Origin of the sequence: Novosphingobium sp., assembly GCF_024642085.1 — a bacterium.
In the GTDB taxonomy this organism is placed as follows: Bacteria; Pseudomonadota; Alphaproteobacteria; order Sphingomonadales; family Sphingomonadaceae; genus Novosphingobium.
Window position 1 is genome coordinate 1 of the sequence record NZ_JAHEBV010000003.1, and the last position, 56071, is coordinate 56071.

A 56071-nucleotide genomic window follows, 5' to 3' on the forward strand; every position below is an offset into this window, starting at 1 on the left:
TCAGCATCGCATCCGGTGACATTGGCATTAAGCCGCGCACCGGGTGCACCGTCGATGTCGACCACGACGGGAACGTAGATGTAGTCTGCACCGTCCTTGGGGTTCTTGTTGCACACCGCAAAGCTGAATACGGTAGCGGTGCCGGGCAACGTCGGCCAGTCGACTTCCTGGCTTGAACACTCTGGGCAATAGGGTGACGGTGGCATCCGGAAATGGCCGCATTTGCCGCACTGGCACGCAGTCAGTCGATGCTCTTTTGCTGCCAGCCAGAACGGCTCGGTGTTCGGGTTGGTGGTTATGCGGATCTGGTCACCCGGCAGCAGCTTGGCCGGACCGTACTTGATGGGCTCGCTCATGATCAGGCGCTCCTCAGGATCAGACTGGAAACGGGAAGCGATGCGGGGCCACCAGAAACGAGGGCGAATTCCGCATCCTTGACCTGATTGATGGCAGTGCCACGAACCTGCTCAACCCCCTCGACGATGTGTGTCATGCCGATGATATAGGCTTCGTTGAGGTTGCCGCCGTGAGTGTTGACCGGCACGCCGCCGTTGACCCCCTTGCCGGTGGCCGCGTCGTAGCGGATCTTGCCGGCAAGGACGTAATCGTTGCCCTCGCCTTTTTCACAAAAACCGTAGTCTTCCAGCTGCATAAGCACCATTGGCGAGAAGTGATCGTAGATCAACGCAACATCCATGTCCTTGGCGGCGAGATCCGATTGGGCCCAGACACGATCCGCGGTGAATTTGTGACCCGAGCTGGCAAAATGGGGATCGGGCATACCCATCCAGGCGAACGCCCGGCCCCATTCACGCTGGCCGCCGTGAGCGCATGCGTGCACCACGGCAGGCTTGTGGCGGCAGTCCTTGGCCCGGTCCATCGTGGTGGTGATCACCGCCACCGCGCCATCGGTCTCAAGGCAGAAGTCGAGCCGCCGCAGTGGATCTGCGAGCATGACCGAGGCGTCGTATTCCTCCTTGGTCAACGGCGCCTTGCGCACCGCTTTGGGCCGATTGTGCGTGTTGGCCCGGGTGGCCATAACAATCTCGCCAAAGGCGTCTTGAGTGGTTCCGTAGAGATGCATGTGACGCCGGGCGAGAACACTCATCAGGTGACCTGGTCCGACAAGCCCAGAGGGCTGGAGGAAGCTATTTTCCGGGTTGGGGGCTGACGCTCCAAATACCACGCCGAGCCGATGCTGAGGCAACTGCTGCAGTGCCATCAGGGTAACCATGTACTTGGCATCTTCATTCATCAGCCCGGCCGTCGCCAAGCCGATTGCGCCAGGGCAGCCGCCGCCGCCGCTGGTCAGCGAAGCGGAGAACGAGATGTGCGGCATGCCCAGCGTTTCCATCAGGCTCGCCGTGTCGAACTTGTCGAGATAGCCTGCGCCGTTGCTCGAATAATAGGCGATGCCGTCGATGTCCTTGATCGAGATCCCGGCGTCAGCGCAGGCGTTAAGGATTGCCTCACCCGCCATGTCGTTGATCGTGCGCGGCCAGCTCTTGCCGCGGACGTAGTAGTCCGTGGCGCCGATCCCCACGACCGCGGTCTTGTCCTGATTTGCCCAGGCCATTGGTCATCCTCTCTGACGATTCTTGTCTTGAAACCTATATAACTAGGTTTGATATCATCCCGTCAAGCGCTATATCGCGCTGGAGGTCCTGTCAGGCGAAATGCAGGCGGCGATATTTACCGCGGAAGTAGAGCAGCGGGTCGCGGCGGGGCTCGAATTGGGCGCGAACCACTTCGCCCACCAGCACGAAATGATCGCCCCCATCGTGCACCGCGTGGCGCTTGCACTCGAACGAACCGAGGGATCCGTCGAGCAGCGGCATTCCGGTTTCGCCCGGCGTCCAGGCAGTTGCCGCGAAACGGTCTTCGCCTTTGCCGGCAAACCGGTTCGAGGCTGGTTGCTGGCTGGTCTGCAGCAGATTGACCGCAAAATGCTCGGCTTCGCGCAGGATCGGCGCGGTCCCGGCATTGTTGGCGATGCACAACAGCAACAGCGGCGGATCGAGCGAGACCGAGGTAAAGCTGTTCGCGGTCAACCCGACCGGCTTGTCATCAGGGCCAAGCGCTGTGATCACCGTGATCCCCGTGGCAAAGCAGCCCATTGCATCACGCAGGGTGCGCGCATCGGACCCGCTGCGAAACTCACTCGCAGCACGGGGCTGCTTGCGTTCGAGGAAGTCGAGCAGGCTGGCGAGAAAAGCCTCGGTCCGGTCTGTGACCACCAGCAGGTCTGCATCTTCCACCTCGACCACTTCGGCATTGGGCAAGGCAGCATCGAACTCAGCCGTGCCTTGGGCTCGCTGAACCCACGAGATCCCTCCCCGGATAACTTGCGTGGGAAGGTTGAGGCCCGGCGCAGCGGCAATGAGGCGATCGGCTACCTTCGCTACGTCGATCCCTGAGATCGCCAGCGGATCCCACCGCGGCTCATGTGCCGACCCAACCTTGCGCAAGCGCTCGCCGATCTTCCGCGCCGTGTCCGCATCGCTGCGGACCGGCATGTCGACCAGCACCAGTCCGGCAGCCAGATTTGCGGCATCGGTCGACAAGGCCAACGACGCGATCCACCCACCCAAAGTCGCCGCGACCACTACCGGCCGCGAACCCATCTGAGCCAGCACGGCGCGAAGGTCCTCAACAAAGGCGTCGATGTCATAGCGCCCGTCGGCCGGCCACTCGCTCGCGCCATGGCCGCGCAAGTCAATATTGACGACGCGGCGACCGGCTTGGACCAAGGCCTCAGCCACGGTTGACCAAACTGCGCGGGTTTGCCCGGCGCCGTGAAGCAGCAAGATCGCGGGATCGTTTTCGTCACCGGTGATGTCGGCCTCAAGACGGATCCCGCCGAAGCCCTTGAAACTTGCAGCAGTCATGCCGCCACCGGCAACAATTGGGCAATCCATTCCTGCATGGTCGCCGAGCGGCGGCGCATCATCACTCGCGCGACTTCAGGATCGCGATCGAGGATTGCCTGGATCAGTTGTTGCTGCAATCTGCGCGCGGTCGCGCGTTGGTCAGGCAGTCGGTAGAGCCCAATCCCTTGCTCTTCCATACCGAATGAAAATCCGATCGCCATGACCAGTTCGATCGCTGGATTGCCGCTCATCGCCGAGATCAGCCCTACGAGTTCACCTTCGGCTTTGATCAGGCTTCCAGCGCTGTCGTTGTGGTCAATCCGCGTCAGCAAATCTTCGAGCTGCCCAAGCATTGCGGGATCACTGCAAGTGCAAGCCTGCGCACCAGCTTCTTCCGAAACCAGGCCGCTGACCACCATGATGTGCTGCAGCGTGCCGCCTTTGAGCCGAATATAGCGCGCGAGCGTGCGGATGGCGTCGCTGGCGTCCGGACGACTGGCATAAAACCCGCCCTTGATCCCGCGGCGGACCGAAATGAGCCGGTCGTTCTCAGCGATCTTTGCGGCCTGGCGCAAGGTCGGCCGGCTGACCTTGAAGCGGCTCAGCAATTCGTCTTCCGCGCCAATAAAGGCTCCGTCGTCGCTGGCCAAGCTCAGCCGGGCGAGTTCACGGGCGGTGCGGACTGCCAAGGTCTCGGTTTGAACGGCTTGCTGCATCTTGCCCTCCCTATTAGATACCTTTTTATGAGCATATTTGCGCTGCGTCCAGCCCGAAGCTTGCGCTGACCTGTATAACTAGGTATTCTTTTGCAATAAACAGAGTCGAATCGGGAGAATGTGCCGTGAAACCTTTCGTGTTCAGCGCCGACAGCCACATCATGGAGCCGCCGTCGATCTTTCTCGATGGCTTGCCCGCCAGTCTCAAGCAGCATGCGATTCACAGCCGCAAGGAAGGTGACTTCCTGATTACGGGGACCGCCGAAAAGACGATCTATCGCCTGCGCGTCGGCCAACACCGTGAAAAGGCCCTGGGTGACAACGAGCGCAAAGGCATCCGCGAAATTCCCGGGCGTCTCGAGGATATGGAGCTGGAAGGGATTGATTCAGAGATCTGCTTCCCCAGCCTTGGCTTGTGGCTGTACTGCCTCGACAGCCCCGATGCCGAGGCCGCCTCGGCGCGGCTTTACAACGACTGGAACAACGAATTCCTCGGCGGGCATCCCGAACGCTTCGTGCGCTGCGGCATGCTGCCAGTGCTAGATTTCTCGAACACCATTGCCGAGATCGAATATCTTGCCGGTAAAGGCTTTACTGCAGCGATGCTGCCGGCGGTCACTCCGCCTAACTTGCCAAAATACAATGACGAAAAATGGGATCCGGTCTTCGCCAAGGCAGCGGCGCTCGGGATCGTGTTCGTCATGCACACCGGGACCGGGCTCGAAACCGTGGTGATCGAACGTGGGCCAGGCGCTGGGATCATCAACTACACCAATCAGGCGATGGATGCCCAGAACTCGGTGCAATATCTCGTCGCTGGCGGTGTGCTCGATCGCAACCAGGGCGCCAAGGTAGCGTTCATCGAAGCTGGAGCGAGTTGGCTTTGCGCCTTGGCCGAGCGGATGGATGAAGTCGCCGAAGCGCACCATAACTTCGTCTTCCCGAAGCTGTCGCGCCATCCCAGCCAGATCGTCGACGATCAGGTCTATGCCAGCTTCCAGCATGACCGCGCCTGCATAACTGCTGCCGCAGGGCGCCTGCGCGGCGCCAAGAACGTGATGTGGGGATCAGACTACCCTCACGCCGAGGGGACCTTCCCGATCAGCCGCCCGATCCAGGAGGAACTGTTCGAAAATCTCGAAGTGCCCGAAGATGTGCGGCTCAATATCCTTGGTCTCAACGCGGCAAAGCTGTTCCGCATCGAGCCGAAGGTACACACCAGCGAGGTCGGTAGCGCAGCCCGGCTCGAGGCTGCCCGCTAGGACAACCAAAACCAGTCGGGTCGCAACTCGGTCCTTTTCTCTCAAGCGAGGGCTAAGTCACGATCACAAACTCCGATGGAATGCAGACAGATCCAGTCTTGCGTTCCGCCGTGGCAACGCTGTGCCGTGAATGATTTGATCGCGCCACAAACGCATTTAGAAATATCTATAATTCGCGATCTGTTCGCCGATTTGATGAATATCAAATATAACAGGTACCTCTTTAGGCACTTTTCGAAATAGCCGGAGCGAACCGATTCGCGATCAAGCCGGGCTTTGGAGGATTGCCATGACCGATACTCTTCGTCCTTTCGTATTCAGCTGCGATGCGCATGTGGCTGAACCGCCCGACCTGTTCAGCAAGAACATGCCCGATCACCTCAAGCCGTTCGTGATTCACAGCGAAGCCGACGGCAACATTCGCATTACCAAGATCGGTGAGCAGGTGATCCTCAAGATTTGGACCAACTTCCATAGCCACAAGACCGGCGCGACCGACAAGGACTTCAGCGAGCAGGCCGCCGATCGGTCATGCACTGATGCCAAGGACAATTTCGTGTCCGATTGCGCGGTCGATACCCAGCGCCGCGGTGCACGCGATCTCCAACTCCGTCTCGCCGACATGGACCGCGACGGCGTAGATGCCGAGCTGGTGTTTCCCTCGCTCGGCCTGATGCTCCCGCGCATTGCAGACCGCGAAGGTCAACGGACAGCTTGCCAGATCTGGAACGACTGGGCCTGGGATTACTGTGCGCCGGTCCGTGACCGTTTGGTGCCGGCGGCCATGATCCCGTGCATCGATTTCGACGATGCGCTGGCCGAGTGCAAGCGCGCTGCCGACAAGGGCTTTGCCGCCTTCTGTTTGTGGGGAGGTCTGGGCAACTACAACGACCCGCGCTGGGACGCGATCTTCGCTTTCGCCGGCGAGCAAGGCATTCCATTGGTGTTCCACACCGGGGTCGGCGACATCAACATCCGTGCGCTCAAGGGCCCGGGCGGCGCGCTGTACAACTATACCCGGCAGATGAATGACGCGGTCGACGTGATTACCCAGCTCGTCGCCGGCGGGGTGCTCGATCGCAACCCGAAGTCGCAAATCCTGTTTGCCGAGCACAGCGCGGGTTGGCTGTGGGGCCTGGCTGAACGGATGGATGAGGTCTACAACGGCCATGCCCCGTCGATCGAACCCAAGCTGTCACGCCTGCCGAGCCAGATCGTGCGCGATCAGGTCCACTGCGCGCTGCAGAATGACGCCAACTCTTCGATGGCGATCCGCAAAGGCGTCGGCATCGAAGCGCTATTGTTCGCCACCGACTATCCGCATGCCGAAGGGACGTTCCCGTTTTCGAAGCAAGTTGTCGCCAAAATGATCAGCGATAACCCCGAGGTCACCACTGACGAACTTGTCGCGGTCCTCGGCGGTAACGCAGCCAAGCTGTTCAAGCGCGCCAATCTGCAACCCCAGGTCGATGCCCGCCGTGAGGAACTGATGGCTATGGCCTGATTAGCTCGCGTATCGATCTCCCAGCCTGGCCTCGCCGGATCACTCCCCGGCGGGGCCATTTTTTGTCGGTCAGGAACCTTTCCACACCGGCGCGCGCTTTTCGGCGAAGGCACGCGGACCCTCACGCGCATCTTCGCTGTTACGCCAGGCATCGAATGCAGGGTAACTGACCTGGGCATGCATTGCGGCGGCGAGATCCGGCTCACCCAGTCCGCGCATCACGGCTTCTTTCGATGCGCGGATCGACATCGGAGATGCCTTGAGTATTGCATCGCACCAGCGGGTGACGGCCTGACCCAAATCGGCAACGGCCACGACCTCGTTGACGAAGCCAAGCCGCTCGCCTTCGCGCGCATCGACCCGGCGCGAGGCGAGGATCATGCCCATCGCTTGTTTGAGCCCGATTTGCCGCGCCAAACGGTGCAGGCCGCCGCCCAGAGCGACCGCTCCAACCAGTGGCTCTGGCAAAGCGAACACCGCGCTTTCAGCGGCGATGATAATATCGCAGGCCAAAGCCAGTTCGAACCCGCCGCCCATCGCCACGCCATTCACTGCGGCGATGAACGGCTTGGGGCAATCGAAGCGCTCGATCAGACCTGCATATCCATGAGCGGGATAGCCGCGGTGCACCCCGTCGGCCACCGCCGCCTTCAAATCGGACCCGGCGCAGAAGGCGCGGTCGCCGGCACCGGTGATGACGCAAATCCCCTGCGCCGGGTCGGCAGCGAAATGGTTGAAAGCGGCTTCCAGTTCGTCATGCATGTCGGGATTTATGGCATTGAGCACTGCGGGCCGATTGAGCGTGACCGTCGTTGTGCCGCCAGTACGTTCGACTGTGATGAATTCCATTGCAGTGCCCTATGTTGCGATTGTCTTTGGTTTGGCCGCTCGGGTTTCTCGAAGCAAGCACGCCGCGCCGGCTCCCAGCAGTGCGAGCCCGCACAAGACCGACAGGCCCAGCGAATAGCTTCCGCTTACTTCCTTGAGCCGCGCCACCATTGGCGGCGCGAGCGACGCAACCGGCGGGAACATGCAGACAAGTCCAAAAGCCCGGCCAAACCCTTCTCGCCCGAATTCCGCTGCAGTGGCCGAGGCAAGCAGGGTCCACACTCCAGCCGACAAGCCGATCAGTACGAAGGCAACGAACAGCAATGGCAGATTGCCCGATGAATTGACCAGCGCCGCCAAGCCGCCGGCACAAAGCAATGAGGTCACGATCATCGGGACGCGGTTGCCAAAACGATCCGCTGCCACCCCGGCCACAAGTTTGGCGCTTAAAGCGGAAATGCTCAGCACCGCGATCATGAGTCCGGCCACTTTGGCTGAAAAGCCGTAGCTGGTCACAATCGGAGCCAGGTTCACTGTCATGGAAATAGCTGCGCCCTGGATCGGTACGAACACGAACACGGTGACCCAGAAATTAGGCCGGCTGAAAACCTGCTTCACGGTGAGCTGGGATTTGAGAGCATGGTTGCCCTGCCCGGCAAGATAGACCGCGCCCTCCTCGGCGGTAGGCCGGTCGCGCATGAAGATAAGCACCAACGGCAGGATTGCGAACAAGATCAGGCCGGCAAAGATGCGCCAGATGACCCGCCAGCCCAACGTCGGCAGAAGCCAGACGATGAGCGACGGAAACAGCACGCCTGCCAACGCCAGACCAAACGCGGTCAGACCCATCGCCAGACCGACCCGGTGGATGAACCAGCGCGAGACGATAGTCTGCGAGGGGATGCCCGAGGAGAAAGTGATCGCGGCGGGAAGCAGCAGCGCATAAAGCCACACGATCGCCCAACCCGTTTCCACGAAGCTAAGGATAACGTGAAAGGCCGCGAGCAAGACCAGCATCACGGCGAGCAACCACTTCGCCGAATAGCGCGCGGCGACCCGGCCTGCGAAGGGTGCACACAGCGCGCAACCCACGCTGAATACGGTTATGCCAAAGGCAAAGTCGCTAACCGGCAAGCCGAATTCGCGGGTCCAGTCATGCAGAAACAACGAGAAGCAGTTCAGTGTGATACCTAGCCCGGCAATCTGGACCAGCACGCACAGCCCGACAATGTTCCAGCCGTGGTACCAGCGCGGCAGCGGCAGACGCGGGTGATTCTCCGGCACGGCAGTTCTCCCATGAAAAAGGGGAAGGACGATTGCTCGCCCCTCCCCCTATTTTATCAGCTCGCTTGCGCGGGCAAGGTCTTGATCAGAACTCGACCGAGGCGGTCACCCCGTAGGTGGCCGGATCGCGGCGCAGCCCGGACACATAGTTCCGGCTCGGAGCGATCAACCGCAGCGCCTGGACGTAGCCGCGGTCATCGGTCAGGTTACGGCCCCAGAAGGCCAGCTTGTACTTGTCGTGCAGCGCGAAAGTAACGCGGGCATTGAGGATCCCTGCCGATGGCAATTCCGTGGCTGCAAATACCTGCGCACTGACCTGAGCTGCGGTCAGGCCATTGGCATCCGCCGCACCCGTCCAGCAGTTGGCCAAAGTGCATTCGTTGCCCGAGAAGCTCGAGGTCCACGAATAGTCCACGTTGAACGTCGCTGACAGCGCCGAGCTCAGATTGGCTTCGTATTGGGCACCGAGGGCGAACTTTTTCTCGGGCAGCAGCACGAACCGTTCGCCGGTCCGGTCGCCGGTTGCGTCGCTGTAGGCGAGATACTTGGCCTTGTTGACCGAACCCGAAGCCGTCAAGGTGAACCCGGTGACTGGCCGGATCACGAGATCACCTTCAAGGCCATAATTGCGAACCGTCGCCGCATTGCCGACCAGTGTGTTGCTGACCGCGCCGGTGGTTACAATCGTGGTGCGTTGGGCGTTGCTGATCTGATTGTGATAACCGGCAAGCGTGAGGCGCACCCGGTTGTCGGCCAGCGATGCCTTCAGGCCGACTTCTTCTTCGATCACGGTTTCAGGCAGGAACGGCGTAAACTGCGCATCGTTGAAGGCGCGCAGGTTATGACCGCCGGAGCGATAGCCCTTGCTGACCTTGGCATAGATCAAGGTATGATCGGTAGGGGTGATGTCGATCCCGCCTGTCCAGGATACGGCGTTGAACTTCGCCGACTTGGTCACCGAACAATCGGTGGCTGGGTTGGCGCCAGTAATAATGCCCGCACCCGCAGCGTTGCACGGATCGAACAAGCCACCTGCAACGTAACCGGTCGGGTAAAGATTGCCGGCCAAGCCTTGTAACTGTCCGTTGAGGTTGGCGTTGGCACTGCGAAGGTCCAGAACCTTCTTGTCGTCCGAATAGCGCAAGCCGCCGGTGAACGCGATCACGTCGTTCAGGTGCCAGTTGATCTGGCCGTACACACCGACTGAATCATTGTCGATGAACCCGAAGTTGCGGGTTGCGCGACCCGGCGCATTGTTGGTCGCGCCGGTCAGCGAATAGGACAGATCGTAGCCGTCTTCGTGGAAATACGTCGCCCCGATCACGTACTTGAAGTTACCGCCCATTGCATCACCGGCAAGCTGCGCTTCTACCGACCATTGCTTCAGATCCTGAGTCAGTGAGGTCGCGTGGATCAGCGAGCTCGAACCGTCAAGATCGATGAAGTTGTCGGTGTAGACCTTACGGGTTGCACCAATCAGTTTGAACGTGCCGAAGCTCAGATCGGTGGTGAATTTTGCGCTGTAAGTCGATGTATTGGCATAGGTGTAAGGCGCGCGGCGCCGGACGATGCTGCCCGAGCAGTTAAGCGTCTGATTGGTGGCATAGCTGCAATCGAAAGCGTCGACCCCGACCGCATTTGGGTTCGCAGCGTAGTAGGGGACATATTTGTTCACACCCGAGTTCAGGATGACCTGATCGCCGGCGCTGCCCGCCACGTTCGACTGGACCTTGTAGATCAACTGGCGCGCCGGACCGTCGGAATTGTAGTCGTACCACTCACCCGACAACACAAGCTTGGTCGAGGGGCTGAACTCCACGAGCAATTTGACCCGGCCCTGGACTTCGTTCTTATCGTTGTAACGCTGGCCGTTGGGAACCACGACATTGGTTGCAGCCGCGGTGTTGTTGATGTTTCCTGCCGGATCGACCAGCCGGGTGCCATAAGCCCAGCCATCGCGTGAGCCGATCTTGATCGCACCGCGCAGCGCGATGTTGTTGCCGATCGGAACGTTGACGGCGCCCTCACCCGACAGTTCGTTGTAGCGCCCGTAAGTCATCGCGATCCGGCCCGACAGCTCGCGCGTGTTGGGATCGTTGCTGGTAATCACCAACGCGCCACCAGTGGTGTTGCGGCCGAACAGGGTTCCCTGCGGACCCTTGAGCACCTGCACGTTGGAAATATCGAGCAGGCCGGCATTCAGCCCGTATGCGCGGCCCCAATACACGTCATCGACGTAGGTGCCGACCGACGGTTCGAGCGTTGCAAGGATATCGTTCTGAACCTGCCCGCGAATCGCCAGCGTAATGGCGGTGTTGTTGCCCGGCGCAGGCACGATCGTGAAGCCTGGAGTGAACGTGGCGATGTCCGCAACCTTGGAAACGCTCTTCGTCTCGAGCTGCTCGCCCGAGAATGCCGTGATCGAGGTCGGAACGACCATCGTGTTCTGAAGCTGCTTGGTGTTGCCGATAACCAGAATTTCGCCGTCTGCCGCAGCGGCATCGTCATCCGCAGGCGCAGCCTGCGCAAGCGCGGGGGTTGCAGTCGAAATCATGGCAACAAACGAAACGCCAGCCAAAACCTTGGCGACACGACGCGAAGCAATGCTCTTCATCGATTTTCTCCTCCCCCGGGGCGGTGTTCGCCATTGCCGGTACGCGACTTGTATAACTAGGTCTACCAAGCGATACAAGAGGAGAAGTGGGGAGATCGACTAAATTGCCAAATGTGGCCTCAGGGCAACAGTGCAGTCAGGCGCGGAACGTCAGCTAGAGCTCGCAGCACGTCGTTGAGGTGCGTGCAGCCCAGGGTGCCAGGCAGAGCGCCGAGCACGGCGCTACGGAATTCCGCCATCGGTTGACCAATCATCCGCGACGCCTTGACCGACGCTCCCGGGCATTCGCGGTAAGGCAGGATCAAGGGCAAAGCCTGCAAGGCCTCTAACTGCCCGCTGGCTTCATCGACCTCTGCGTAGGCCCGGTACTCGTGGATCGCGGTGCGTCCGCCGTTGGGATTGCTGCCGCTGTCCTGAAAGCCCGCATCGATCTTGATGACGCCGTCTTCGCGCCACAGGTCAATGCGCCGGGCGCGGCGCTTCTGCGGGCCTTGCTGAAATGGCATCGGATGCCAGCCAACCGGGTCGTCAGGATTTTCGAGCGGCCCGACATCGGTGAACGACTGGTTGACATTGTCCGGTGTGCCGTCGTCCTTGAACGCACTGCCGCCGACCGTGAAGCCGGTGCAGATGTTGTCCATCTTGCCCTTGCGGCCCGCAGTGGATTGCTGCGCCGAACGCTGCGGCGCGCTGGCCCAGTCGCCGCGCCATTGCGACCAGATCCAGCCCGCAACCAGGCTTGCGCCTGCATAGTCGTCAAGCAACTGGAACAGCGGAGAACCGCGTACGTCGCCCAATTTTTCTGCCAGAACCATCCGGCTTGCGCCCCCGGCCCGAACACCGACAAGTTCCTGCAGCCGGGGATGATCGGGCGAAGCTTCGATCGAAAGGATCTCCCGGATCGGAGAGGCCATTATGCGGAACTGTGCAGTGGCCAGAACCTGCGGCTCAGCGCCGTCAGCCGGGGTCAGCAGATCGCGAGCGCGGCCGACCATCTCCCACGGCGCTCCGAACCCGTCTGGCCAGTCCGAATCAATCGAGGTGGTGCGGCGGATCGAGCCCGGCCGGCGCAACGGGGCATGACCCGCGCTTTGCCGGGCGAAAGGAAACTGCTGCGGCTGGTCCACGATCTTCGCTCCTTACTTCGGCGGCATCCGAATTGCGCCATCGAGACGAATGCACTGGCCGTTAAAGTAGGTGTTGCGCGCCAGTTCCAGAACCAGGCTGCCAAACTCTTCGGGCTTCCCCAGGCGCTTGGGAAACGGCACCGAAGCTTCAAGCCCGGCAAAGATCGCCGGTGCCTTGTCTTGCACGCCCAGCATCGGCGGGGTGGCGAATATACCGGGTAGAATTGCATTCACCCTGATTCCGACATCCATCAGATCGCGCGCCATCGGCAGCACCATCGAATTGACCGCACCCTTGCCGCCCCCATAGGCAACTTGGCCGACCTGCCCGTCCTGCGATGCGGCTGACGAAGTCATGATGATCACGCCGCGCTCACCATCGTCGTTCAGCGCATCGGAATTGGCCATGCCCAATGCGGCGATCGAGGCGATCCGGTAGCTTGCGGTAAAGATGCCGTCCGCAGCGCGGGCGATCATCTCGGTCGGGTTGCGTTTGTAGCCGCCGGTTTCCTTGTTAAACGAAATGGTCTTGCCGCCGCCGGTGACCATCGCGCAGTGAACCACAATGCGCTCCTGACCGTGTGCGGCGCGGGCTTTGGCATAGCCGGCCTCGACACTCTCTTCCGAGGTGATATCGACCTTGCAGAACAGGCCGCCGATCACTGCGGCGACCGCTTCGCCGGCCGCTTCGTTCATGTCGAAAATCGCGACCTTAACCCCGGCTGCCGCCAGGGCTTCCGCGCTGGCTTGGCCCAGACCCGATGCTCCGCCGGTGACGACCGCTGCGGTGGAATTATCGAACTTCATTTTCGTGCTCCTTTGAATGTCATCTAATGTGTTTGCTGGGCCTTGAGGCGAGCTTGCAGCAGATCGCTGCGGCCGCTGGCCGGGGCGATGGTCGATCCGCCATCGAGCTTGATCGTCGTGCCGGTAATATAGTCAGCCGATGGCGCAGCAAGGAACAGGCAGGCCCGCGCGACATCTGCCGGAGTTCCAGCGCGGCCGACCGGAACGGTCGCGCCGTATTGTGCCAACCCGTCCTCACCCAGCACCGCCAAGGCGCGAGCACTAGCTACCAGCCCCGGGTTGATCGCGTTGACGGTGATGCGCTCACCCACCACGTCGCAGGCCGCGCCGCGGACAAAGGCATCGAGCGCGGCTTTGGCCATGCCGTAAGCAGTCATATTGGCTACCACGGAATAGGTCCCGTTGACCGAGCCGATTGCGATGAACCGACCGCCGCCGCTCGCTTGGGCAAGATGCGGCCGCCCCGCTTGCAGCAGCCACCAGGCTGCTTTGGCGATGCTGGCGAACCCTGCTTCCAAATCTTCGTCGCTGACTGCGCCAAGCCCGCCGTGCGCGATCTCCGCAGCGCAATGGACGATCACGTCGACCCCGCCGAACGCCGCGACCGTTGTCGCAACAAGTGCGTCGCATTGCGCATGGTCTTTAACGTCGAGCTGAAACGCCTGCGCATTCCCGCCAGCGTCGCGGATCGCCGCCAATGCCTCCTCGGCATAGGACATGGTCCGCGCTCCGATCATGACCTTGGCACCGGCAGCGGCAAAGGCTTCGGCGATCCCACGCCCCAACCCGCGCCCGGCACCGGTTACGATCACGCGCGTCCCTGCAAACTCGCTCACGCAGCTTGCTCCTCGAATAGGGCCACAAGTCCAGGTGCCGACGGCTTCATCGAAGGGGTGCGCGGAAAATCGGCGACGATCCGATAGTGGACCGGCACTTGATAGGCGATCAGCCGCTCCTTTAGGAAAGCCTTGAGGCTCTCGGGATCCGGTGCAGCAGCTCCATCACGCAAAATGATCGCCGCAGCCGGAACCGCGCCCAGCCGTTCGTCGGGAACGCCCACGACGGCTGCCTCCCGTATCGCCGGATGCTGGTGCAGCGCCTTGACCACATCGTCCGGGTGGACCTTGAAGCCGCCGCGAATGATCGCGTTGTCTGACCGGCCCCGAATGAACAGGAAGTTGTCAGGATCGAGCACGGCGCGGTCGGTGGTGCGCAGCCATGCCTTGCCGCCAAGCCGGTAATCAGGACCAAGCTGATCCCCTTTCAGCTCGAGCAGACCTTCTTCGCCAAGCGGCACCTCGGCTCCGCTCTCCGGATCGACGACGCGGGCAGCTATATTGGCGTGAATCCGCCCGACCGACCCGTGTTTGGCCTGCCAATGCTGCTTGAATTCATCGAGCGTCCAGCCCGCGATGGCTCCTGCAAACTCGGTCGCGCCATAGTTGCCCAGGATCGGCACCCCGTATTTCTTATAGAACGCATCGACCAGCTCGGGCGCCAGCGGCGCTGTTCCGCTGATCATGGCTGACAGACTCGACAAGTCGGCCGGGTCGACATCGGCCTCGAGCAGCATCCGCACCGCCGACGGCACCGCCGGCGCAACCTTTGGCCGGTTGCGGCGCACTGCATCGAGCCAGGTTTCGACGCTGAACCGCTCAAGCAAGGTAATCTTGCGGCCCGCCATCAATGCGCCGATGCAGCCGTAGATGCCGCCGATATGGGTCAGCGGATTCGCAACCATTGTGACGCCTGATCGCAATTGCGACTGATCGGCGAATTCGCGGCCGCGCTCGTAGCGAGTAAAGCCGGCGAAGCTTTCGTCAAAGGCTGCACGGGTCAGCGGGATACGTTTGGGCGCGCCGGTAGTGCCGCTGGTCAACATCTCGATCGCCACACCCGGCGACATTTCGAGCGCACATTCCGGAATTTCGCGACCGGCAAGCAGCCGAACTCCTTCGAGCCGAGGGCCGATCACAATCACCGCGGTCCCGCCGCGGGCAAAAGATTCGGCAATACCGGGCCGGGCCACATCGGTTTCGTCGGCGATGATGACCGGCAGATTGAGGCCTTCGATATCTTCAAACAACTTGGCATCGGGGAGAACCGGATTGAGCGAAACGAGGCAGCGGTCGCTGGAAAGCACCGCCAGGATGGCGGCCACATGTCCGGGCCGGTTGCGTAGCATGATCCCGGTTCGCGCTTCGGCGGGAAGCTGCATCGATTCGAGCGCGGCCTCGATTGCCCCGACGACGCGGGCAAGATCGCCCCAGCTGTAATCCTTGCCCTCGAAATCGATCTCCGCGCGGGCCGGATCGAGCGCCATGATTGCGAGTAGTTTCTCGGTGATTTGCGCCATCAGATTGCCAGACCTCCGGCTGCTTCGATAATGTTGCCGGTTACCCAGCGCGCTTCCTCGCGGCACAGCATCAAGACCGCTCCGGCAATGTCTTCGGGCTGCCCCATCCGTCCCATCGGGGTAATCTTGGCATTACCTTCGTCGAAGCCCGGGCGCTTGCGCAGCTCGGCAATAAAATCTGTTGCGACCGCGCCGGGCGCAATCAGATTGCAGGTGATCCCGCGCTTGGCCAGTTGAGTTGCGGTGGAAAAGGTCAGGCTCTGTAGGGCCCGTTTGGTCATCGCGTAACCTGCCGCGAAATGCTGCGCCAGCTTGCCAGAGATCGAGCCGATGTTGACCACCCGGCCGCAATCGCGCAGCCGTGGCAAGGCAGCCTGGGTTACCAAGTATGGCCCCTTGGCATTGACCGCCATCATCTGGTCAAACAGGTCTTCCGAACCGCCCTTCAGGCTGGCGTCCTGACCGCCGCTGCCGACCCCGGCATTGTTGATCAGGATGTCGAGGTTTGGTGCCAGTCCGAAAGCCGAGTCGCATTCGGCAAACATTCGCGCGATTGCCGCGCTGTCCGACACATCGGCTCTGATCGCGATAGCCTTGCCGCCTGCTGCGGCTACCTCGGCGACCAGCGCATCCGCCGCTGCATCTCCGCTGCGATAACTGAACGCCACACGCGCGCCTTCAGCAGCCAGCTGGCGAACGATCGCGGCACCGATCCCGCGCGCTCCGCCAGTGACGAGCGCAGTTTTTCCATCAAGGCATCCCATCCACCGATTGTGCAGACATATCTCACCTAGTGCAATAACTCTTTCGCAGGGATGATCTCTTGGACTTCACTTCCACGCTCTGAGCGCGCGCAGCATCCGTTCGAAGTGCTTCGGATTCCACACGTCCTGATCTTCGCCCCAGCCGATCTTGCCGTCAAAGTCCCAGCGCATCAGTTGATTGGTGCCATAACCAGCCTCGCTCATCCGGCTGACTGCGGTGCCTTCGGCAGTCATGGTCCGACCGGATGTGTCGACCAGTTCGACCTGCATATGACTGCACCAGCCGGTTTGCGGATCACGGAATGCGCGCATCCGGCACTTCGCAGAATCGAGATTGCCGTATGTGCCATCGCACAACAGGTAACCGCCGTTCATCGGGCTCCAGCCCTCGACATCGCCGTCCTGCGACCGAACGAAACCGAGAAATCCGCTGCTGCCATCGGCATGGCCAAAAATGTACTGAATCCGCCCGCGCCCACGTTCACGTTCGATTTCGCGCCAGCGTGCGCCGCCAGGATGCCTGACCCGATCAAGATCGCTGGCGTAGCTCTGCTTGCGGCTTTGCGCGTAAGGCCCGCCGCGCGGGCCCCAGGTGCGGTCGCGCACGCTCCACGAATCGATCGCGATATCCTCGCCATCAAGCCGCATTGTGCCGACGATATGGCCAAGCTGATCGTAATGCGGGGTCGTAATGAACGGCGGCTCACCCGGTTCGAAGCGGCGCGGGGGATGCGCACCAGTGTGAACGAAATCGAGCGCGAAATCGCGGTCCCTGTCTTCATACTGCAGGTGATACTTCATTCCGGGCTCGAGCATCTTGAGGCTGTAACCGCCGCCGGGGAAAGTAATCTCGCGCAGGTCGGGATCGGCCGGCATCGCCGCCTCCTCGACCTTTCGGTAATAAGCCATGCGAGCCGGATCGTAACCGCGTTCATCCCAAGCGAATATCCGCCAGGTGCACGTCTGGCGATTGGGATAGTACGGGGTGTGGATCCAGCACCCGATCTTGCGGGCCGGCACATTGAATGACCACCAATTTGTCTCTGTCTCGTACGGATCGTCGGAGAGTTGATGGTAGCAATCATCCTCCGGCTTGAAGGCGTATATATCTTTGGCAGGTGTGATCATCTGGCTCGCTTTCGGCTTAGACGAGCTTAATGGTATACCTGGTTATACAGGTTTGAAAGCGCGTTCAGCCGATTGCGTCGGCATAGGCGCGGGCGACCCGTGCCATCGCCATATCGATCAGCCCGCCTTGCCCGGATAAGACCGCCCGAGCAGCTTCCAGCCCCGTCAAAGGATCGGCTATGGCGTCACCAAAGAACCTCGGTTCACGGCCTTGCCACCGGACCAGGCCCCCGGCTGCTGCGCAATCATCGCCAAAGCCTACGCGGGCCGCACCGTGACCTGCGAATCCATGTGCAGTGATCGCTACCCAAGTCAGGTGGGGATAAGCTTCGGGAGCCAGCCCAAGCCTATCCAGTGCGGCCGCGCGGGCGCTGGTTACGAGCACATCCGCGCTGGCTACCTCTGCCAACAATCGCGCCCGACCTGCATCGGTGCGCAAGTCGAGCGGCAGCCGTGCCTTGCCAGAGTTGATCATGGCGTCGAGCCTGGGCGAGCTGACAGGAGTAGGATCGGGCCGGCCCAGGCTTTCAATCCGCAGCACCTCCGCTCCGGCGCGTACAAGCAATCCCGCACACAATGGTCCGGCCCACAATGCGCTGAGATCGACGACCTTGCCCGGAGCCTTGCAACCGATAGCGGCAAGTGGCTGCGATGGACTTTCACCAACCAAGGCTACCGGAAGCTGCAATTCAACGGCGCGGTCGCGCAGTGTTTCTGCGCTGCCTTTGCTCGCTTCGGCTTCCACGCAGGCCCACGGCTCGCCGCTACGCCCGGTCAGTGCGGGAATAACTTCGACATCCTCATCGCGTGCGAGATTGAGCGCGATCCATCCGTCCGTGCATTCGATCATGCGGCACGATCGGTTCGCCGACGTGAGACCAGGCTCTGCAAGTCCATGCGGCGCATCGCGCGTCAGCATTTCCTCCGGACTCAGACCGAGCCCGGCAAGACGTTCTGCCAGAAATGCGTGCAAGCGCTGCTTCACGGTTCGATCGCGTGGAGCAGACCCCAGTCGAGCGCCTGCTTCGCGCCAAGTCGTTGTGCGGTGAGGACCAGCCACATCAGCCGGTGGCGCCCGATTGCCCGCGCGAGGCTGACAGTTCCGCCGGCTCCGGGGATCAGCCCCATGCTAAGCTCGGGCAACTGGATGATCGTGTCCGGTGCGCCGATTCTCCGAAACGCGGCGGCCGGCACTTCGATTCCCGACCCGATGCAGGCGCCGTGGAGGTACACGGTGGCCCGGTCGCCCAAGCGATGGAGCAGCGCCGCGCAGGAGCGTTGCGTGCGAATGATATGGGCGCGGGCTAGGTCGCGGGCGCTGCCGAACTCCGCCAGATCGCCGCCAGTGGAGAAGCAGCGGCCATCAGCTCGAAGATTGAGGCTCGGGCCGCTCTGGTCCTCCAATACATTTGCGAGGCTCTCAAAGAGGGCATCGCGCATCGCTGCGGTCATTGCATTGCGGTTGTCAGGCGAGGCGAGCGTCAAAGTCACGCACGAGCCTTCACGCTCATACCGGACAGGCGAGGCCGACTGTTCGCCGCTGCTGCCGCGTGGCGAACATGCCAGCCAGTTCGCGAACTCAGCTCCGCCCAGCAGCACTGAATAGGCGAGCGACTCCATTTCAAGTGCCGCCTCGAAATCAAGCTGCTCGCCAATCCGGAGTACTCGCGAAAGCACGGCAGTAGCCACGGGATTGCGTGCTGCCATTCCGCTCGCCGTGTCCAGTTGCGCGGCCAGCCGGCCAGGAGCAACTCCCACCCATGGCACAGGCGGCCCAGGCCGCGTGGTCACCATGACATCGAATGCTGCAGGATCGAGTCCGGGCAATGCTCCGGCACGATCCACTGCAATGCGCACCCCAACTTCGCTGGAAAAGCTCGAAGCCTCTGCTTCGACCACATTCAACGGCGAGCCTGATAGCGGCGAAATCGCCTCAGCGTCGAAAAGGCTGGTTGGGGCAGGTGCCATTGCTGGCATCATCGGCCTAACTCCACCGGGAGACAATGGCTGCGCCGAACTGAGGTTCACACACGCCGCGCGGCCGATCTCAATCGAGCGATTCCACCACACGCTGGCCTTCGCCTTCACTCGCCCAAGTGGCATTGGCGTTGTTGAGATGAAGCCGCCAGTGCGCCACCGCGCCCTCGACATCCCCCGCCTCGATCAAACCGACGACTTTCTGGTAAGACTTGAGGCCCGCTCGCGAGCTCTTGGCCCTGAATTCTACTGAGTGTGGGTGCCGCTTCTGATAGCCGCGCTGGTGCTTGTCGGCCAGCGACAGCAGCATCCGGTTGAGAAACGTCAGAGTTTTCAAACCGGTTGCGGATACCAGGCTGTGATGAAAATCCTCCACCATATCGACGAAGTCATCGTATTTTCCGGCGTTGATCAAGGCTTCCATCCGGCCGACTACGTCATGAATGCCGCGCATCGATCCGCGGCCCTTGTCGGTTGCCAGCCAGCGCACCACCGAAGGCTCGATTGCCAGGCGGGCCTGATAAAGATCAGCGATCGTCGTGCCCTGCGATTCCAGCACATATCCCGCATAGCGCGAGACCAGTTCGACCGACGGCTTGTGGACTTTGGCGCCAGTGCGTGATCCGCGCACCACGCTGATCAGTCCTTCGGCTTCGAGAATTCGAAATGCCTCGCGCAATGTGGGGCGCGATATTCCCAGCGAGTCCATCAACTGGCCTTCCGGGGGCAGCGTATCGCCTTCAGTCAATTCACCGCGGACGATTTGCGCCCGGATTTTATCGGCCACGATTTCGCTGGTCTTGGGAACATGGATGCGCTGACTAACGCTTGTCTCGCCTAGCGGCATAATCTGCAACTCCTGCGCGCAAAGCCACGCCTTGTGTCACAAGATAGTAAACTTGGTTTTATAACTAAAGCGGTAATTTAGGGGGTGGAAAATTAGCCGCCGAACGCCAAGCCTTCGTTGAGCGTCCATTTGCCGTTGCGTCCACGGACCCAGCCGCCAGCAGCACAAGTTCCGCCGTCAACTGGCAGCACCACACCTGTTACATAGCTGGCCAGCGCCGAGCAAAGGAAAACCGCTGCATCGCCGCATTCACTGTCGATCCCTTCGCGGCCGAGCGGGATCAGGCGGTTCATCGCATCCACCTGATCGGGTGGGATTTGACGCCAGCTTTCTGGATCGACCGGGCCCGCGCGATTGCCTTGGTTGCCCGGGGTTACTGTGTGATCGGGCGCCATGCAGTTGACGCGGATGCCGTGGCCGGACAGCTCGATTGCCATCGACTTTGTAAAGCTGACCATCCCGGCCTTGCACGCGGCATAGACCGCGAAATTGGGCGCAGCGCGCTCCGCTTCGATCGAAGCAATGTTGAGGATCGCCCCGCCCCGCCCTTCGCGGATCATGATCGGCGCGGCGGCATGGGTTGCGGCAAGCATCGAAACCAGGTTGATATCGATATGCCGCCGCCAGCTTCGTTCGCTTTGTTCAAGGAACGGGCGGCCCGATACACCGCCGGCATTGTTGACCAGTATATCGAGCCGACCAAAGCGCGCATCGGTGGCCGCGATTGCACTTCGCAGCGCGTCAGTATCCATCGCGTCGCCGGGCAGGACCAGTGCTTCACGGCCAAGTTCGGCAATCCGCGCGGCGGTTTCTTCGGCGCGTTCCGGGATGATCTCGAATATCGCAATGTCAGCACCCGCTGCCGCCAGTGCCAGCGCGATTGCCCGCCCGATCCCGCCGCCGCCGCCGGTCACGAACGCGACCTGCCCATCGAGCCGGCCGCGCTCAGTCATCGAGGCCTATCCCCATCACTGCACCGGTAATATAGGCGGCGTAGTCGCTGGCGAGATAGGCTACGAGATTGCCCAGGGTGGCATCATCGGCGCTTGTCAGTACGGTGTTTACCCGGATCCCGTCGCGGGCCCATTCGACGCCGAGAGTCTTGGTGAGATTGCCCAGTGCACCCGCCGCCGCAGCATGGTCGCTGCCGAGCGCCTGCTCAGTCGCCCCGACAAACACGACCGATCCGCCTTTGCCCAAGGCGCGCTGCGCGGCGGCGAATTCCTTCGCCAGCATAAACCGCTGATCGAGCCCGGCATAGAGCGACGCGCGCCATTCGGCGTGGCTGAGTTCATGCGCCGGTTTGGCCAATGTCGGCGCGGCAACGTGGATCAGTACATCGGCGTCGCCCTCGTCCACCAGCGCTGCCCCCTGCGCGGTCAAAGCGGCAACGATGGCCGGGCTTTCACCCACCAGCCGGACGCTCATCGCGCTGAGCCAGCCCATCAGCGCCACCCCCATGGGCCTTCGGCGCGTTCGCGCGGCGGGACGAAGTCGGGCATCATCAATGAACGCCGCAGACTCTCACCGCCATCCTGGACAATGACCTGCCCGGTCAAAGCGCCAAGGAGCGGCGTGCAGGTCATCGCCGAGAGCCAGCCAAACTCCCAGATCGAGCCGGTGCGGCCCGCAGGAATCATGTTTTGCAAGCTTTCGGTACCACCTTCGCGGCGTCCTGCGGTCGAGCTTTCGTGCGGGAAGAACCCGGCCGCAATGGCATTGACGCGGATGCCATAAGCGGCCCAGTCGCGCGCCATCTTTTTGGTCATGGTTGCCTGCGCGGTCTTGGCCGCAGCGGAATGGGCGTCACCGGGAAAGCCGGTCCAGATATACTGCGCCGAATTGTTGATGATCGCTCCTCCCTCACCCAGGGCGATCCGCCTGCGGGCAAACTCGCTGGAACACAGGAAAGTTCCGTCGATCGCGATCCGCGTCACTGCATTCCATGCGTTGACCGAAATGTCTTCTGCGAGCACCGGGAAGTTCGCCCCAGCATTGTTGGCGAGCAGGCTGACCGGCCCAAGAATGCGCTCGGCTTCATCGAAGGCCGCAGCGACCGCTTCCGGCAGCCGCACATCGCAACTCATACCGTGCGCTTTGACCCCCAGTTCCGCGATTCTTGCTGCTGCAACTTGCGCCTTTTCAAGGTCGCGGCCCATCACCGCAACATGCGCTCCGCCCTGCGCAAAGGCCATGGCCATCGCCAGCCCCATGCCCGATCCACCCCCGGTGACCAGCACCGTCTGCCCGGCAAACACATCTGCGGGATACGGCGGTTCATTGAACGGCGGCGGGGTCGCGATAATATGGTGGCTTGGAACCGGCATGCTCTAAACCTTGCGGAGCGCTGCATGGCCTGTCAAGACATAGATAACTAGGTGATACAGGAGAGAGAGTGTGACGATTGCCGCCGATCGCGACGCAATCCGCGACCTACTCGCGCGTTATACCTACAACGGCGATCGCGGCCGGGTAACCGACCTGGCCGCCTGCTTTGCCGACGATGGCGTGCTGGAATACCCTGGCAATGCGGCGACCGGTCCAGCGTCAATCGCGGCGGCGTTGTCAGAGGGTTCGGACCCCCGCAACCCGGCGCTGACTTTCGTGCGCCACCACATCACCAATCCGCTGATCGAGGTTGATGGCGATACCGCCACGGCACGTTCGTACTTCACTGTCCACACCGATATCGGCCCGGACCATTCGGGCACTTACAATGATCGCCTGATGCGCACTCCGGCCGGCTGGCGCTTTTCGCGGCGATTGGTGCGGGTCGATTGGCAAGCAGGTGGGTCGCTATTCCGAGCCATGGCCAGCCGCAAATCTATTTGACACCATGGTGTCATTTTGACACCATTGATCCATGAACGATTCGCATGCTGCCCCAGTCCAGTTACTCGACGCACTCGCCCGGCTGCAGGGGCGCTTGCGCGGCGCCTTCGCTTCAGTGCGCGAGGGAACCGGCCTGAACGACATGGAACACACCGTGCTGGCTGCGGTGGTCGAAGCCCGCGCCGCGCCGACTGTGCCGCAAATCGGCCGCGCACTGGGCCATCCGCGACAGGTCATCCAGCGCGCCGCCAGTCGTTTGAAAGACAAGGGCCTGATCACGTTCACCGACAATCCTGATCACAAGCGCGCCAGCCTGCTAAGTCCGACCGCTGCAGGATGTGCCGTTCAGGCCGTTGCAAACCGCAAAGCCGAAACAATCTCGGCCAGACTGCTCCAAGTGGTCACGCCCGAGCAGCTCACTACCGCAATCGACCAGATCGAGGCGATCCGCTCTGACCTTGATGCCGGCGCCAGAAAGGCCAAGCCATGACCGTCCCAGCCGAACTCGCTGATATTCCCAAGCTGACCGCATGGCTTGACGCCAACATTCCCGAACTGGGCGACGGCCCGCTCGAAGTCGAACAGCTCCACGGCGGCACGTCCAATGTAATCCTGACGTTGAATCGCGGCGGCAAGGACATGGTCCTGCGCCGCCCGCCCGCCGTCTCACCGCCCGGTGCCGAAAAGGGCGTATTGCGCGAGGCGCGGGTGCTGACGGCGCTCAACGGCACCCCGGTTCCCAAGCCCTATTGCTACGGTTCATGCTCCGACCCCGATGTTATCGGAGTGCCGTTCTATGTCATGGAGCGGGTTAGTGGCTGGGCCGCCGAATTGCGCGACGAGAAGATCTACAACCGCGCACCGTTCGATACCGCGCCCAGCGAATACGGCGTTGCATATGCGATGGTCGATGGGCTCGTGGCCCTGGCAAACGTCGATTACAAGGCAGTTGGCCTTGAGGATTTTGGCCGGGCCGATGGTTACCTCGAACGCCAAGTCGATCGCTGGGAAGGCCAGCTAAACAGCTATGCCAAGCTTTACGGCTACACCTATCGCGACATTCCCGGATTCACATACGCGCGCGACTGGCTGCGCGCGAACATCCCGGACGATTTTCGAGCTGGAATTATCCATGGCGATGTCGGCACGCCCAACGCCTTGTTCGCGTTCGACCGCCCCGCCCGATTGACCGCGCTGATCGATTGGGAGCTTTCGACCATCGGCGATCCGATGCTCGATCTCGCGTGGTTCACCAACAAGATGCGCGATGAGGAACATCCCGAGCGGATCGAACCCGGCGCTTTGTACGACATTGCCAACTTCCCCACCCGGCAGGAGCTTGCCCGCTATTACGCTGCCGGCACCGGGCGCGATCTGGCCAGTTTCGACTACTTCGCCGTGCTTGCGCTCTACAAGGGCGGCTGCATCCTTGAATACAAGGTCGCGCAGAGCGCTGCCGGGATCCTCTCGCGCGCGACCGGCCGGTTTTTCGACCGGCTCGTCACCACCAATTTCGCCAAAGCCGAAGAGCTGTGCCGCAAGGCCGGCTGAGGAGACACAGCATGTGGAATTTCCAGACCGACCCTGACTTCCAGCAACAGCTCGACTGGATGATGGACTTCGTCAAAACCAAGGTCGAGCCGCTTGATTTTCGTTTCCCTGGTCACGGCGCGCCTTACGATGTCGCTAACCAGGCCAGCCGTGCGGCAATCAAGCCCTTGCAAGATGAGGTCAAGACGCGCGGGCTGTGGGCCTGTCACCTTGGGCCGCATCTCGGCGGGCCCGGATTTGGGCAGGTCAAACTTGCGCTGATGAATGAGATTCTCGGCCGATCCTATTGGGCACCAACGGTATTCGGGACGGCCGCGCCCGATACCGGCAATGCCGAAATTCTTGCGATGTTCGGCACCGAGGAACAAAAGGCGCTGTACCTCCAGCCGCTGATGGACGGTGACATCGTCTCATGCTTTTCGATGACCGAACCGCAGGCTGGCGCCGATCCCAAAGAATTCATCTGCAAAGCCACCCGCGAAGGTGACGAATGGGTGATCGAGGGCGAGAAGTGGTTCTCTTCAAATGCCCGCTACGCCGAATTCCTGATCGTGATGGCGGTCACCAATCCGGAGAATCCGCCGCATGGGCGGATGAGCATGCTGATTGTTCCCACTACTACGCCGGGAGTAGAAATCCTGCGCAATGTCAAAGTGTTGGGTGACAGCCATGATAGCGACGAAGGGATCCACGCCTACATCCGCTATAACCGGGTCCGGGTGCCGCTCGATGCCATGCTTGGCCAGCCTGGCGAAGGCTTCAAAGTAGCACAGGCGCGGCTTGGCGGGGGCCGGGTCCACCATGCCATGCGCACCGTCGGCAAGTGCCAGCGCGCGCTCGACATGATGGTCGAACGCGCCAACTCCCGGCAAACGCAGGGTAAGCGACTGGCCGAACATCAGTTCGTTCAAGGCATGATCGCCGATAGCTGGATCGAGCTCGAGCAATTCCGCATGCTGGTGATGAAGACCGCCTGGACCATCGACGAAATCGAAGCCGGGCGCGTCCCGGCAATTGCCCCGCGCACGCTGATTGCCATGTGCAAAGTCCAGATGGCCAAGGTCTATCACGACATCATCCAGCGCGCGATCCATCTGCATGGCAGTCTGGGCGTGACGCAGGAGCTGCCGCTCGCCGATTGGTGGGGCGGAGTCGCCAGCCTCGCGCTTGCCGACGGACCGACCGAAGTGCACAAGGCGCAAGTCGCCAAAGCACTGCTCAAGCGCGGCGCGGCAGCGCCCGGGTTGTTCCCAAGCGAGCACATCCCGACGCGCATGGAGGCATTTGGTTGATGGATCCGTTGTTCGATTTCACCGGCAAGGTGGTGCTGGTTACCGGCGGCAGTCGAGGGCTCGGCTACCAGATGGTCAAGGCTTTTGCGGCGCGCGGCGCCGATGTGATCATTGCCAGCCGCAAGCTCGACAACTGCGAAAAGGTCGCTGATGAATGCCGTGCGCTTGGCCGCAAAGCGCTGGCGCTAGCCGCGCATGTCGGGCGCTGGGCCGAATGCGATGCACTGATTGAAGCTGCCTATGCCGATTTCGGACGGGTTGACGTGCTGATCAACAACGCCGGGATGTCACCCCCATGCGCCAGCCATGAGTTGAGCGAGAGCCTGTTCGATTCTGTGCTCAACCTCAACTTCAAGGGGCCGTTCCGGCTCGCCAGCCAGATCGGCCACCGCATGGCGCAGGGTGACGGCGGCTGTATCATCAACATCAGTTCGACCGGGGCGCTGATGGCGCTGCCCGGCGTTGTGCCCTACGGCGCTGCCAAGGCCGCGCTCAACGCGATGACAGTCTCGCTGAGCCGCGAGTATGCCCCCAAGGTGCGGGTAAACACGATCAGCGCCGGACCGTTCCTGACCGACATTGCCGATGCCTGGGATCCCAAACGGCGCGAGAAGCAGCCAGTTGCGCTCGGCCGCCCGGGCAACCCTGAAGAGATCGTCACTGCCGCGTTGATGCTGGCCAGCCCGGCCTCATCTTACACCACCGGCGCTTTGCTGCGGGTGGATGGAGGGCAGCAATGAGCACAAAGCACCTTATCGACCCAGATTTGCTACCAGGGCTCGAGATGTTCCCAGGGTTTGAATTCACCCAAGCGACATTGGAGCCTATTCGTGCGGCGATGGCTGCTGCTAGGATAGCGCAGCCTGCTCAACCGCTCGAAGCACAAGTCAGGATTATTGCAGGTCCGGCTGGGCCGCTCGAGGTCTATTGGTTTGACCCTCACCCCGGCCACTCCGGACGCGCGGCACTGCTCCACATTCACGGCGGCGGTATGGTGATTGGATCGGTCCGGAACATGCAAGCCGGTCCGTCGACCCTCGCTGCCAATCTTGGCATTCCGGTTGCTTCGGTCGAATACCGGCTCGCCCCCGAAACTCCGTTTCCGGGTCCACAGGAAGATTGTCTGGCGGCGCTTAGCTGGCTGGCAGAAAATGCTGCGGACCTCGGTATCGATCCGGACAGAATCGCAATCTGCGGTGAAAGCGCTGGCGGCGGGCTGGCTGCAGCAGTTGCGCTGATGGCGCGCGACAAAGGTGGGCCAAAGCTGGCCGCGCAAATCCTTACTTATCCGATGCTCGACCATCGAACGGGTTCAGCCGACTGTCACTATAGCAACCGCACGACCGGCGAATTCATCTGGACCAGAGCATCGAACCAGTTCGGTTGGGAAGCATTGCGCGGTACCTATGAGCCGACCGATTATCGCAAAGCCTGGTTCTCACCCAGTTTGGCCGATGACCTCGACGGATTGCCGCCAACCTGGATTGGCATCGGGGCACTCGATCTGTTTCTAGATGAAGACATCGAGTACGCGCGCCGCCTTGCCAGCGCAGGAGTGGAGATCGAGTTTCACTGCTATCCCGGTGCTTACCATGGCTTCAACATGTTTCCGCAAGCCAGCCCAACACGGGCCTACCACCGGGACCTTTCGAACGCGATCACCCGTGTACTTTCACTGGAACCGCAACAATGAGCGAGCCCCTTGTCTTGTTCGAGCGGGACGATTCAATCGTAACGCTCACACTTAACCGGCCCGACAAGCGCAACGCGCTGAACCTGGCTTTGTGGAGCGAGCTGGCGGCACATCTCGATTCGATCGAGGCAGCCGGCGACAATATCGGAGTGGTCATTCTGCGTGCAACGGGACCGGTGTTTTGCGCCGGCAACGATCTCAAAGAGCGCGGGGCCAAACTGCCCTCCCGCTACTATCAGGCGAAGATCGTCACCCGCCTCGCCGAACTGGCCCAACCGGTAATCGTCGCGGTGCAAGGTGGCTGCTTCACCGGGGGACTCGAACTGATCCTCGCGGGAGACATCATTGTCGCCAGCGAAAGCGCCAGCTTTGCCGATACCCACGGTAAATTCGCGCTGGTCCCAGCCTGGGGGATGAGCCAGCGCCTGCCGCGCCGGGTCGGGCAATGGAAGGCCCGCGAAATGAGCTTTACCGGGCTGCCGGTGTCAGGTGCCGAGGCGGCGCAGATCGGCCTTGCCAACCATTGCGTGCCCGACGCCGAACTGGATGCCAAAGTTCGCGCGCTGGCCGATGCCATCGCCAGCCAAAGCCGCCACAGTGTCTTCGCCTACAAGCGGCTTTATGCCGAGCAGGCCGACCTGCCGCTCGCCGCCGGATTGGCGCACGAGGTTTTTGCCAGTGCCGGCCTCGGCCCCGATTTTGCAGAACGGGTCAGCGGGCAATTCGGCACATGAGTTTCGAACTGGCCGGCAAGGGCTGCGTCGTCACCGGAGCAGCATCGGGAATCGGCAAGGCACTGGCCGAGCAGCTCCACGCAGCTGGCGCGCATGTGGTACTGGCCGATATCGATTTTAGGCGAACGCAGGACTTGGCTGGAACCCTGCCAGGTTCGACAGCGCTGCACTGCGATGTCAGCGATCACGCCAGCGTCGAAGCTTTGGCTGAAGCCGCCAAAATGCAGCTCGGCCAGATCGATCTGGTTTTCGCCAATGCCGGGACCATCATCAACGGCCCGCTGATCAAATCGACACCTGAAGAGTTCGACTGGCTGATGGGGGTCAACCTGCGCGGCGCGTGGTCGTCGCTTACGGTCTTCGCGCGAGCATTGCTCGATCAAGCTGCGGGTGGCCGGATCTGCGTCACCGCTTCTGAACATTCGCTCGGGCTGCAACACACCGGGGCGGGTATTTACACCGCGAGCAAACAGGCGGTGCTGGCTTTGGCCGAGGTATTGCGCGCCGAATTGCCGGATAAGGTTGCGATCAGCGTGTTCTGCCCCGGCCTGGTCGCGACTGGGCTGGCCGATGCGCCGCGCCCGGTGGGCCTGCGACAACCTAAAGAGCACCAACTGGCGCTTTCGCGTGCTGTCCAGGCGCGCGGGATGAGCGCCGATGAAGCCGCCGCAGCGGCAATCGCTGGCACTTGTCGCGGCGATTTCCTGATCGTCACCCATCCCAACTCGTTCGCACCGGCGCAGCGCCGCTTTGCCGATATCGAAGCTGCTTTTGCCGCGCAGGCCCCAGCAAGCGCAGAAACCGATCGTTACGATGTCGAACGCATTGTTGCCGAAGAACTCGCAATACAAAGGGCTGAATAAGATGCCGCGCGCCGTCATTGCCGACCAGTTCGGCCCTCCCAAGGTCTATGAGTTGCGCGAGTTGCCACAGCGCAACTTGTGCGCTGGCGAAGTCAGGGTGGCGATCAAGGCCGCCGGGATCAGCTATGTCGATGTGCTGACCGCCGAGGGTCGTTATCAGGTCAAGCCGCCGCTGCCATTCTGCCCGGGCAGCGAGGCGGCGGGGGTAGTGACTGAACTGGGTGAAGGTACCGCTCGCTTCGCGCTCGGCGATGAAGTGGTGATGAGCGGCTGGGGCGGCCTGTTTGCAGAAGAGGCCATCTTACCCGAACAATCCTTGCACGCGGTGCCTGCTGGCATGGACTTCGCAGAGGCCGCGGTCTTTCCGGTCAGTTTTGCGACCGCGTGGTATGCTCTGGTCGATCGCGGCCAGCTCAAGCCCGGCGAAACGCTGCTGGTATTGGGCGCAGGCGGCGCGACCGGCCAAGCCGCAGTGCAGGTCGGCAAGCATCTTGGCGCGCAGGTAATTGCTTCGGCCTCAAGCGAGCAAAAGCGAGAACTGGCGTTAGCTGCGGGTGCCGATGCAGTGATTGAAGCGCGCGCTGAAAATTGGCGCGAACAGGTCAAGCAAGCCAGCGCCGGTCGTCCGGTCGACGTGGTGTTCGATCCGGTCGGCGGCGACGAAACCGATCCGGCCTTCCGCTGCCTTGGCTGGGGCGGACGCCATCTGGTGATCGGCTTTCCCGGCGGGATCGCTGCGCTGCGAACCAATTTGCCGCTATTGAAAGGGGCAAGTCTGGTCGGGGTCGATATCCGCCAGTTTGGCGAACTGGAGCCCGCGCGTTCGGCTGGCAATCGCGCGGAGATCTTCCGTCTCGCCAGTCAGGGCGTGCTGCGTCCGGCGATTGCGAAATGCTATCCGTTCGAGCAATTCCGCGAAGCCATGGCCAATGCCGCATCGGGAGCCAGCGCCGGCCGGATCGTATTGACGATGGGTTAGGCCCAGGCGGCCTCGATCTTTGCCAGCCGATCCCGCCAACCGTTGCCGGGCACCAGAGCAGCAAATTCACTTGCAAAGCGCGAAACCAAATCAGCGACCGGCTCGACTTCGTCGATCAGCGCGACGCTTTGCCCCGCGCTCCAAATGTCGCGCCACGGGCGGACTCCATCGGGCATGGCGGTCTTGGTCGATGGGAGGGTTTTGGGATCGAGCCCGACTTGCTCGATCGATTGCCGCATCCAGTGCGCCGCTACTCCGTTCATCGCCGCCGAAACGACAATGTCGTCCGCGCCGGCGCTGGGGATCATGGCCCGGTGACCTTCGACAACTCCGGACTCGGGTGTGGCGATAAACCGCGTACCCATGCAGGCGATATCGCCGCCCAAGGCGAGCGCCGCAGCAACACCGTGAGTGTCGGCAATTGCACCCGCAACAATCAGCAAGCCATCGAAGGTCCGCCGGACCGCCGGCACAAACGCCATCGGCGAGAGAAACCCGGTGTGCCCGCCCGCTCCGGCGCAGGTCAGCATCAGTCCATCGACACCCGCCGCCAAGGCCTTCTCGGCGTGCCGCATGGTGGTGACATCGTGAACCAGTCGCCCGCCCCAGCCGTGGACCCGCTCCGCAAGTGCTCCCGGATCGCCGACGCTCGACAGCACCAGCGGAACTTTGAACTGGGCCAGCAGATCGAGCCTATGAGCCTGGGCAGGATCGGAACCCCAGCGGGCTGGAATATTGACAATCGGTGGCGCGCCGCCAATCCCGGCGAGCCGATCGAGATAGGCCGCAAACTCTTCGTCCGGGGTGGCACCGCCGCCTTGCCAGCCGCCGATCACGCCTGCCTCGCAGCACGCTGCGGCCAGCGGCACCGAAGAGGCAAAGCTCATCGGTGCGCACATCAGCGGCAGGGTCAGCTGTTCAAATAGCATCTGGTCCCGAGCGCCGGACGAATGTCATTTCCGCAGTCGTCACGACCGCGCCGCTGGCATCCTTGATCCACCCGTCGACTGTGGATCGCTGCGCGTCGATGGCCATAATCGTGCCGCCACACACGATCGGACCAGGCGACAAAGGCTGCCGATACCGGACCGAGTACTCTGTCATGTCCCAGGCGCCGGGAGTAAAGTGCAGCGTCGCGGCGCGCAGCAAGTGAGCACAGCCCAGCCAGCCATGCACCACCACATCAGCAAATCCCTGCCCCTGCATCATCGCCTGATCCCAGTGCTGGGGAAGGTAGTCATTCGCCGCACCGGCATAACGGACCAGATCCTGCCGGGTGATGATTAGCGCCAGCTCGGGCAGGCAATCGGCTTGTGGCATGGTCAAAAGCTCACCAAGCTGGAGGCTACCCGTCCGACCAATTGCCCGGCTTCATCGCGAAGCAGCATTTCGGCGGTTTGAAACAGCATCGGCCCCCGGCGGCTCTGCTTGAGAACTGCATCACGGTAGTAAGACGTGGCGAACAGGACGTCGCCTGGCCGGATCGCTGCAACCAGTTCGACCGCATCGTCGCTGTGCAGCATCGATTTAAACGGCACGTCGCGTTCGAAAAGATCGCCGCCCATGCCCTCGCTTTGAAGTGCCGAGATGAAAGTTGGCGGCGCTTCGTCGCCTTGGACGTACCCCGGCCAGGTTTCGCCGCAAGCCCGCGCATATCGGCGCAAGTCGCTGCGGTCGATCTCGAAGCGGACCGCGGGCAACTCCGTCCCGATCCTTGCCTTGGCCCGCGCCAGAGCCGCGTTCGCCGCATCGCTTGATGCAGCTGCAACGTCCGGTTCAGAAGCGGTCTTCGTCATCCCGCCAACAGCGCCTTGATCTCACGCCGGAGCAGCTTGCCCATTTCATTGTACGGCAGGCTGGGAGCAAAGATGATCTTCTCTGGCACGCGGCTTGACCGCAGCCTGGCGCGGACCAGTTCGCGGAGTTCAGCCTCAGCGGGCTGCTCGCAGCCGCCGCGAACTACTACCGCGATGCCGACAGCTTCACCCCATTCGTGGCTCGCGACCGCGACTGCAGCGACGTCGGTAATGGCGGGGTGGTCGAGCAGGACGTCTTCGATCTCGCCGGGCGAAATGTTCTCGCCCCCGCGCACAATCACATCGTCGGCCCGGCCCGCCAAGAACAGGTAGCCATCGGCGTCGAGATAACCGGCATCGCGGGTCGGGAACCAGCCGTCGGCGTCGAGCGCACTGCGTTCGCGGTATTCGCCAGACACCTGATCACCGCGAACGTAGATCTCACCGGCCTGACCGACCGGCAGAACCCGGCCATCCTCGTCACGAATTTCCAGCTCGATGGTCGGCAACGGCTTGCCGACCGAAGCCAGTCGCGCGCGCTGGGCGGGATCGCTTGCTGCATGTGCCCGGCGATGCTCTTCGGGTCCAAGCAACGCTACCGTCGAACTTGTTTCGGTCAGGCCATAAGCATTGGTGAACCCGCATTCCGCGAACAAATCGAGAGCATGATGAATAAGTTCGAGTGGCATCTTGCCGCCGCCATAGGCAATTGCGCGAAGCGACGAGACATCGGCGCGCACACCTTTGTCCATCGCCTGAATAATCCGGCTGAGCATGGTCGGCACGACAAACGCATTCGACACTTTTTCAGCGTCAACCAGTTTGAGCCAGTCCTCCGGCGCGAAACTGGGCAGCAGCACAATCCGGCGCTGCGCATAGATCGATGACACGAGCGCGGCGATTCCGGCGATGTGATAGGGCGGCACCGATACCAGCGCGGCATCGGCCTCGTCGGCAGAAGCGAAATCGACGGTGCCAAGAATATAGGAGACCAGGTTCGCGTGGCGCAAGATCGCGGCCTTGGGCGCGGCCGTCGTGCCGCTGGTGAACAACTGGATCGCGATCCCCTCGCCCGCGTCGGGCACCTCGCTGCCAGCCACCGCCTCAAGCGCGGCAAGGGTGAATTCAGACCGCGGATAAACGGTATGTCCGGCATCAGCCGAAAGCCGCTCGAGCCGGGAAACATCGCCGACAACCAGAGCCGGTGTGATCCGCGACAGCAGCGCACTCAGATCGGCATCGGGCAGGCGGTAATTGAGCGGGCAATAAGGCACTCCCGCCAGTGCTGCCCCGAATAAGGCAATGACCGCAGCCTCGCTCGATTCGTCAAGCAGCGCAACGTGGCTCGCCCCGCTCGCGCGGATCAGCGCGCAGGCGCCGTGTGCCGCCGCGTCAAGCTCGCTATAGGTCCAGCGCTTGCCATCGCAGACCAGCGCAACCCGGTCGGGCGCTGCGCCCGCTGCCATTTCCAGAAAGAGTGCAAGGTTCATGCAGGCCGTTTCAATCCGAGGCGGGAAGCGGCTTGGCTTCCTTGAGCACCAGTGCAACGCCATCCAGCGCCATCGATCCCTTGCCCGGTTTGACACACAGCAGTTCGACGGTACCGGCCTCATCGACATAGCGTTTGCCGACAATCGATCCCGCCGCAAAATCGCCGCTGAGATCGGCGGTTTCGCTGCCGCCTTCGGTCATCGGCGCACCGCCGCACTGGACCGTGCCCTCACCGCAGCGGATCACGACAGCCTCGGTATCGCAGGCGGCGCTCTTCAATCTGGAACCTGGCTTCACTAGCTCTCTCCCACAAGTCGCGTTGTTTCAGCGCTGGCCATGCTGACATAGTCGCGTGCGGCCTGTTCGAACAGAGCCGCAACACGGTCCACGTTTGCAATTTTTTCCGGATCGGCGATCACCCCCATATCGAGATTATCGCCGCTGCGCCTTGAAGTGATATTGAGGAAGCGGCCGCTGCCGATGATCGGGACGGGGTAATTGTGCAGCTGACGGTACCCGGCGACACTGCGTTGTCCAGCCGGCCCGGGGACGTTCGACAGCGTGACATTGCCTGGGAGCACGCGCCCCCCGCCCGCAGTGCGCTCGGTAAACATCGCCCTGCGATCGCGTGCCCCGAACGGCTTCTCCGGAGCATCGAGCAACGCCTCGTCGTGGCCGGTCCGGCGCATTTCGGCTGCCATCGAAGCCTGGATTGCCCGGAGTCGCTCGATTGGATCAGCGAGGTGTGTGGCGAGGTGCGGGTGTTGCGCGACAATGCGGTTGCCGAACTTGCCATGCTCGTCGCGGCGATAGCTGCGCGCCGAATTGACCACTAGCGGCGTCGCGGGGAGATCATCGATCTCGATCAGGTACTGGCGTAGAGCTGATGCGGCGCAGGCCAGAAACAGGTCGTTGATCGTGGCATCCAGCGCTTTGGCGGTCGCTTTGAAACTGGCCAGCAGCAGGCTAAGCGTGGTGTAGTTGCGCTGCTGCGAGGTCGGTGCGCTCATCCTCAGCACCGGTGTTTCAGCACGTCCGTCAGTCAACTCCTCGAGTGCAGCCAACGCCTCCTTGCGCAGCGCCGATTTCGCCCCACGAAGCGGCTCTTCGGCGATGAACCACGCCTCGGACAGAGTTTGCCAATCTGCCGGATCGGGCAGTTCAGCGTCGGCGGACCGGACCGCTGCCTGCGGCACCTCATCGCTCAACAAACGCAACACTTCCTGAAACCCAATGCCGTCCGCAACCGAGTGGTGCACCTTCAGGTACAACGCAGCGCGGTCGCCGGGCAGTCCATCGAACAGGTGCGCCATGAACGGCGGCCGGGCCAGATCGAGCCGCTTGAGGTTGAGCTTCGCTACGGCTGCATGCAGCGCCGCTTCGTCTGGTGTCAGGGTGATTTCGCGGACGAGATGCGTGGTCATGTCAGCGCATGCCAGATCGGCCCAAACGTCCGAATCGTAGCCGTCAGGGGCCAGAACCAACTGAGCAAGCAGCGGCGTTGCCGGGAGCCGTTCGGCAAAGTGGCGACGCAGCCGATCAAGCATTCCGGGCTTATCGGCTTCTGGCACTTCAAGCAGCAGCAACGCACCGACATGCATCGGCGAAGCGTCGGTTTCCGACAGGATCATGAAATGATCGTCAGGACGCAATCTCCGCACCCCGGGAGCAAGATCGAGATTGGCCACGACGGTTACCAACCGGCAAGCTCTGCCGCACGCGCGCGGTGCTGCGCTGGACTGGCGAGCCAGGCCCGGTCGTAGACCGAGCGGCGGAACCAGTAGTTGAGGCCGTATTCCCACGTATAGCCAATTCCGCCATGCGAAGCGATCGCGGCGCGGGTGGTGCGAGTATAAACCTCGCACAAGTGCGCCTTGGCCATCGCTGCTGCCCGCGTCGCATCAGGCAGATTGGCATCCCAGGCATATGCCGCGTACCAGACCAGCGCGCGCGATGGTTCGACATCGAGCGCCATTTGCGCAAGCTGGTGCTTGAGCCCCTGGAACCGCCCGATCGGCTGACCGAACTGGGTACGTTCCTTGGCATAGTCGACCGAGATATCGGTGCAATGCTGCGCTCCGCCAAGTGCATCGGCGGCGATCAGCACCAATGCCGCATCACGGATTCGCTGGACCAAGGGATCGCCTGCAGCGCAGATCGGGTGCACTGCAACGTCACCAAACTGCACCCGCGACACGGGACGACTGCGATCAGTGGCGATGACTGCTTCGATTGTCACTCCGTCGCCCGCTTCGATCAGCCGCAAACCTCCGGCACCATCGTCAGTCAGGAACAGATGCGCCGCTCGCGCACTCTGCACGAGATCGCTATCGAGCGCGAGCGTTGACACCAGCTCGCCGCTGGCGATCCGCGGCAGCAGGTTGCGGGTTTCAGCGTCACTACAATTGGCCACAGCGATCGCGGTCAGGATTTGCCCAATCAGCGGACCCGGCGCGGCCTTTTCGCCAGCGACCTCGCACACCAGCGCAGCATCGAGCAGTCCCAGCCCGGCTCCGCCCTCACTTTCGGGGAGCGCCAGTCCGCCGATACCGAGTGACATCAGCGTTTCCCAGCTCGCCGGATCGAAGTCGTCGTCGCCGCCTGCAAACTTGTGCAACTGCTCCATGCCCCAGCAATCACCAAGTGTGCCGCGCACGGCATCCTGGATCGCAACCTGTTCCTCGGAAAGATGAAACCGCACCGCTTATTTCTCCGCAGCCATAGCCAGATCACGCGGCAAACCGAGTCCGCGCTCACCAATGATGTTGCGCTGGATGTTGCTCGCGCCGCCGGCGATCGAATTGCCGAGGCTACCCATGATCTGATCGAGCCATTTGTTCGGCCCGCGCGGCCCCCGGGGTCCGCGACCGCCCGCACCGGCAGGTTCGATCATGCCCGCTTCACCGATCAGGTCCTGCGCCAGAAGCGCGACGTCGTGGCCGATTTCAGTGAGCAGCAGCTTCATCATCAAATGGACACGGCCAGGATCTTCGCCGGCAGCGGCGCAGGAAAACAGGCGGAAGCTGGTGTAGCGATGCGACAGCACCCGGCCTTCAATTTCGGCCAAACGGTCGCGCACCAGCGGATCACCGATCCGGCCCATTTCCTGCGCGAGTTCGACCAGCTTGCGAAATTGGCTGCCTAGCCCATCGGCGCTGCCAATACTGGCCCGCTCGTGCTTGAGCGTGGTGCGGCTGACGTACCAGCCCTGCCCACGTTCGCCGACTTGCCAGGCAACCGGTGCCTCGGCATTGTCGAAGAAGAATTCGCAAAAGGTGTGCGCACCCTCTTCACCGGTCATCTGCCGGATCGGCCGCCGCGTAACGCCGGGCTGATCGAGGTCCATCAGTAGATAAGTGATTCCATCGTGCTTGGCTGCATCGGGCTCGGTGCGAACCAGCATGAACATGTGGGTCGATTGCATGCCCTGGCTGGTCCAGATTTTCTGGCCGTTGATGATCCACTTGGTTCCGTCGGGCGACAATTCACCCTTTGTCCGGACCGAAGCCAGATCGCTGCCCGAGCCGGGCTCGGAATAGCCCTGCCCCCAGATGTATTCCCCTTCGATCGTCCGCTGAATGAACAGGTCCTTCTGCTCGTCCGTGCCCTTTTCGAGCAAGGTCGGCACGGTCATGTTGACCCCGTTGCCGCCGACTTCCATCGGCGCGCGAGCCTTACCGAACTCTTCGCGAATCACCTGCGCGCGGATGACGTCGACGGGCTGCTCGGAGCCACCATAGCGCTTGGGCACCGAGCGATAGAGATAACCGCGATCGATCGCGCTGCGGCGAAAATCGCCGGCGAACTGCTTGAGTTCGCTGCCGCGCCGCTCGCCCGGTTGCCAGCTCTCGGTCAGGAACACGCGGACTTCCTTGCGGAAGGCCTCGGCCTCTGCTCCATAGCTCAGGTCCATCGCATCCACTCCCACGCGGCACTTGCACGCCTTGCCATGCTATGCCTTACTTGTATTACTAGGTCAACTATCTCAAGCTGATGGAGCATCCGTGAGTCAAGCACCTGAGCACCCATGGCCGCCTCGATATTACGAGGCCGACGGGGAAACTTACTCCCCGACCGCGCTGTCCCGCAGCCCGTGGGATATGCGGGCAATTGCAGGCGGTCCGGTCAGCGCCCTGCTCGCGATTGGTGCCGAGGATAGCGTACTCGCTGTTGATTTTGAGATCGCCCGGTTTCAGGTCGACATATTCGGCAAAGTGCCCAACCAGCCGCTGACCATGTCGGGCGAAGTACTGCGCGATGGTCGTCAGACCAAGCTCCACCGCATAACGCTCCTGGCCGATGCAAAGCCGGTGGCGCAGGCGCATGTGCTGCGCGTCCGGCGCCTGGCCGCTCCGATTTTTGAAGTTCCGCACGACTATCCCGACCCGGAAACAATCCCGGTCCAGGAAGGGCCACGCTCTGCGCGCATGGCTGGCGCGATTACGTTGCGCCGCGTGCTCGGCGGTCCGGGCATTCCCGGGCGCGGGGTTTCGTGGCTAAGCATGGAAGGTGAAGTGATCGGCGGGCAAACACCGTCGAATTTCGTCAAGGCCTGCCTGTTCGCGGATTTCGGCAACGGCTTTGGCAATGCCACCAACGCGGGTGAATGGAGTTACGCCAACCTCGACATCACGATCCAGTTCCTGCGCATGCCGCTGGGTAACTGGTTCCTGCTCGATGCCGAAACCCATATGGCCGGGAACGGCCACGGCACTGCGCGCAATGTGTTTGCCGACGAACAGGGTGTTTACGCTCGCGGCTTTCAGACGATTTTCGTCGCACCCGGGCACCTGTCGGAAAGCTCGCCGCAATCGCCTAGATAAATCAGCGTCCGGCGAATTGCGGAGCGCGTTTGCCGGTCACCGCAGTAAGCCCCTCACGGAAATCCTCGCTTCCCAAAAGGAGCGCCTGATTGGACAGGTTTGCTTGCCACTCCGCCTCCATCGAACTCTCAAGGCCGCGTTGGAGCGATTGTTTGACCGTGGCGTAAGCCATTGGCGGCAAAGCGGTGAGCTCGCGGGCAAATTCCAGACCGCGCACGGGCAGCTGGTCCGGCGCAACCAGTTCGCTGACCAGTCCGATCCGCAGCGCTTCTTCGCCGCCAACCTGCTTGCCGAGCATGCACATTTCCATGGCCCGGCCCATCCCGATGATCCGCGGCAACAGGAACACCCCGCCCAAGGGTGGCATGATACCCAACTTGATCCAGCTCTCCTGAAATCGGACATTGTCGGCCGCAATGCGGAAATCGCAGGCCAGCGCCAGTTCGCAGCCGACGGTAACCGCCGCGCCCTGGACCAGCGCCAGTGTTGGCTTGGCGCAACGATAGATCGCCTTGGCCGCACCTTGAAAGTTGGCATAGACGGTGCCTTTAATCTCGCTCGCGGGCATCGCGGTGATGTCTTTGAGAAAGCCGAAATCGGCCCCGACCGAGAAATGCTTGCCTTCGGCACTGAGCACAATCGCACGAACTTCGTTGTCACTCGAGAGTTCGGTGAAGGCATCGCGGATTTCGCCGAGCATCGCCGGCGACGACGCATTCCCGATATCAGCACGTGCAACGACAACGAGCGCCACGCCGTTTGCGGCGCGGTCGATCCGGACGTGCTGCGCCATTATTCCTGCTCGCTCTTTTTCTTTTCGCGCCAGATCATCGCGGTAGCCTGGGTCGACAGGCCCATATTGAGCGCCTCGGCATCGAACTGCGCTTCGAACGCCCAGTCCTCGGCATTGTTGAGGTTCTGCTTCATGTAGCGGAAGCCCATGCGCGGCCCGTCGGCCAGCCGGTGTGCAGCCTTGAGCGTTTCGTCGCGGAGCTGATCATCATCGAACAGGCGCGTGTAGAGCCCCTTGGCAAAGGCTTCCTCACCGCTCAGCTTTTCGCCGAGCAGGAACAGTTCGCGCGCCACGCCAGTACCGACGATCCTTGACCAGAACCAGGTCGAGCCGAAATCGCCGCCTGCGCCAATTCTGTCGAATGCCGTAAGGAAACTGGCGGACCGACCAGCGAAGCGCAGATCGCAGGCTCCGGCGATGCCGATCCCCGCCCCGGCTACCGGGCCGTTGATCATTGCGATCGTCGGCTTGGCCATCTCATGGAGCAGGCGCGAGGTTTCCATGAACCCGCGCAGCCTGACGAAACTCTGCTCGCTGCGGCTGCCCGAATCCGGGTTGGCCGCAACAATCGCCTTGTCTGCGCCGCCTTCCTTGAGATCGCCACCGGCGCAGAACCCCCGTCCTGCCCCCGTCACCACCACGCAGCCGACCGACGCATCGCGCGCCGCGTCGGCGCAGGCATCGGCCAAAGGCGCCATGATCGAGCCGGTGAGCGCATTGAGCCGGTCCGGCCGGTTGAGGGTGATGATCCTGACACCACCCTCGTTTTCGATGATGACTTCTTCGCTCACTTGCCGCCCAGCTCCCAATGCCGCGCCATCATCTGCGCCGCCTTCAGGGCGAGGTCACGCGGAACTTCGCGGTGCATCGGCAGCGGGTTGTCCTTCGACGGCAAGGCGATCGTAGCAGTCGCGCGGACCGATTCCTCACCGCGCTGATTGACGAATTTGACCGCAACATCGACCAGATTCTGCCCATCTTCCTGGCGCTTGGTCAGCACTTCGCCGGTCACCATCTGGACATCGCCCATGTAGTTGAACTTGCGGATTTCGTCATGGACATGGAGAATGATCGCATCGTCGCCGCACCAGTCGCTGAGGTACTGGTAGAGATAGTTCTCGCGCATGACCCCGTAATCGTAAGCCATCGGGTTGCCGATCGCCTGGGCCCACTTGGGATCCCAGTGCAGACGCTGCGCCACATCGGGCACGCCCTGTTCGTTCTTGACGTAGAACGGTGCGATGCGCTTGCGGTTCTTGTGCGCGAGCCGGTTGGCGGTCGGCGCGTAAGGCACGAAACCGTACCCGCCGGCGTGAAACACGATCACGTCGGTCACGGTCAGTGGTCCCTTGGCTTGCTGGCCCAGACTGTCACCCTTCTCGACATCTTCAAACCAGCGCTTCGCCGCGCCCTGAACCTTCTCGTTCGCATAGACTTCTTCGATCTTGGCGAACTCTTCGTCGTCATAATGCGCTGGTGGGATCGAGAGGTTCTTGCCTTTCTTGGCGGCAGTCTTGCGCTCGGTCAGCACGCTCAGGATGCGGTAGACAGCGACCACTTCACCGCGCTGGTTGACCTTGACGTCGCGGCGAACCTTGATCACCGATTTGCCGGCGAATTCGGAAGCTTTCACTTCGCAGGTTTCATCGCCATTGAAGCTGTAGATTGTGTCACCAGGACGGACCGGGCGGTAAAAATCCCACTGCGAGCCGGACACGAATACGTGAATCCCGCGGAACAGGCTCTTGCGCAGCGCCTTGATTTCGTCCGGCACCGGATCGCCCAGCATCGGCTTGTTGATCATGCCAACGAACATCCCCGGCGCGATCATCCCGCCCCACCTCGTCTTGCGGGCATAGTCGGGATCGCAGTACAGCGGGTTGTCGTCACCGCAGCCGTGCGCGAAATTGCGGATATTGTCCTCAGTCGCCGTCTGGATGTACTCGCGAGTCTTGGCCGCCTGGTCGAATCCCAACAGCGCGCGTTGACGTTCGATATCCTCATCGGTGATCGAATAATCGACCGCTTTCTGCCATTCGTCGCTTGCAAGAATATCCGTTTTCGCTGCCTCTGCCTGATCAGCCATCGATTCTCTCCTTGATCCGAGTTGTATAACTAGGTAATACACGGGGATGATAGAAGCAAGTGGGGACGTTCGGGTGAGGGTCAAGCGGATCAGTGACGCGCTCAAGCTGCGCGCCGAGCACCAGCGCGATGAAATTGCGCACGACGGAATCAACCGGAAAATCACTTACGCAGAATGGGACCGCGAAGCCGACGAAGTTGGCGGCGGCCTTGCTGCAGCCGGTCTCCAGCCGGGTGACCGCGTATTCCTGCCGATCAGCAACGCTCACGCTGCCGAAATGGCGATCGCAGTGTTCGCAGTGTTTCGCGCCGGCGGCATTGCCTGCCCGATCAACACGCGGCTGAGTCCCAAGGAAATCGAAGATTTTGCCGCGCTGACCACGCCGAAGTGGTGCATCACCGATGTGCCTGATGTGATTGCCCCGCTCAAGCTTGAGGGCTGCTGGTCGGTCGACGCCATGCCGCATGATCTTGCTGCACTGCCCGATCAGGACAGCCTCGATCCCACCGCAGACGCCGAAATCCTTGGAACCAGCGGAACCACAGGCAAGATCAAGGGCGTCGTCGTATCACACCCCGATCTGATGACCGGCGTCACTGGCACAAACATGGATCGCTCGCGCTCGACGCTCAGCGCCTTGCCTCTGACCGGATCGGGCGGAAACCTGGGGATCGTGATGCTGCCCGCACGCGGCGGAGCGACTGCGATTACCCAGCCCAAGTTCGATCCCAAGGGCTTCCTTGAGCTCGTCAAGGATCGGCGCCCCAATCTCGTTTACCTGGTGCCAACGATGCTTCGGTTGGTGCTCGATCACCCCGATGTCGGCGATTACGATTTCGCCGGGGTAAAGTACCTTATGACCGGCACTGCGCCGCTACCGCACGATTCGGTAAAACGTGCCGCTGCGCTATGGCCGCACCTTCGCATTCGCAACAGTTACGGCATGTCCGAAGGCGGGATCGGGCTCGGCACCACCAGCCAAGAACAGGTGTTGAAGCCTGGCTGCGTTGGCAAGCTGCCGCCGCACATGGAACTGCGCGACGAAGCTGGAGTGAAGATCAACCGGGCCGGCGTGGTCGGTGAGATTTACGGCTTCCAGAAACACCCGCGCCGCTATTGGAACGATCCCGAAGCCAGTGCCGCGAGCTTTGCTGGAGGCTGGACCAAGACCGGTGATCTTGGCTACGTCGACGAAGACGGCGATCTGATCATGGCCGGCCGCTCGAAGGAGCTGATCATCCGCGGCGGGTACAATATCACCCCGCTCGAGATCGAGACCGCACTGCATCTGCATCCAGCAGTCCAGCAGGCGGCGGTTGTTGGCGTGCCTCACGAGGTGCTGGGCGAGGACATTGCCGCCGCTGTCTCGCTGCGTCCGGGCAAGACTGCCACGCCGGACGAAATCCTGGCGTTCTGCCGCGAGCACGTGGCAGACAACAAAGTTCCGCGGACCCTGCTGATCCTAAACGAATTGCCGCTTAATCCAAACGGCAAGGTTCTGAAAAAGGAACTCGCTGAGCCGCTTGCCAAGGCTGCGGCCGAGCGGCGCCGCGCGGCCTGAACAGGCTCGCGCTTCGATCAAGCGCGACTACATCAAACCAAGCACAGGATGCGGGATGTAAGGCGCCTCAAGTGCTCCCGTTTCCTCAGGTGATAGCGTTACCGTCATTGCAGCCAGCGCATCGTCAAGTTGTGCGAGTTTGCTGACCCCCACAATCGGTGACGTTACACCCTCCTTACCCAGCACCCAAGCCAACGCGACCTGCGCCATCGGAAGCCCGCGGGCAGACGCTGTCGCAGAAAGGGTATCGACAACCAGCCGATCGCTTTCTTCGGTTCTCGAATATAGCAACTGGCCAAAGCGATCACCTTGCGAGCGGGTCGTCGTCTCACCCCATGGCCGGGTCAGCCGCCCGCGCGCCAGCGGGCTCCAAGGAATTACGCCGATCCCCTCCTCCAGGCACTGCGGAAGCATCTCCCGCTCTTCCTCACGGTAAAGTAGGTTCAGATGGTTCTGCATCGACACAAACTTGGTCCAGCCGTTCCGCTCGGACAGCATCAACGCCTTCTGGAATTGCCAACCATGCATCGAGCTGGCGCCGATGTAGCGGGCCTTGCCGACGCGAACTATATCATTCAGCGCTTCGAGTGTTTCCTCAATCGGCGTCTCTGGATCCCAGCGATGTATTTGGTAAAGGTCAATGTAGTCGGTGCCCAAACGGCGCAAGCTGTCGTCGACCGCCTGCATCAGTGCCTTGCGCGACAGGCCGCCCTGATTGGGTCCCTTGCCCCAGCGTCCCCAGGCCTTGGTAGCAATGACCACCTCGTCACGCCGCGCATGATCCTTCAACGCCCGACCGGTAATTTCTTCCGAAACCCCATCGGCATAGATGTTGGCGGTATCGAAGAAATTGATCCCTGCCTCGAGCGCGCGCCGAATGATCGGCCGACTCGCCGCTTCGTCGAGGACCCAAGGATGTGCGCCTTTGCCCGGTTCGCCAAAGCTCATGCAGCCAAGGCACAGCCGCGAAACTGAGAGACCCGATTTACCTAGCCGCCGATATTCCATGGTCATTTCAGTTGCTCAAACGGGACATCTTTGTCCATCCGCACTTCGCCCGGCATGCCCAGCACGCGCTCGGCGATCTGGTTGCGCAGCACTTCATCGGCTCCGCCAGCAATGCGCATAACGGTCGAATAGATATAGTCGTATTGCAGGTCGGGCGTGAAGGTATCGCCAGCTTCCGGCGCGATGGCATCGAGCCCGCGGAGCTCCATACCGAGCCCACTAACCTTCTGATAGCGCGAGGCATAGGCCAGCTTAACCATCCCGGCGAGCGCCCCCGGGTTCTCGCCCTTGGAGACCATTGTGCGCAACCGCGCCTGGAAGAAGCGCTCGCCCTGTTCCTCGGCCAGGGCTTCGGCCAGCTGCTGCCGCACGGCGCGATCATCGAGCATGGTACCGCCATGCGCGGCGGGCGTTTTGGCCGCATAGTCGAGCAGAGGCTCGACCCCGCTGCGATGTGCGCCCGATCCAAGCCGTTCGCCCATCAGTACTGTCATGCAGCAGGCCCAGCCTTCACCGACCGCCCCGATCCGGTTGGCATCGGGAATGCGCACATCGGTGAGGAAGGTCTCGTTGAATTCGCTCGCGCCCGAAATTTGCCGGATGGGCCGCGTTTCGATGCCGGGCGTCTTCATGTCGACGACGAAGAAAGTCAGGCCCTTGTGCTTGGGCACGCTCGCGTCAGTGCGCACGACGAGGATTCCCCAATCGGTGAGATGTGCCCAGCTCGACCAGACTTTCTGGCCGTTGACGATCCAGTCGCCTGAACCGTCATCAGTCCGCACCGCCTTGGTCCGCAGCGCCGCGAGGTCCGAACCCGCAGCCGGTTCGGAGAAAAGCTGGCACCAAGTCAGATCGCCCTTGAGCGTCGGTTCGACATAGAGCGCGCGTTGCTCGTCATTGCCGTGTTTGGCGATCACCGGCAGCGCCATGCCGGTGCCGATCGAGGTGAACGGCCCTTTTGGAAGATGGTAGCGGCCCTCCTCTTCGGAGAAGACGACCGCTTCGGCGCCCGATAGCCCGCGCCCGCCCAGTGCCTTGGAGAAAGTAAGCCCGGACCAGCCGCCTTCGTAAAGCTCGCGCATCCAGGCCCGGCCACGCGCCGCCTCTTCAGTATCGGGGATTGTGACGCCTGGTTGTAATTCATGCGCCGGTGCGTGCGCAGCCAGCCACGTCCTCGCTTCGACGCGGAATGCGGCTTCCTGCGGAGTATCGTTGAAGTCCATGTCAGGCTGCCTTTCCTTGGGTGCCGGGCTGTGCATTGAGCAAGCGGTCGGCCCAGAAACCACGGTTGCCGAGGATAACGGCAAGCATCCGTTCGCGGCGATAATAGAAGTGGCAATTGGCCTCGAAAGTGTAGCCAATGCCGCCATGAACCTGGAGGTTTTCGCGCGCGGCATTTTCGAACGCCTTGATCGCGCTGAGCCGCGCCGCAGCTGCAGCTCCAGGCAGATCGTCGACCGACGCGCCTGCAGCCCAGCCCCCATAATATGCGTTGCTTTTGGCCAGTTCGATACCCACCGCGACGTCGGCAAGCTTGTGTTTGATCGCTTGGTAACTGGCGAGCGAACGGCCGAACATCTGCCGCTCCATCACATAGTCGCGGCCCATCTGCAGACACGCCTCGCCGCCGCCGACCGCCTCGAACGCTGCCTGAACTGCGGCACGATCGAGCAAAGTCGAGATCTGGCCAGTGCCCGGCAGCAGTTCGGCTTGCGCCGCGTTGAAATCCAGCCGGTAATGCGGTCGCAACTGGTCGAAACTTTCAAGCTTCGTGCGCTCGACACCGGCTTGCTCGAGCATGACCAGCACCAGACTGGCCCCCGCTTGAACAATTGCAATCTGGGCGATTCCGGCATCCGCCACCGGTGACTTGGTGCCTTTCAGTGCACCGCCAGAAAACTCGACCTTCTGCCCCAGTATCGGCCCCGGCCCTTCGGCGCTGGCAAAGCAGGCCACAACTTCGCCGCTCACCAGCTTGGGCAGCCACTCGGTCTTCTGTGCCTCGCTCCCGGCCAGCCGGATCGCGTCAGCGGCAAGAATGATCGACGAAAAGAACGGCACGGAAGCATTGACCCGGCCAAGCTCCTGCGAAATGACGCCGAGATCGAGCTCGGACAGGCCGAGCCCGCCAAATTGCTCGGGCACGTTGGCACCAAGAAAGCCCATCTCACCCAGCTCGCGCCACAGCGGCTCGTCCCACTCGGCGCCGCTGTCGATCAGTTTGCGCAAATGATCGAACGGCGTCCGTTCGGCTAACAATCCGCGCGCTTGTTCGGCCAGCATTTTCTGTTCATCTGAGAGGTCGAAATCCATCGGTTCAATCCACTGCTTCGTCGTACCAGGTCGTGGCCAATGCGCCCATCGCTTCGGCCATTACAAAAGTTTCGCGCACCATGCGGTTGTGGCACAGCTGCAGCGCTCCTGCGAAATCGATCGCATCGGCAGCGATGGCTTCGGCCAAGGCCGCTCTGGCACCAGCAAGATCATCGGGCGCAGTCCGCATCACAGCTTTGATTTCATCCAGCTCAGTGGCATCGAAATCCTTGCCGTGGCTGGCCCGCCTACGCCAGAATTTGACCAGCCGGGCCAGATCCTTGGCCTGCGCTGCAGTGAGCTGATCGGTTGCCAAGGGAACGATCGAGCTTTTGAGATCGTCCAGGGCCGCAGCAAACGTGCGATCAGTCCAATCGGCATCGCATTCCGGCAGGATCGGATCGGCCAGAGCTATTCCGGCAAGCTCAGCCAGCGCGCGAACCATGACCCGCCTATGCATCGTGCCGAACATCAGCGCCGTACCGCTGGCGCCAAGACGCGATCCGGGCGCACTGGCCAGAGCTGCGCTTGATACCGAGAACGAGAGTTGAAAATAGAGCCGGTGGAATTTGACCCGCGCCACATCGACTATTCGTCCAGTGGCGGCTTCGTAAGAGGCGAAGATGTCGCGGATCGGCACAAATGGCTGGATCAGGCTGCGAACCCAGATCTGGGCCAGATCTTCGGCTGGATCGCCCAGGTGGGTGAGCTCCCAGTCGACCAGAGCCGCAATTCGGTCATCGGCAAAAATGAAATTGCCCGGACCGGCATCGCCGTGCAGCACAGCCGCTGGCCCGATATCCTGAGGAATGTTGCGCGACAGCCATAGCAGCGCGAGCTGCAAAATCGGGTCGGGGCCCGATGCCAGGTTTTGGCGCGTCCAGTTCGCCAGATTAGCGCGGATGCGCTGCGCCGGCGCTTCGTTCGCATCGCCCAATACTGCAAATTCAGGCAAGCGGGCATCAAGTGAATGTAGCGCTGCGAGCTGCTCGACAAATTCACGGGCCAGGCCGGCCTTGTCTCCGGCCTGCGCGAAGCGGTCGTTCCCGGCAACGAATTGGCTGAGCAGCGCAAGGTGCGAGGGGTAAGCACCGATCAGCCCCGCAACTTTCACTCCGGCGCTGCGCAACGGCCCTGAAAGCGCGGCGAGGATGGCAGCTTCGCGCCTGAAGTAATCGAGCCGGGCGGGTTCGCCAGCGCGCGCATCCCAGGCCAGATAACAACGCCGTTCGGTTCCGCTCGGCGCCCGCAGGGTCACTTCGGCGCCCTGCCGAGATGCGCCACCCCCGCCGCGCGCACGTTCGGCAGCAATGACACAGCCCGTGTCTTGCTCTACCTCGTCGCGCAAAGCAGCAGGGATTGCGCTTGCCATTGATCCTCTCAGTTATATAACTAGGTCACATAAGCCCATACACACTTCGCCGGGAAGAGAGTCAAGCATGAGCTACGAAACCATCTTGTTCGACGTCGCCGATCACATCGCGACGATCACGATCAACCGGCCCGAAGCGATGAACAGCTTCAACCGGCAGATGATGGATGAATTTGCCCAGGCCTGGCACGAAATTTCATGGAACGACGACATCCACGTGGTTGTCCTGCGCGCCTCGCCAGGCCGCGCGTTTTGCACCGGGGTGGATGTCAAGGGACCGGCTGCGGGTGGCGACCAGCGACCAGCGGTGGATCTCAATAACGTCTGGCATTGCGAAGACCCGGGCGACATGCTTGGCCCGAAATCGCAAAAATGCTGGAAACCGATGATTGCGGCAGTCCACGGCATGGCGGCTGGCGGCGCATTCTATTGGCTCAACGAAGCCGACATCATCATCGCGTCGGATGACGCGACATTTTTCGATCCCCACGTCACTTACGGGATGACCTCGGCGCTCGAGCCGATCGGGATGACCTATAAAATGCCGCTCGCCGACGTGCTGCGCATGATCTTGCTCGGCAACGACGAGCGGATGAGCGCAGAATACGCCAAGTCGATCGGCCTGGTCAGCGAAGTCGTCTCGCTCGACAGCCTGTGGGGGCGAGCGCACGAACTGGCGTTGCAGATCGCGGCCAAGCCTCCTGCCGCCATTCAGGGCAGCATCAAGGCGATCTGGACCAGTCTTGATCTGCCGCGCTCAGTTGCGCTGGCAAACGGCCTCAAATACCCGCAGATCGGCAATCCGGTCGGCGTGCCGCAGGTCGACCGCGCCGCATTGATGGCCGACAAGGCCAAGAAGTACACCTTGCGTTGATCGACCGCCGATGACTCACCCGCGCCTTCACGCCGCATCAGATCCGGCCAAACCTGCTGTCGTGATGAGCGATGGCTCGCCCGGTTTGACCTATGGCGAGCTTGAGGAGCGAGCCAACCGCGGGGCACAGTTGCTGCGTTCGCTGGGCATTGCCAAAGGCGACACGATTGCCTTTTGGCTACCCAACTGCCGCGAGGTGTTCGAGGTCTATTGGGCTGGTCAGCGCGCCGGGATTTATATCACGCCGATTGCCACGGGGCTGACCGCTGCAGAAGCGGATTACATCGTCGAGAACTCCGGCAGCCGCCTGGTGGTTGCGTCGCCCGAAATTCCTGGCTTCGCCGCTCTGTCCCGCCGGGTTGGCGTAAAAGTGCTGACCATTGACGAGTGGCACGCCGCGCTCGCCAGCCAGCCCGCAACCCCAATCCGCGACGAAGCGCCGGGTTTCCATATGGTCTATTCGAGCGGAACCACTGGGCGCCCCAAGGGCATTCGCTTGCCACTGCCAGATGGTGATGTCACCGCCAGCCACATGCTCGCCGAATTTGCTGCGAGTGCGTACGGCACCGGGCCGCAGACCGTCTATCTGTCGCCTGCACCGCTCTATCATACCGCACCGCTGGCCTATACCACCAGCGTCCACCGCCTCGGCGGAACAGTGGTGGTAATGCGCAAATTCGAGCCCGAGGCGACGCTGGCAGCGATCGAGAAATTCCGCGTGACCATGGTCCAGATGGTCCCGACAATGTTCGTGCGGCTGTTGAAACTGCCTGCTGAGGTGCGCGCTCGTTTCGATCTGTCTTCGCTCAAGATCGTGGTTCATGCGGCAGCCCCCTGCCCGGTCGAAATTAAGCACGCGATGTTCGACTGGCTCGGCCCGATCATCCACGAATATTACGGTGGCTCGGAAGGCAACGGCTCCACCCGGATCGGGCCGGAAGAGTGGCTGCGCAAGCCTGGCTCGGTCGGCAAGGCGAGCTGGGGCGTGGTGCATATCTGCGACGACGCCGGCAACGAGGTTCCCGCGGGCGAGCAGGGTACCGTCTATTTCGAGGGCGGGTGGGATTTCAAATATCTTGGCGACGAAGCCAAGACCCGGGATGCCCGCAACCCGCTCCATCCCGCTTGGTCGACCTTGGGCGATGTCGGCTATCTCGACGCCGACGGCTATCTCTTCCTGACCGACCGCAAGAGTTACATGATCATCTCGGGCGGGGTGAACATCTATCCGCAGGAAGTCGAAAATCTGCTGATCACGCATCCCCGGGTGGCGGATGCCGCAGTTATCGGCGTACCCAACGCCGACTTCGGCGAAGAGGTCAAAGCGGTTGTGCAGCCGCTCGATCCTGCCGACGCCACTGATGAGTTCGCGGATGTGCTGATCGCGTTCTGCAAGGAAAGTCTGAGTTCGGTAAAATGCCCGCGCTCGGTCGATTTCGATCCTGCCTTGCCCCGGCTCGACAACGGCAAGCTATACAAACGCCTGATCAAGGATCGCTACTGGAAGTCCTGATGTGGGCAAAAGTCCATGCCTGGACCCGGCACAGCAGCACATTCCAGCGCACCATTCGAAGGAACCTTAAGATGCGCAATTTCACCTCCGAACAGATCATGTTCCGCGATGCCTATCGCAAATTCCTCGAGGCCGAGATCGCGCCCCATATGGAGGGCTGGCGCGAGGCTGGGATAGTTGATCGCGATGCCTTCAAGAAAGCCGGCGATATGGGCTTCCTGATGATCTGGCCCGATGAAAAATACGGCGGCATGGGCGACAACGATTTTCGCTATGAGCAGATCATCATCGAAGAGACCTTCAGGGTGGACTGCAAGCAGTGGTACAACACCCTCCACAGCCGTCTTGTCGGACCCTATTTCCAGCGCTTTGGTTCTGAGGAACAGCGCCAGCGCTTCCTGCCGAAATGCGTCAGCGGCGAAACAATTCTGGCCATCGCCATGACTGAACCCGGCGCGGGATCGGACCTTGCGGGCATGCGCAGCACTGCGCAGGACATCGGCGATCACTGGCTGCTCAATGGCTCCAAAACCTACATCTCGAACGGCATCAACGCCGATGTTGTGATCGTTGCTGCTAAGGTGGCAGGGGCCGCCAAAAAACACGAAATGGTGCTGCTGATCCTCGAACGCGGGATGGAAGGGTTCGAACGCGGCCGCAATCTCAAGAAGATGGGCCTCCCCGCACAAGACACGGCCGAATTGTTTTTCAGCAACGTGAAAGTCCCCAAAGCCAACCAGCTGGGCGAGGCTGGCAAAGGATTTTACTACCTTATGGAGGGCCTGGCTGAAGAACGGCTGATCGGCGCTGTGGGCAGCGCGGCCCACGCCCGCAAAGCGTTCGACATAACCCGCGATTATGTAATGCAGCGCCAGATCTTCGGCGCGCCTTTGGCCGATCAGCAGAACACCCAGTTCCGCATGGCCGAGCTCGATGCCGAGATTGAGATGGTCCAAGTATATGTCGATCATTGCATTGCCGAGCACAACTTCGGGCGCCTCACCGGTAATATGGGGGCAAAGGCCAAGATGATGGCCAGCGAAGTCGAATGGAAGATGATGGACCAAGGTGTCCAGCTTCACGGCGGGGCAGGCTTCATGGACGAATATCCGATCAGCCGCATGTTCACGGACTCGCGCATCAACCGCATTCTCGCCGGATCGAGCGAGGTCATGCGCCTGATAATCGGGCGCGATGTGTTCTCGCAGAAGTATCAGAGTCTGTTCGATTGACCGGTACCCTAACTCTTTCGAGCCAGTCCCCGCAGGAGTGCCACCACAATAATTGGACCCAAGCGGTCGGACATGGACATTGCCAACCCACCCTTCCCGTTCTCGGCCATGACCGGATTAGCTAACAGGCACGAATCCGCTCCGCGGGAGGGTAGCCTGGATGCGGGTTAGCATAATTCTCATAGGTTTTGGGCTGGGAGTGGCCGCCGTCTGACGATGCAAGTCCCTTCAACGAGAGGAACTTGCCATAGCTACCACTTCATCCATTCCGATCAGCCCGCTGCGCCAGCGCGTGCAGCACAACATGATGATGCACGGACTCACGCCCCGCACGCAGCACCAGTATGTGCGCAACGTCCAGCGCTTTGCCGCCTTCCTCAAGCGCCCGCCCGGTACCGCTACGTCGGAGGATCTGCGCAACTTCCAGATTCACCAGCACGAAGCGGGATCCAGCGTGCCGACCGTTAACGGCACGGTCTCGGCGCTGCGTTCCTTGTACACCGTGACGCTGCGGCGGCAGGACCTGGCGCGCGGCCTTGTCGCAACGCGACGCCCGCACCCGGTGCGTGAGGTGCTAAGCGTCGAGGATGCTGGCGTCGAAGATATAGCTCATAAGTTGGCTTGATCAAACATCCATTGATCGATTTCGCTGGAGCTTCCCGTAGTCGAACCGGCAGTACCGTTATGCCATGTCAGAGGAAGGCGGGGTGCTTTCGAATTTCCACGTCCTCATCGAGGACTCGCACTTCATCAAATGCCCTCACAATCCATTGGACTTCGCCGCCGCGGCAAGCATTGGTGCGCCTAGCAAATCGCGGCCCGCAGCACCGGCCGCCACCCTGACCGACACGATCGGCAGGGCCTTGGGTGGTGAAAGCAGCGATGGTCGCAGCTCTCACCCAAGGAGAACCACCCATGCCCCGCAAGATGGCCCGCGAGCCCAAAACCGCCACTGCCCAGACTGACCCTCCCGCCGCTACGACTACCCCTTCGATGCGCCCGGAGAAGAACACGAAGATCGCGCTGGTCCGCACCCTGCTCGGGCGCGACGAGGGTGCCACCCTGGCAGAGCTGACCAGCGCCACCGGCTGGCTCACCCACACCGCCCGCGCTGCGCTGACCGGTCTCAAGAAGAAGGGCGCGGTGCTCGAGAAGAGCAAGCGCGGTGAGGCGACCTGCTACCGCATCGCGGATGCCGGCCAGTGAGCCGCGAGTCCCTCGAGGCCGATCTGTCTGCGCTGGCCGATGCCTCGCCGGCGCAGCTGCGCAAACAGTGGCATCGCCTGCTGGCGCGGGCGTATGATGATGGGGGTATATCAGGCGGCACGCTCGAGCGCCCTGCCCTCCAATGCCTGCTCGCCGATACCCTCGCCGCCGAGCATGGCTGCGACGTCAGGGAGTATTGAGACATGAACGACAAGCCCATGCCCGCATTGCGAAACTTCTCGGCGGGACTGATTGTCTTGGCCGAGGTCGGGCCGGATCGAATGACGGTGACGCAGGGAGCGTTCTTCCTTATCGCAGGGCTGGCTGATCAGGCCGGTCGCCCCGCCACGTTCTCGGAGATACGCGAGACGCTTGGGGACGTGCTGAACAAGTCGCTCCATACCACCTACAAGGTCTTCCTCGAAGAAGGCCGCAACCGCGAAGGCAAGCGAGAACCCGGCCTAGGCTGGCTGTCCCGTGAGACCGACGCCGCCGACAACCGGCGAAAATACCTGCGGCTCACCAACCGGGGGCGGCAGATCATGGCAGAAGTCGCCAGCGCCCTAGCCGCTGCGCACTGAACGCCGCGCACTGTCAGAAAGGACAGGACATGAAGCTCAAGACCAAGCCTAACGGCATCTACTACATCGACACCGAGGTTCCCGGCGAGGATGGACAGCTGCGCCGCGCCCGCATCAGTCTCGACACTCGCGACCACGCAGCTGCCGAAGCGCAGCGCCGTGATTGGCTGGCCGGTGTCCACGCCAAGCACCCTTCTCGCGCCACCGTCGCGGCCAAAGGTCGCAGCAAGAGTTCCACAAGCCCGACGGCTCCCCAAGGCATGACGATGGCCAAGCTGCTGGATATGTGCCACAGCGACCGGCGTTGCTGGGCCGACGCCAAAAGCCAAGCCACCATACGCAGCAACGTCAAGCTGCTGACGGCGCGCATCGATGACGAGCTGGTGATCGCCATGACGCACAAGCGGCTCTGCCAGCTGGTCGATGAAATGATCGACGAGGGCTATGCGCCGGGAGCGGTGAAGCGCAAGATGGATATGGTCAGCAAGGCGCTGCGCATGGCCTCTGACGTCTACGAAGACGACAAGGGAGCGCCGCTCATCCCAGCCAAGCCGAAGATGCCAGCGATCACCATCCGCAACACCAAGGACCGCGTCCTATCCCACGCGGAAGAGGGCTTGGTCTTCGCCGCGATTGAGAAGCGCGAGGCAATCGAGCCGTCCCGCCAGTGGCGCAGGTTCGGCATGTTCGTCCGCGTCTTGCTGGACACCGCCTTCCGCCGCAGCGAAGGGCTTATGCTCGGACCTGACAGTGTCACCACCATCATGCACGGCGATCAGGCCCACACGGTTCTCATGCTGCCGATTTACTCCACCAAGAACGACAAACCCCGCATCGTCCCCGCGACGGCAGCGGTAGCCGCCCTGATCCCCGCGCTAGACGCCCAGGCCGTAACCGACCAGCGCACCGGCAAGCGCCGTTGGTTCCCGATGGACGCCTCGGCTTGGTATATGTGGTCTAACATTCGGGACGACGTGAAGGCGCTGGGCGGTGACATAAGTGACGTAGGGTTACACACCTTGCGCCACACCTGCCTGACCCGCCTCGCCAAGGGCGGCATGGAACTACAGCGGCTGTCGATGTTTGCCGGTCACAGCAGCGTCACCATCACCGCCGAACGGTACAGCCACCTCGACGCGGCGGACCTGCTAGGCGCGGTGGCGATCCTTGGCACACCTCCCGCCGTTACCGGTAATTTAGTCGGGCATCCCGAACTAAGCGCCAAGGGCAACTATCAGTCTTCCAGCGGTAACCGTGCCAACCTTGGCACAGTGACGGTACAATAAATGGCTGATTTCTGCGGTGCGGCTGGCGGAGAGGGTGGGATTCGAACCCACGGTACGGTTTCCCGTACACCGCATTTCGAGTGCGGCGCATTCGACCTCTCTGCCACCTCTCCGCGAGATCGCCGCTGAGCGGACGCGGGGCCCGTTCGGTCGAAGAAGCGGGCGGTTAGCCGATGGTGATGGCCTTGCCAAGCCCCCGCCTGGGCTTTTTAGGGGATGATCCGGCACTTGCCGTTGTTTCGCAGTCGCACAACGCCTATATCTGCAGGCATGGATCGCGCTACCTTCTTTTCACCACAAGCCGGACGCACCATTGATGCTCCGCTTAAGATGCGTGCGCGGTTCGGGATTGGCGACGTCGTGCGGCATAAGATCTTCGATTTCCGCGGTGTCGTGTTCGATATTGATCCGGTCTTTGCCAACAGCGAAGAATGGTACGAATCAATCCCCGCCGAAGTGCGACCCGACCGTGAACAGCCTTTCTACCATCTGCTCGCCGAAAACGGCGAGAACAGCTATGTCGCCTATGTCAGTCAGCAAAACCTGCTCTCCGACGGCGAGGCGGGTCCGGTTGACCACCCATCGCTCGATGAACTGTTCGAGGATTTCACCAACGGCCGCTATCGCCTGCGCCGTTCAATGACGCACTAGGCGCTAGCTTTTCAGCTTCCAGCCGCTGCGCAGCAGGGCGTAGAGCGCCACGCACAGCACCACATTGAGCACGCCCAGGTAGAGCGCGCCGCTGAACACGGCTCCATTAGTGGCGCCAATATCGCTTTGCCCCAGAAAGCCGAAGCGGAAGCCACTGATTACATAAAAGAACGGGTTCAAGCGGCTGATCGTCTGGAACACGGGGTGCAGGTTACTGATAACGTAGAACGTGCCGGACAACATCGTCAGCGGGGTGATCACGAAATTGGTGATCAGTGCCGCGTGATCAAACTTTTCCGCCCACAACGATGTCACCAGACCAACAACCGATAGCAGGATCGCTCCCATCAGACCAAACCAGGCGATCGCCCAGGGATGGTGGGGGACCAGGCTGACACCGGGCCAGAACAGCATGGCCAGCGTTATCGCGAGACCAACCAGCACCGCGCGCGTTACCGCCGCGCCGATCAGGCCGATCATCAGTTCCAGTTCGGACAGGGGCGGCATCAGGTAGTCGACAATGGTGCCCTGGATCTTGCCCGCCAGGAAATTGAAGCTGGTATTGGCAAAGGCGTTGTTGATCATCCCCATGACGATCAGGCCTGGCGCTATGAAGCTGGCAAAGGGCACACCCAGCACCTGGCGCCCGCCCTGCCCCATGGCGACAGTGAAGATCATCAGGTAGAGCAGCGTCGTCACTGCCGGAGCCCAGATGGTTTGCGTCTGGACCTTGAAAAATCGGCGGACTTCCTTCATATAGAGCGTCCACAGTCCCATCCGGTTGATCCGGTGGATGGTGGGCACTCCCTGAGCCGGGAAATTGCTTCGACCGCTGTTGTTCGCATGCATGGTGGCTTGCGCGCTGGCGGGGGCAGGAAGATGTTGATCGGCCATGCCACGGCGACTATCCGCACGCCGAGGACATGGCAAGATCGCGCAAACTCGACATGCCCCGTTAGACGGGGTCACAAAGGAATTGGACTTCGATGAGCTGGACCGACGAACGGATCGAAAAGCTGACCAAGATGTGGGAAGGCGGTTCCACCGCCAGCCAGATTGCCGACGAACTGGGCGGGGTCAGCCGCAACGCCGTGATCGGCAAGGCGCATCGCCTGGGCCTGAAAGCGCGCCCCAGCCCGGTCAAGCCAAACGACAAGGATAGCGCGGCGGGATCGCCTGCAACCAAACCGGTCAAGGCCGATGCCGCTCCCCGCGCCGCGCCGACCCAGCGCCCCGCTGCGGCCCCGGCTGCGCCGCGCATGGCCCCGGCCGCTCCCGCTTCCGCTTCCGCTTCCGCTTCTCCTGCTACCCCGACCGGTGCGCCGCAGCCGCGAATCGTTTCGGTCGGACCCGGCGGCTTCCTGCGCCAGGGGCCTGGCGATCAGCAGGCTCCAATTCCGCCAGCGCCGCCGCGCCGCCTGGTTCCAGCCAAGCCCAGCGCCGACATAGCCGACAAG

The 56071-nt window shown here is 61.9% G+C and carries 58 protein-coding genes and 1 tRNA gene (1 of these 59 cut by a window edge); 23 read left to right on the forward strand and 36 right to left on the reverse strand.

Features of this window, described 5'->3' with window-relative positions; genetic code table 11:
* The 4 genes from Q0L62_RS01775 to Q0L62_RS01790 form a co-directional block, all read right to left on the reverse strand.
* A partial coding sequence (locus Q0L62_RS01775; protein ID WP_296675560.1) for a zinc ribbon domain-containing protein occupies nt 1-356 on the reverse strand: 356 nt, incomplete at its 3' end.
* Between the two features lie 2 nt (nt 357-358).
* Nucleotides 359-1576 (reverse strand): thiolase, encoded by a 1218-nt coding sequence (locus tag Q0L62_RS01780; protein WP_296675563.1) that lies wholly within the window; start codon nt 1574-1576, stop codon nt 359-361.
* A gap of 91 nt (nt 1577-1667) precedes the next feature.
* Nucleotides 1668-2888 (reverse strand): alpha/beta fold hydrolase, encoded by a 1221-nt coding sequence (locus Q0L62_RS01785; RefSeq protein WP_296675568.1) that lies wholly within the window; start codon nt 2886-2888, stop codon nt 1668-1670.
* On the reverse strand, nt 2885-3586 hold the full coding sequence (locus Q0L62_RS01790) for a FadR/GntR family transcriptional regulator (RefSeq protein ID WP_296675571.1): 702 nt from the start codon (nt 3584-3586) through the stop codon (nt 2885-2887). Before Q0L62_RS01790 ends, Q0L62_RS01785 begins: the two co-directional genes overlap by 4 nt.
* A gap of 125 nt (nt 3587-3711) precedes the next feature.
* Between Q0L62_RS01790 and Q0L62_RS01795 the strand changes: the two genes are divergently transcribed.
* Both Q0L62_RS01795 and Q0L62_RS01800 read left to right on the forward strand, forming a co-directional pair.
* The gene (locus Q0L62_RS01795; RefSeq protein ID WP_296675573.1) at nt 3712-4848 is read left to right on the forward strand and encodes an amidohydrolase family protein; all 1137 of its coding nucleotides are present in this window, start codon (nt 3712-3714) and stop codon (nt 4846-4848) included.
* A gap of 289 nt (nt 4849-5137) precedes the next feature.
* Entirely contained in the window at nt 5138-6352 is a 1215-nt protein-coding gene (locus tag Q0L62_RS01800; protein WP_296675576.1) for an amidohydrolase family protein, read from the forward strand.
* A gap of 69 nt (nt 6353-6421) precedes the next feature.
* Here Q0L62_RS01800 and Q0L62_RS01805 read toward each other — a convergent pair whose 3' ends face one another.
* From Q0L62_RS01805 to Q0L62_RS01875, 15 genes are all read right to left on the reverse strand, one after another.
* Nucleotides 6422-7201: an enoyl-CoA hydratase-related protein gene (locus Q0L62_RS01805; protein ID WP_296675580.1), complete on the reverse strand. Its 780-nt coding sequence runs from the start codon at nt 7199-7201 to the stop codon at nt 6422-6424.
* A 9-nt stretch (nt 7202-7210) separates the two neighbouring features.
* Nucleotides 7211-8464, reverse strand: a complete 1254-nt coding sequence (locus Q0L62_RS01810) for an MFS transporter (protein ID WP_296675582.1) — start codon at nt 8462-8464, stop codon at nt 7211-7213.
* A gap of 85 nt (nt 8465-8549) precedes the next feature.
* Nucleotides 8550-11078 carry a TonB-dependent receptor gene (locus Q0L62_RS01815; RefSeq protein ID WP_296675587.1) on the reverse strand — a complete coding sequence of 843 codons (2529 nt, stop codon included), beginning with the start codon at nt 11076-11078 and terminating at the stop codon, nt 8550-8552.
* 119 nt (nt 11079-11197) lie between these two features.
* Nucleotides 11198-12205: a DUF2889 domain-containing protein gene (locus Q0L62_RS01820; RefSeq protein ID WP_296675590.1), complete on the reverse strand. Its 1008-nt coding sequence runs from the start codon at nt 12203-12205 to the stop codon at nt 11198-11200.
* A 12-nt stretch (nt 12206-12217) separates the two neighbouring features.
* Nucleotides 12218-13012 carry an SDR family oxidoreductase gene (locus Q0L62_RS01825; protein ID WP_296675593.1) on the reverse strand — a complete coding sequence of 265 codons (795 nt, stop codon included), beginning with the start codon at nt 13010-13012 and terminating at the stop codon, nt 12218-12220.
* A gap of 23 nt (nt 13013-13035) precedes the next feature.
* Nucleotides 13036-13848, reverse strand: a complete 813-nt coding sequence (locus Q0L62_RS01830) for an SDR family oxidoreductase (RefSeq protein WP_296675595.1) — start codon at nt 13846-13848, stop codon at nt 13036-13038.
* On the reverse strand, nt 13845-15368 hold the full coding sequence (locus tag Q0L62_RS01835; RefSeq protein WP_296675598.1) for a class I adenylate-forming enzyme family protein: 1524 nt from the start codon (nt 15366-15368) through the stop codon (nt 13845-13847). The genes Q0L62_RS01830 and Q0L62_RS01835 overlap by 4 nt, the downstream gene beginning before the upstream one ends.
* A complete protein-coding gene (locus Q0L62_RS01840; RefSeq protein WP_296675601.1) occupies nt 15368-16132 on the reverse strand; it encodes an SDR family oxidoreductase in 765 nt (254 codons plus the stop codon). Before Q0L62_RS01840 ends, Q0L62_RS01835 begins: the two co-directional genes overlap by 1 nt.
* 66 nt (nt 16133-16198) lie before the next feature.
* Entirely contained in the window at nt 16199-17260 is a 1062-nt protein-coding gene (locus Q0L62_RS01845) for a hypothetical protein (RefSeq protein ID WP_296675605.1), read from the reverse strand.
* Nucleotides 17261-17324: 64 nt separating this feature from the next.
* Nucleotides 17325-18245 carry a CoA transferase gene (locus tag Q0L62_RS01850; RefSeq protein WP_296675607.1) on the reverse strand — a complete coding sequence of 307 codons (921 nt, stop codon included), beginning with the start codon at nt 18243-18245 and terminating at the stop codon, nt 17325-17327.
* Nucleotides 18242-19228 carry an enoyl-CoA hydratase/isomerase family protein gene (locus Q0L62_RS01855; RefSeq protein WP_296675609.1) on the reverse strand — a complete coding sequence of 329 codons (987 nt, stop codon included), beginning with the start codon at nt 19226-19228 and terminating at the stop codon, nt 18242-18244. The genes Q0L62_RS01850 and Q0L62_RS01855 overlap by 4 nt, the downstream gene beginning before the upstream one ends.
* A 79-nt stretch (nt 19229-19307) precedes the next feature.
* Nucleotides 19308-20084, reverse strand: a complete 777-nt coding sequence (locus Q0L62_RS01860) for a GntR family transcriptional regulator (protein WP_296675613.1) — start codon at nt 20082-20084, stop codon at nt 19308-19310.
* Nucleotides 20085-20176: 92 nt separating this feature from the next.
* Nucleotides 20177-21037: an SDR family NAD(P)-dependent oxidoreductase gene (locus Q0L62_RS01865; protein ID WP_296675616.1), complete on the reverse strand. Its 861-nt coding sequence runs from the start codon at nt 21035-21037 to the stop codon at nt 20177-20179.
* On the reverse strand, nt 21030-21530 hold the full coding sequence (locus Q0L62_RS01870) for an SDR family oxidoreductase (RefSeq protein ID WP_296675957.1): 501 nt from the start codon (nt 21528-21530) through the stop codon (nt 21030-21032). Before Q0L62_RS01870 ends, Q0L62_RS01865 begins: the two co-directional genes overlap by 8 nt.
* Nucleotides 21530-22411 (reverse strand): SDR family oxidoreductase, encoded by an 882-nt coding sequence (locus Q0L62_RS01875; RefSeq protein WP_296675619.1) that lies wholly within the window; start codon nt 22409-22411, stop codon nt 21530-21532. Before Q0L62_RS01875 ends, Q0L62_RS01870 begins: the two co-directional genes overlap by 1 nt.
* A 70-nt stretch (nt 22412-22481) precedes the next feature.
* Here Q0L62_RS01875 and Q0L62_RS01880 point away from each other — a divergent pair, with 70 nt between their 5' ends.
* From Q0L62_RS01880 to Q0L62_RS01920, 9 genes are read left to right on the forward strand one after another with little or no spacing between them, the layout of a single operon-like run.
* Complete coding sequence (locus Q0L62_RS01880; protein ID WP_296675622.1) at nt 22482-22916, forward strand: nuclear transport factor 2 family protein; 435 nt, start codon at nt 22482-22484, stop codon at nt 22914-22916.
* Between the two features lie 31 nt (nt 22917-22947).
* Nucleotides 22948-23406, forward strand: a complete 459-nt coding sequence (locus tag Q0L62_RS01885; protein WP_296675625.1) for a helix-turn-helix domain-containing protein — start codon at nt 22948-22950, stop codon at nt 23404-23406.
* Nucleotides 23403-24467, forward strand: a complete 1065-nt coding sequence (locus Q0L62_RS01890; protein ID WP_296675628.1) for a phosphotransferase family protein — start codon at nt 23403-23405, stop codon at nt 24465-24467. Before Q0L62_RS01885 ends, Q0L62_RS01890 begins: the two co-directional genes overlap by 4 nt.
* Nucleotides 24468-24478: 11 nt before the next feature.
* Nucleotides 24479-25759, forward strand: a complete 1281-nt coding sequence (locus Q0L62_RS01895) for an acyl-CoA dehydrogenase family protein (RefSeq protein WP_296675630.1) — start codon at nt 24479-24481, stop codon at nt 25757-25759.
* Nucleotides 25759-26499 carry an SDR family NAD(P)-dependent oxidoreductase gene (locus tag Q0L62_RS01900; protein ID WP_296675633.1) on the forward strand — a complete coding sequence of 247 codons (741 nt, stop codon included), beginning with the start codon at nt 25759-25761 and terminating at the stop codon, nt 26497-26499. Before Q0L62_RS01895 ends, Q0L62_RS01900 begins: the two co-directional genes overlap by 1 nt.
* Nucleotides 26496-27452 carry an alpha/beta hydrolase gene (locus Q0L62_RS01905; protein ID WP_296675635.1) on the forward strand — a complete coding sequence of 319 codons (957 nt, stop codon included), beginning with the start codon at nt 26496-26498 and terminating at the stop codon, nt 27450-27452. The genes Q0L62_RS01900 and Q0L62_RS01905 overlap by 4 nt, the downstream gene beginning before the upstream one ends.
* The gene (locus Q0L62_RS01910; RefSeq protein ID WP_296675638.1) at nt 27449-28186 is read left to right on the forward strand and encodes an enoyl-CoA hydratase-related protein; all 738 of its coding nucleotides are present in this window, start codon (nt 27449-27451) and stop codon (nt 28184-28186) included. The genes Q0L62_RS01905 and Q0L62_RS01910 overlap by 4 nt, the downstream gene beginning before the upstream one ends.
* On the forward strand, nt 28183-29049 hold the full coding sequence (locus Q0L62_RS01915; protein WP_296675641.1) for an SDR family oxidoreductase: 867 nt from the start codon (nt 28183-28185) through the stop codon (nt 29047-29049). Before Q0L62_RS01910 ends, Q0L62_RS01915 begins: the two co-directional genes overlap by 4 nt.
* A 1-nt stretch (nt 29050) precedes the next feature.
* Nucleotides 29051-30028 carry an NADPH:quinone oxidoreductase family protein gene (locus Q0L62_RS01920; protein ID WP_296675643.1) on the forward strand — a complete coding sequence of 326 codons (978 nt, stop codon included), beginning with the start codon at nt 29051-29053 and terminating at the stop codon, nt 30026-30028.
* On the opposite strand, the gene Q0L62_RS01925 is transcribed toward Q0L62_RS01920, so the two are convergent.
* The 8 genes from Q0L62_RS01925 to Q0L62_RS01960 are packed head-to-tail and all read right to left on the reverse strand — an operon-like array spanning nt 30025 to nt 37228.
* Nucleotides 30025-30915 carry a nitronate monooxygenase gene (locus Q0L62_RS01925; protein ID WP_296675646.1) on the reverse strand — a complete coding sequence of 297 codons (891 nt, stop codon included), beginning with the start codon at nt 30913-30915 and terminating at the stop codon, nt 30025-30027. The two genes, Q0L62_RS01920 and Q0L62_RS01925, sit on opposite strands and share 4 nt — an antisense overlap.
* A 31-nt stretch (nt 30916-30946) precedes the next feature.
* A complete protein-coding gene (locus tag Q0L62_RS01930; protein WP_296675960.1) occupies nt 30947-31348 on the reverse strand; it encodes a MaoC/PaaZ C-terminal domain-containing protein in 402 nt (133 codons plus the stop codon).
* A gap of 2 nt (nt 31349-31350) precedes the next feature.
* Nucleotides 31351-31824, reverse strand: coding sequence for a MaoC family dehydratase N-terminal domain-containing protein (locus Q0L62_RS01935; protein WP_296675648.1), 474 nt, complete (start codon nt 31822-31824; stop codon nt 31351-31353).
* On the reverse strand, nt 31821-33314 hold the full coding sequence (locus Q0L62_RS01940) for a class I adenylate-forming enzyme family protein (RefSeq protein WP_296675651.1): 1494 nt from the start codon (nt 33312-33314) through the stop codon (nt 31821-31823). Before Q0L62_RS01940 ends, Q0L62_RS01935 begins: the two co-directional genes overlap by 4 nt.
* A gap of 10 nt (nt 33315-33324) precedes the next feature.
* Nucleotides 33325-33612, reverse strand: coding sequence for a hypothetical protein (locus Q0L62_RS01945; protein WP_296675654.1), 288 nt, complete (start codon nt 33610-33612; stop codon nt 33325-33327).
* Nucleotides 33612-35003: a wax ester/triacylglycerol synthase domain-containing protein gene (locus Q0L62_RS01950; RefSeq protein ID WP_296675657.1), complete on the reverse strand. Its 1392-nt coding sequence runs from the start codon at nt 35001-35003 to the stop codon at nt 33612-33614. Before Q0L62_RS01950 ends, Q0L62_RS01945 begins: the two co-directional genes overlap by 1 nt.
* Before the next feature lie 5 nt (nt 35004-35008).
* Nucleotides 35009-36016: an acyl-CoA dehydrogenase family protein gene (locus tag Q0L62_RS01955; RefSeq protein ID WP_296675660.1), complete on the reverse strand. Its 1008-nt coding sequence runs from the start codon at nt 36014-36016 to the stop codon at nt 35009-35011.
* Nucleotides 36017-36019: 3 nt separating this feature from the next.
* Nucleotides 36020-37228 (reverse strand): acyl-CoA dehydrogenase family protein, encoded by a 1209-nt coding sequence (locus Q0L62_RS01960; protein WP_296675663.1) that lies wholly within the window; start codon nt 37226-37228, stop codon nt 36020-36022.
* Between the two features lie 91 nt (nt 37229-37319).
* Between Q0L62_RS01960 and Q0L62_RS01965 the strand changes: the two genes are divergently transcribed.
* Nucleotides 37320-38138, forward strand: coding sequence for a thioesterase family protein (locus tag Q0L62_RS01965; RefSeq protein WP_296675666.1), 819 nt, complete (start codon nt 37320-37322; stop codon nt 38136-38138).
* 1 nt (nt 38139) lies between these two features.
* On the opposite strand, the gene Q0L62_RS01970 is transcribed toward Q0L62_RS01965, so the two are convergent.
* Genes Q0L62_RS01970 through Q0L62_RS01980 form a run of 3 tightly spaced genes read right to left on the reverse strand, consistent with a single transcriptional unit; the run spans nt 38140 to nt 41017 of the window.
* Entirely contained in the window at nt 38140-38931 is a 792-nt protein-coding gene (locus tag Q0L62_RS01970) for an enoyl-CoA hydratase/isomerase family protein (protein ID WP_296675668.1), read from the reverse strand.
* Entirely contained in the window at nt 38931-39722 is a 792-nt protein-coding gene (locus tag Q0L62_RS01975) for an enoyl-CoA hydratase-related protein (protein ID WP_296675671.1), read from the reverse strand. Before Q0L62_RS01975 ends, Q0L62_RS01970 begins: the two co-directional genes overlap by 1 nt.
* Nucleotides 39719-41017: a MaoC family dehydratase N-terminal domain-containing protein gene (locus Q0L62_RS01980; protein ID WP_296675674.1), complete on the reverse strand. Its 1299-nt coding sequence runs from the start codon at nt 41015-41017 to the stop codon at nt 39719-39721. Before Q0L62_RS01980 ends, Q0L62_RS01975 begins: the two co-directional genes overlap by 4 nt.
* A gap of 46 nt (nt 41018-41063) precedes the next feature.
* Between Q0L62_RS01980 and Q0L62_RS01985 the strand changes: the two genes are divergently transcribed.
* A complete protein-coding gene (locus Q0L62_RS01985) occupies nt 41064-42578 on the forward strand; it encodes a class I adenylate-forming enzyme family protein (RefSeq protein ID WP_296675677.1) in 1515 nt (504 codons plus the stop codon).
* A 27-nt stretch (nt 42579-42605) separates the two neighbouring features.
* Here Q0L62_RS01985 and Q0L62_RS01990 read toward each other — a convergent pair whose 3' ends face one another.
* The 4 genes from Q0L62_RS01990 to Q0L62_RS02005 are packed head-to-tail and all read right to left on the reverse strand — an operon-like array spanning nt 42606 to nt 47271.
* Nucleotides 42606-43586 (reverse strand): aldo/keto reductase, encoded by a 981-nt coding sequence (locus tag Q0L62_RS01990; RefSeq protein ID WP_296675962.1) that lies wholly within the window; start codon nt 43584-43586, stop codon nt 42606-42608.
* Nucleotides 43587-43588: 2 nt separating this feature from the next.
* Nucleotides 43589-44809, reverse strand: coding sequence for an acyl-CoA dehydrogenase family protein (locus Q0L62_RS01995; protein ID WP_296675679.1), 1221 nt, complete (start codon nt 44807-44809; stop codon nt 43589-43591).
* A 1-nt stretch (nt 44810) separates the two neighbouring features.
* Nucleotides 44811-45899, reverse strand: coding sequence for an acyl-CoA dehydrogenase family protein (locus Q0L62_RS02000; RefSeq protein WP_296675682.1), 1089 nt, complete (start codon nt 45897-45899; stop codon nt 44811-44813).
* A gap of 4 nt (nt 45900-45903) precedes the next feature.
* Entirely contained in the window at nt 45904-47271 is a 1368-nt protein-coding gene (locus Q0L62_RS02005; protein ID WP_296675685.1) for a phosphotransferase family protein, read from the reverse strand.
* 67 nt (nt 47272-47338) lie between these two features.
* Between Q0L62_RS02005 and Q0L62_RS02010 the strand changes: the two genes are divergently transcribed.
* The 8 genes from Q0L62_RS02010 to Q0L62_RS02045 all read left to right on the forward strand — a co-directional run bounded on the left by Q0L62_RS02010 (nt 47339) and on the right by Q0L62_RS02045 (nt 53963).
* Nucleotides 47339-48145, forward strand: a complete 807-nt coding sequence (locus Q0L62_RS02010) for an enoyl-CoA hydratase/isomerase family protein (protein WP_296675688.1) — start codon at nt 47339-47341, stop codon at nt 48143-48145.
* Nucleotides 48146-48155: 10 nt separating this feature from the next.
* Nucleotides 48156-49658 carry an acyl-CoA synthetase gene (locus Q0L62_RS02015; RefSeq protein ID WP_296675694.1) on the forward strand — a complete coding sequence of 501 codons (1503 nt, stop codon included), beginning with the start codon at nt 48156-48158 and terminating at the stop codon, nt 49656-49658.
* Between the two features lie 71 nt (nt 49659-49729).
* Nucleotides 49730-50890, forward strand: coding sequence for an acyl-CoA dehydrogenase family protein (locus Q0L62_RS02020; protein WP_296675698.1), 1161 nt, complete (start codon nt 49730-49732; stop codon nt 50888-50890).
* Between the two features lie 292 nt (nt 50891-51182).
* Complete coding sequence (locus tag Q0L62_RS02025; protein ID WP_296675701.1) at nt 51183-51515, forward strand: phage integrase N-terminal SAM-like domain-containing protein; 333 nt, start codon at nt 51183-51185, stop codon at nt 51513-51515.
* Between the two features lie 290 nt (nt 51516-51805).
* Nucleotides 51806-52096 carry a DUF3489 domain-containing protein gene (locus Q0L62_RS02030; protein ID WP_296675705.1) on the forward strand — a complete coding sequence of 97 codons (291 nt, stop codon included), beginning with the start codon at nt 51806-51808 and terminating at the stop codon, nt 52094-52096.
* On the forward strand, nt 52093-52296 hold the full coding sequence (locus Q0L62_RS02035) for a hypothetical protein (RefSeq protein WP_296675708.1): 204 nt from the start codon (nt 52093-52095) through the stop codon (nt 52294-52296). The genes Q0L62_RS02030 and Q0L62_RS02035 overlap by 4 nt, the downstream gene beginning before the upstream one ends.
* Before the next feature lie 3 nt (nt 52297-52299).
* Complete coding sequence (locus tag Q0L62_RS02040) at nt 52300-52677, forward strand: hypothetical protein (RefSeq protein ID WP_296675710.1); 378 nt, start codon at nt 52300-52302, stop codon at nt 52675-52677.
* Between the two features lie 29 nt (nt 52678-52706).
* A complete protein-coding gene (locus Q0L62_RS02045) occupies nt 52707-53963 on the forward strand; it encodes a site-specific integrase (protein WP_296675713.1) in 1257 nt (418 codons plus the stop codon).
* A gap of 23 nt (nt 53964-53986) precedes the next feature.
* On the opposite strand, the gene Q0L62_RS02050 is transcribed toward Q0L62_RS02045, so the two are convergent.
* Nucleotides 53987-54076: transfer RNA gene (locus tag Q0L62_RS02050), tRNA-Ser, on the reverse strand.
* A 157-nt stretch (nt 54077-54233) separates the two neighbouring features.
* On the opposite strand from Q0L62_RS02050, the gene hspQ reads away from it, so the two are divergent.
* Complete coding sequence (hspQ, locus tag Q0L62_RS02055) at nt 54234-54614, forward strand: heat shock protein HspQ (RefSeq protein WP_296675715.1); 381 nt, start codon at nt 54234-54236, stop codon at nt 54612-54614.
* Nucleotides 54615-54617: 3 nt separating this feature from the next.
* On the opposite strand, the gene Q0L62_RS02060 is transcribed toward hspQ, so the two are convergent.
* Complete coding sequence (locus Q0L62_RS02060; protein WP_296675718.1) at nt 54618-55508, reverse strand: ABC transporter permease; 891 nt, start codon at nt 55506-55508, stop codon at nt 54618-54620.
* Between the two features lie 92 nt (nt 55509-55600).
* On the opposite strand from Q0L62_RS02060, the gene Q0L62_RS02065 reads away from it, so the two are divergent.
* A protein-coding gene (locus tag Q0L62_RS02065) for a GcrA family cell cycle regulator (RefSeq protein WP_296675721.1) crosses the window boundary here: on the forward strand, nt 55601-56071 show its 5' portion. 207 nt of this gene lie beyond the right edge of the window; the window shows 471 of its 678 coding nt (coding positions 1-471); it begins with the start codon at nt 55601-55603; its stop codon lies beyond the right edge, outside the window.

Excerpts from the sequence above, each read along its gene's own strand:
- Q0L62_RS01780 (WP_296675563.1), bottom strand. The coding sequence starts at position 1,576 with ATGGCCTGGGCAAATCAGGACAAGACCGCGGTCGTGGGGATCGGCGCC.
- Q0L62_RS01785 (WP_296675568.1), bottom strand. The coding sequence starts at position 2,888 with ATGACTGCTGCAAGTTTCAAGGGCTTCGGCGGGATCCGTCTTGAGGCC.
- Q0L62_RS01790 (WP_296675571.1), bottom strand. The coding sequence starts at position 3,586 with ATGCAGCAAGCCGTTCAAACCGAGACCTTGGCAGTCCGCACCGCCCGT.
- Q0L62_RS01800 (WP_296675576.1), top strand. The coding sequence starts at position 5,138 with ATGACCGATACTCTTCGTCCTTTCGTATTCAGCTGCGATGCGCATGTG.
- Q0L62_RS01805 (WP_296675580.1), bottom strand. The coding sequence starts at position 7,201 with ATGGAATTCATCACAGTCGAACGTACTGGCGGCACAACGACGGTCACG.
- Q0L62_RS01815 (WP_296675587.1), bottom strand. The coding sequence starts at position 11,078 with ATGAAGAGCATTGCTTCGCGTCGTGTCGCCAAGGTTTTGGCTGGCGTT.
- Q0L62_RS01825 (WP_296675593.1), bottom strand. The coding sequence starts at position 13,012 with ATGAAGTTCGATAATTCCACCGCAGCGGTCGTCACCGGCGGAGCATCG.
- Q0L62_RS01835 (WP_296675598.1), bottom strand. The coding sequence starts at position 15,368 with ATGGCGCAAATCACCGAGAAACTACTCGCAATCATGGCGCTCGATCCG.
- Q0L62_RS01840 (WP_296675601.1), bottom strand. The coding sequence starts at position 16,132 with ATGGGATGCCTTGATGGAAAAACTGCGCTCGTCACTGGCGGAGCGCGC.
- Q0L62_RS01845 (WP_296675605.1), bottom strand. The coding sequence starts at position 17,260 with ATGATCACACCTGCCAAAGATATATACGCCTTCAAGCCGGAGGATGAT.
- Q0L62_RS01855 (WP_296675609.1), bottom strand. The coding sequence starts at position 19,228 with ATGGCACCTGCCCCAACCAGCCTTTTCGACGCTGAGGCGATTTCGCCG.
- Q0L62_RS01860 (WP_296675613.1), bottom strand. The coding sequence starts at position 20,084 with ATGCCGCTAGGCGAGACAAGCGTTAGTCAGCGCATCCATGTTCCCAAG.
- Q0L62_RS01865 (WP_296675616.1), bottom strand. The coding sequence starts at position 21,037 with ATGACTGAGCGCGGCCGGCTCGATGGGCAGGTCGCGTTCGTGACCGGC.
- Q0L62_RS01870 (WP_296675957.1), bottom strand. The coding sequence starts at position 21,530 with ATGGGCTGGCTCAGCGCGATGAGCGTCCGGCTGGTGGGTGAAAGCCCG.
- Q0L62_RS01875 (WP_296675619.1), bottom strand. The coding sequence starts at position 22,411 with ATGCCGGTTCCAAGCCACCATATTATCGCGACCCCGCCGCCGTTCAAT.
- Q0L62_RS01885 (WP_296675625.1), top strand. The coding sequence starts at position 22,948 with ATGAACGATTCGCATGCTGCCCCAGTCCAGTTACTCGACGCACTCGCC.
- Q0L62_RS01890 (WP_296675628.1), top strand. The coding sequence starts at position 23,403 with ATGACCGTCCCAGCCGAACTCGCTGATATTCCCAAGCTGACCGCATGG.
- Q0L62_RS01895 (WP_296675630.1), top strand. The coding sequence starts at position 24,479 with ATGTGGAATTTCCAGACCGACCCTGACTTCCAGCAACAGCTCGACTGG.
- Q0L62_RS01900 (WP_296675633.1), top strand. The coding sequence starts at position 25,759 with ATGGATCCGTTGTTCGATTTCACCGGCAAGGTGGTGCTGGTTACCGGC.
- Q0L62_RS01905 (WP_296675635.1), top strand. The coding sequence starts at position 26,496 with ATGAGCACAAAGCACCTTATCGACCCAGATTTGCTACCAGGGCTCGAG.
- Q0L62_RS01910 (WP_296675638.1), top strand. The coding sequence starts at position 27,449 with ATGAGCGAGCCCCTTGTCTTGTTCGAGCGGGACGATTCAATCGTAACG.
- Q0L62_RS01915 (WP_296675641.1), top strand. The coding sequence starts at position 28,183 with ATGAGTTTCGAACTGGCCGGCAAGGGCTGCGTCGTCACCGGAGCAGCA.
- Q0L62_RS01920 (WP_296675643.1), top strand. The coding sequence starts at position 29,051 with ATGCCGCGCGCCGTCATTGCCGACCAGTTCGGCCCTCCCAAGGTCTAT.
- Q0L62_RS01925 (WP_296675646.1), bottom strand. The coding sequence starts at position 30,915 with ATGAGCTTTGCCTCTTCGGTGCCGCTGGCCGCAGCGTGCTGCGAGGCA.
- Q0L62_RS01930 (WP_296675960.1), bottom strand. The coding sequence starts at position 31,348 with ATGCCACAAGCCGATTGCCTGCCCGAGCTGGCGCTAATCATCACCCGG.
- Q0L62_RS01935 (WP_296675648.1), bottom strand. The coding sequence starts at position 31,824 with ATGACGAAGACCGCTTCTGAACCGGACGTTGCAGCTGCATCAAGCGAT.
- Q0L62_RS01940 (WP_296675651.1), bottom strand. The coding sequence starts at position 33,314 with ATGAACCTTGCACTCTTTCTGGAAATGGCAGCGGGCGCAGCGCCCGAC.
- Q0L62_RS01960 (WP_296675663.1), bottom strand. The coding sequence starts at position 37,228 with ATGGACCTGAGCTATGGAGCAGAGGCCGAGGCCTTCCGCAAGGAAGTC.
- Q0L62_RS01970 (WP_296675668.1), bottom strand. The coding sequence starts at position 38,931 with ATGGCGCAGCACGTCCGGATCGACCGCGCCGCAAACGGCGTGGCGCTC.
- Q0L62_RS01980 (WP_296675674.1), bottom strand. The coding sequence starts at position 41,017 with ATGGCTGATCAGGCAGAGGCAGCGAAAACGGATATTCTTGCAAGCGAC.
- Q0L62_RS01985 (WP_296675677.1), top strand. The coding sequence starts at position 41,064 with ATGATAGAAGCAAGTGGGGACGTTCGGGTGAGGGTCAAGCGGATCAGT.
- Q0L62_RS01990 (WP_296675962.1), bottom strand. The coding sequence starts at position 43,586 with ATGGAATATCGGCGGCTAGGTAAATCGGGTCTCTCAGTTTCGCGGCTG.
- Q0L62_RS01995 (WP_296675679.1), bottom strand. The coding sequence starts at position 44,809 with ATGGACTTCAACGATACTCCGCAGGAAGCCGCATTCCGCGTCGAAGCG.
- Q0L62_RS02000 (WP_296675682.1), bottom strand. The coding sequence starts at position 45,899 with ATGGATTTCGACCTCTCAGATGAACAGAAAATGCTGGCCGAACAAGCG.
- Q0L62_RS02005 (WP_296675685.1), bottom strand. The coding sequence starts at position 47,271 with ATGGCAAGCGCAATCCCTGCTGCTTTGCGCGACGAGGTAGAGCAAGAC.
- Q0L62_RS02010 (WP_296675688.1), top strand. The coding sequence starts at position 47,339 with ATGAGCTACGAAACCATCTTGTTCGACGTCGCCGATCACATCGCGACG.
- Q0L62_RS02015 (WP_296675694.1), top strand. The coding sequence starts at position 48,156 with ATGACTCACCCGCGCCTTCACGCCGCATCAGATCCGGCCAAACCTGCT.
- Q0L62_RS02020 (WP_296675698.1), top strand. The coding sequence starts at position 49,730 with ATGCGCAATTTCACCTCCGAACAGATCATGTTCCGCGATGCCTATCGC.
- Q0L62_RS02030 (WP_296675705.1), top strand. The coding sequence starts at position 51,806 with ATGCCCCGCAAGATGGCCCGCGAGCCCAAAACCGCCACTGCCCAGACT.
- Q0L62_RS02040 (WP_296675710.1), top strand. The coding sequence starts at position 52,300 with ATGAACGACAAGCCCATGCCCGCATTGCGAAACTTCTCGGCGGGACTG.
- Q0L62_RS02045 (WP_296675713.1), top strand. The coding sequence starts at position 52,707 with ATGAAGCTCAAGACCAAGCCTAACGGCATCTACTACATCGACACCGAG.
- hspQ (WP_296675715.1), top strand. The coding sequence starts at position 54,234 with ATGGATCGCGCTACCTTCTTTTCACCACAAGCCGGACGCACCATTGAT.
- Q0L62_RS02060 (WP_296675718.1), bottom strand. The coding sequence starts at position 55,508 with ATGGCCGATCAACATCTTCCTGCCCCCGCCAGCGCGCAAGCCACCATG.